The following is a 55,870-nucleotide window of genomic DNA, read 5'->3' as shown; positions in this document are numbered from 1 at the left end:
TCCAGGGCAATCGGTTCATCCGATTGCCCTGAATCCCTCTCGACCTTCGCCAGCGAGGGAAACCCGGCGTTCCAGGGCTAACCGGCTTGTAACTTGACCAGTGGCCGGTATTGCCCGAACGCTGAAGACAAGCCCCTGCCCCGGCGAGGCGGCCAGTCCGTTCGAAAGACAGAAAGAACCCACCCATGACGATGAAGCGTCAAGTCCTGGTGTCGCTGGTGCTGCTGGCGGCCATCGGCGGAGCCATCGCCGCCTGGAGAACCCTGGGCCCGGCCGGCCCGGCCGCCACGCCCCCCGGACAAGGCGGCCCGACCCCGGTCGAGATCATCACCGCCGAAACCCGGGTCATTCAAGAACGCATCGAGGCGGTGGGCACGACCCGCGCCCACGCCGCCATCGACGTGCGTCCCCTGGCCGGCGGCCGGCTGGTGGCGCTGGGCTTCGCGCCCGGCGACAAGGTGGCGGCCGGGGCCATGCTGGCCCGCCTGGACGACGAAACCGAACGGGCCGACGTGGCCGAGGCCGAGGCCGTGCTGGTCGAGGCCTCCCAGGCCCTGGAGCGCGCCCGGCGCCTGCGCCCTTCGCAGACCGTGACCCAGTCCACGCTCGATGAACTGGAAGCCCGGCGCAACGCCGCCCAGGCGGCCCTGGACCGGGCCCGCAAGGCCTTGAGCGAGCGCACCATCCGCGCCCCCTTCGCCGGCGTCACCGGCTTTCGCGAATACGACGTCGGCGCGCGGGTGTCCGACGGCGACCTGCTGACCACGCTGGACGACCTGTCGGAGATGGAAATCGCCTTCATGGTCCCCGAACGCCACTACGGCGCCCTTTCCCTGGGCCAGGCGGTCGAGGCCACCACCCGCGCCTTCCCCGGCCAGCGCTTCGAGGCCCGCGTGACCCATATCGACACCCGCATCGGCGAGGCCTCGCGGGCGTTCCGGGTGCGTGCCTTGCTGCCCAATCCCGGGGAACGCCTGCCCGCCGGCCTGTCGATGAACCTGTCCTTGCCGGCCCAGCCCCGCGAGGCCGTGGTGCTGCCCGAGGAAGCGGTGCTGTCGGAAGCCGGCAACGGCGTGGTCTACGCGTTGCAGGACGGCCGCGTCAAACGCCGGGCCGTTACCTTGGGTCTGCGCCTGCCCGACGCGGTGGAGATTCAAGCGGGGCTGAACGCGGGCGAAACCGTGGTGCGCTCGGGCCTTCAGCGCCTGCGCGACGGCAGCCCGGTGCGGGTGCTGGGGGCCGCCCCCGCCGGCCGGCCGGACAAGGGGTAAGGCAGCCATGGATTTTTCCACCTTCTTCATCCGCCGCCCGGTGTTCGCCACGGTGGTGTGCCTGATGCTGGTCATCATGGGCCTGGCGGCCATGGGCCGCCTGCCCATCCGCGAGTTGCCCGACATCGATTCGGCCGTGGTCACGGTCTCGACCGATTACACCGGCGCCGCCCCCGAGATCATCGACACCGACATCACCGAGCTGATTGAAAGCGCCGTGGCCGGGGTGTCGGGGGTGCGCACCATCACCTCGCAAAGCCGGCGCGGCAAGGCCCGCACCGTGATCGAGTTCGAAACCGGCGTCGATATCGATCAGGCGGTCAACGACGTGCGCGACGTGGTCGCGCGGGTGCGCAACGACCTGCCCGAGGATGCCGACGAACCCCAGATCGCCAAAAGCGACACCGATTCCGACCCCGTGATGCGCCTGTCGCTCTACAGCGACCGCCTGTCGCCCATGGCGCTGACCGACTACGCCGAACGCACGGTGGTCGATCGCCTCTCCACGGTCGATGGCGTGGCCCAGATCGACCTGTATGGCGAACGCCGCCAGGCCATGCGCATTTGGCTCGACCGCCGGGCCCTGGCCGCGCGCGGCCTGACCGTGCAGGACGTCGAGGCGGCCTTGCGCCGCAACAACGTGGAACTGCCGGCCGGCGACCTGAAAAGCGAAGGCCGCCTGTTCACCGTGCGCACCGAAACCCTGCTGCGCTCGCCCGAGGCCTTTGGCGCCATTGTCGTGCGCGTGGTTGATCGCTACCCGGTGCGCCTGCGCGATGTCGCGACCGTGGCCCTGGGGGTCGAGAACGACGACACCTCGGTGCGCGCCGAGGGTCACGCCGCCGTGGGCATGGGGGTGCTGCGCCAGTCCCAGGCCAACACCGTGGCCATTTCCGAGCGCATCCGCGCCGAGGTCGAGGCCATGCGCCCCACCTTGCCCGAGGGCACCACCTTGGAAATCGGCTCGGACGACGCGATCTTCATCAACCGCTCGATTCACGAAGTGATCCTCACCCTTGGCATCGCCGTGGTGATCGTCGTGCTGGTCAATTTCGCCTTCCTGGGCTCGGTGCGCGCGACCTTGATTCCCAGCGTCACCATTCCGGTGGCCTTGATCGGCACCTTCATCGGCATCGCCGCCTTTGGCTTTTCGATCAACATCCTCACCTTGCTGGCCCTGATCCTGGCCATTGGCATCGTGGTGGACGACGCCATCGTGGTGCTGGAAAACATCCAGCGCCGGATCGAGCATGGCGAAACCCCGCTCGCGGCGGCGGCGCTGGGCACCCGGCAGGTGACCTTTGCCGTGATTGCCACCTCGCTCACCTTGATCGCGGTGTTCGTGCCGATTTCGTTCATGGGCGGCTCGGTCGGGCGCCTGTTCACCGAATTCGGCTTCGTGCTGGCCTGCTCGGTGGCGATTTCCACCCTGGTGGCGCTGGTGTTCTGCCCGCCCCTGTCGGCCTCGATCCTGAGCGACGCGGCCCATGAAAGCGCGCTCGCCCGGGGCCTCAACCGCGCCCTGGGCGCGCTGACCCACGGCTATCGCAAGGCGCTGTCGGCCGCGCTGGCAAGCCCGGTGATCGTGCTGGTCATCGCCGCCTTGTGCGCCGGGGTATCGTGGAGCCTGTACCAGACCCTGCCCCGCGAGCTGACCCCGCCCGAGGATCGGGGGGTGTTCTTTGTTTCCATCACCGCGCCCCAGGGCGTGAACAGCAGCTACACCGACCAGCAGGTGGCCAAGGTCGAGGCCAAGGTGGCCCCGCTGCTGGCCTCGGGCGACGCCAAGACCGTGTTCGCGGTGGTGGGCAGCAGCGGCGGACGGGTGCACCGGGGGTTCGTGGTCGTGCGCCTCAGCGACTGGGAACAGCGCGAGCGCAGTGCCGCCGAGCTGTCCAACGCCGTGCGCCGCGACCTGCGCGACCTGACCGGCGCCCTGGCCACGCCGCAGATGCCCGCCGGCCTGGGCCTGCGCGGCAGCCGCACGCCCTTGCAGGTGGTCATCGGCGGCCCCGATTTTACCTTGGTGAAAACCTGGGCCGATGCCTTGCTGCGCCAGGCCCAGGACAACCCCGCCCTGATCAACCCCGAGCTGGATTACGAATCCAACCAGCCGCAGATCTCGGTGGACATCGACCGCGACCGCGCCGCCGAGCTGGGCATCGGGGTGGAAACCGTGGGCCAGACCCTGCAAACCATGATGGCCAGCCGCGAGGTCACCCATTACGTGGATCGCGGACGCGAGTACGAGGTGATCGTCCAGGCCCGCCCCGAGGATCGCCAGACCCCGGCCGATCTTTCCAACACCTTTGTCAGCATCGGACGCGGCGATGTCCTGGTGCCGCTTGATTCGCTGGTCACCCTCACCGAAACCACCAGCGCGCCGGAGCTCAACCGCTACAACCGCCTGCGTTCCATCACCCTGTCGGCCTCGCTGGCCCCGGGCTACGACATGGGCCGCGCCATTGCCTTCATCCAGGACGCCGCCGCCCAGGTCCTGCCGCCCGAGGCCAACGTGTCGTTCACCGGGCAATCAAAGGACTTCCTGGAAACCTCGGGTGGCGTCATCAGCACCTTCATCTTGTCGCTGATCATCGTGTACCTGGTCCTGGCGGCGCAGTTCGAAAGTTTTGTCCACCCGTTGATCATCATGCTGTCGGTGCCGCTCGCGGTGTCGGGGGCGTTGTTCGCCCTGTGGGTGTCGGGGAATTCGCTCAATGTGTACAGCCAGATCGGAATCATTTTGCTGGTCGGCCTGATGGCCAAGAACGGTATCTTGATCGTCGAGTTCGCCAACCAGCGCCGCGACGAGGGCTGTTCGGTGCGCGAGGCCATTCTGGACGGGGCCACGCTGCGGCTGCGCCCCATCCTGATGACCGTGGTTTCCACCGTGCTGGGCGCGGTGCCGCTGGCGCTGTCCAGCGGGGCGGGCGCCGAAAGCCGCGAGGCGATCGGCGTGGTCATCATCGGCGGCCTGGGCATTGCCTCGCTGCTGACCTTGTTCCTGACCCCGGTGTTGTACGACCGGCTCGCGCGCTTCACCCGCTCGGCCGGAGCGGCGGGCAAGGCCCTGGACGACGCCTTGAAAGAGGCCGAAGCGCCCCGCGACTGATCCCCCGACGCGCCGGGATGCCCGTTTTCCCAGGCATCCCGGCCCCCCGCGCGGCGGCCTGCCTCCCCTTTTCTCTTCTTGACAGCCGTATGATCGGGTGATCGGGTCGCCAGACGCCCCTCTCCTCTTTTGGAACCGCCCGTTTCCCGCTCCGGTTGCCCGACCGGACGCCGGGCACGCGCTCCGCCCCCCCGAGGCAACCGGAAGGATTGTCGATGACCGATCGCTTGTTGTGGCATGGCGGCGCGCTGGACGAGGCCACGGCGCGGTTTGGCGATCCCGGCCCCGCCGGCTGGCTGGACCTGTCCACGGGCATCGCGCCCCGCCCCTATCCGTTTCCCCCCGTGCCCCCCACGGCGTGGACCCGCCTGCCGCAGGCGGCGGACGAAGCCTTGTTCCTCGATACCGTGCGCCGGGTGCACCGGGTGCCGGCGGCGGCCGGTCTGGCGGCCCTGCCGGGCGAGCAGGGGGTCTTGCCCGTCCTGGCCGACGTGGGCGCGCCGGCCGGGGAAGTGGTGGTGCCCGATCCCGGTTATGGCGGCCACGCCGAGGCCTGGACCCTGGCCGGGCGCCCGGTGAACGCCGTGCCCGATCCCCTGGCCTGGGCCGGGCGGGCGGCGGTGGTGGTGCTGATCAACCCCAACAATCCCACCGGGCAAACATGGCCCGTGGACCGGGTGCTGGACGCGGCGACGCGCCAGGCCCAGGCCGGGGGCTGGCTGATCGTCGATGAGGCTTTCGCCGAGGTCACGCCCGGGATTTCGGTGCTGCCCTGGGCCGGGCGGCCGGGGCTGGTCGTGCTGCGCTCGCTGGGCAAGTTCTTTGGCCTGCCCGGGGCCCGGCTGGGATGGCTGGCCGGCCCCCCCGGCCTGGAGGCCGCCGTGGCCCGCCGGCTGGGGCCCTGGGCGGTGTCGGGCCCGGCCTTGTTCATTGGCCGGGCCGCCGAAGGCAACGCCCTGTGGCGCCGGCGTCAACGCCTGCGCCTGGACAACCGCCGCCGCCGCCTGGATGGCGTGCTCGCGGGGGCGGGGTTCACCCTTGCCGGTGGCACGTCGTTGTTCCGCTACGTCGAGGTTCCGGCCCCGACGCACGCCCACGACTGGTTCAACGCCCTGGCCCGACGCGGCATCCTGGTGCGGGCCTTCGCCGGCGACGCCACTCACCTGCGCGTTGGCCTGCCCCCCGACCGCCAGGGTCTCTCGCGCCTGGCCCGGGCCCTGGCCGAAACGACGGCCCGCCCCTGATCCCCCGGGTCAGATCGAAGCCGGCGTCAGGGAAACCCCGACCACGCGATTGCGTCCGCTGTTCTTGGCTTCGTACAACGCGCGGTCGGCGATATCGATCAGGTCCTTGGGCGTCATGTCCGGGGCGGGAATGCCGGCCGCGAGCCCGATGCTCATGGTCACCACCCCGGCCCCCGGGGCACCGGCATGGGGCACGGCCTGATCGGACAAGGCGCCGCGCAGCCGTTCCGCGACCTGAAGGGCCCCTTCCAGATCGACACCAGGCAGCAGAATGGCGAACTCCTCGCCGCCATAGCGCGCCGCCAGGTCGTTGGCGCGAAAAATCTGCGACTCCAGGGTATGGGCCACGGTGCGCAGGCAGTCGTCTCCCTTCTGGTGACCGTAGGTATCGTTGAACGCCTTGAAGTGATCCACGTCCGCCAGCAACAGGGCCAAGGGCGTGCCGTCCTGGGTGGCGGCCCGGCAATCCGCCTCGATCGCCGTGTCAAAGGCACGACGGTTGGCGAGCCCGGTCAGGCCGTCGCGATTGGCGAGGCTGTGCAAGGCCATCTGGGCCAGCTTGGTTTCGGTCATGTCGCGCAGGGTCTCGACCACCGCCACCAGCTTGCCGTCCTCGCTGTAAATCGGGCCGGCATCGATGGCCAGGTACAAACGCCGGCCGGCGCGTGGCATCACGCACCAGTTTTCGGCGCTCAATCCCAAGGTGTGATCGCTGGGCAGGGTGTGGCTGTCATAAAGCTGGGCCAGGTGATCGGTCCGCCCCAGGACCAACGTATCAGCCAGACAGTAACGCGGCGTATCGTAGAAGGCCTGCCAATGGTGGCGGGTGCCAAGCAGCTCGGTGGCCGCCACGCCCGTCAGGCGCTCGCAGGCCCGGTTCCAGATCAAAACCCGACGCTCGGCATCCAAAACGAAGGTCGGCACGACAAGATGCTGCATCAGGCGAATGGCAAAGGTGCGTCCCAGATCCATATAACCCTCGGTGTACATGGCCGTCTCCCCTTCAGGGGCCGGTCTTGCCGGCTTTTTCTTAGTGGCTCGGAGCAAAGGCACTGGTGGAAGTCGACAGGAACGGGGGCCCCCGCGATCCCATCCGGCCTTGTCCGATGGAAGCGCCGCCAAAAGGCGGGGATTAGGCCTGAATTGCTGCACCGCACCACCCCAGTGCTGGCCTAAAGTGTACACGTTGCGGTTCGTTCCCGCCAGGGGAAAGCCGCCCGCAGGCTGCGGGAATGGGTGCGCAGGACGCAAGCGGTTGCGCCGGAAGACGAAACGGTTCAGGGTGCCCGCGAGTCAGCCGGGGGCATCAGAACACCGGCGGCGGAACATCGGGCGGACGGCCAGCGGGCCCTTCCGCTGGGGCCGAAGGGAGCCGGATCCATGAGCGTGCGCCATCTTTCCTCGTTGTTCGCGCCAACCTCGGTTGCCGTCATCGGCGCCTCGAACCAGCCCGACACGGTCGGCCATCTGGTCATGCGCAACCTGCTGAGCGGCGGCTTCGCGGGTCCGATCATGCCGGTCAACCCGCGCTACCAGGCGGTGGCCGGCGTGCTCGCCTACCCGGACGTGGACAGCCTGCCGGTCACGCCCGACCTCGCGCTGTTGTGCACGCCCCCCGAAACCCTGGCCGGGCTCATTCAGTCCCTGGGCACCCGGGGCACGCGGGCGTGCATTGTCATGACCGATGTCCGCTCGCGCGGGCGCGAGCGTGGCCCCCGGCCCCTGTCCGAGGTGCTGCTGGCGGCGGCGCGCGAACACCGCATGCGCATGCTGGGCCCGGGCAGCCTCGGCCTGCTGGTGCCGGGAATCGGGTTGAATGCCAGTTTCTTCGCCAAGCCGGCGGCCGAGGGCAAGGTGGCCTTTGTCAGCCAGTCGGGGGGGCTGTGCACGGCGGTGCTCGACTGGGCGCGCGGGCACGGCATCGGCTTTTCGCATTTCCTGTCGCTGGGCGAAAAGGTGGATGTCGATTTCGGCGACGCCATCGACTACCTGGGCACCCAAGGCGACGTGCGCGCCATCTTGCTGCATATCGAATCCCTGACCGACGCGCGCAAGTTCATGTCGGCGGCGCGCTCGGCGGCGCGCAACAAGCCGGTGATCGTGATCAAGTCGGGACGCGGCGCGGAAGGCGCGCGGGCGGCGGCCTCGCACACCGGCAACCTGGCCGGGGCCGACGCCATCCACGACATTGCCTTCAAGCGCGCCGGCATGCTGCGGGTGTACAGCCTCGAAGAGCTGTTCAACGCCGTGGAAACCCTGGCCCACACCCGGCGCCCCACCCGGGGGCCGCGCCTGGCCGTGCTGACCAACGGCGGCGGCCTGGGCGTGATGGCCGTGGACGAACTGATCGAGCGCGGCGGCACGCTCGCGCGCCTGGACGATGCCACCCGCGCGGCCCTGGCCAAGGCCCTGCCGGCGGGGATCGCGCCCAACAACCCCCTTGACCTGGGTGGCGGCGCCACCGCCGAGACCTATGGCAAGACCCTCGACATCCTGCTGGGCGCGGGTGAAATCGACGCGGTGCTGGCGATGTACGCGCCGTGCGCCCTGTCGCCCTCGGCCGACATCGCGCGCAAGGTGATCGAGGTGGCCGAGCGCCACCGCACCGCCAGCGTGTTCACCTGCTGGGCCGGCCAGGCCCAGGTGGAAACGGCGCGGCAGTTGTTCACCGAGGCCCACGTGCCCACCTACGCCACCCCGGACGAGGCCATCCAGGGATTCATGCACCTGGTCACCTACCGGCGCAACCAGCACATGCTGATGGAAACGCCGCCCAGCCTGCCCTCCGAGTTCACCGCCAACGTTGAATCGGCGCGCACCATCATCGACGTGGCGATCGAGCGCGGCCACCTGATCATGAGCGAGCCCGAGGCCAAGGCGGTGTTCGCGGCCTACGGCATTCCAACGGTTGAAACCCACATCGCGCGCACCCCCGACGAAGCCGGCGCGATCGCGCGCCACATGAACGGCCCGGTAGCGCTCAAGATCCTGTCGCGCGCCATCACCCACAAGTCGGACGTGGGCGGCGTGGTCCTGGACCTGGAAACCCCCGACGACGTGCGCCGCGCGGCCGAGGACATGAACGCGCGTGTCGCCGCCACCTTCCCCGAGGCGACGCTGGACGGCTTCACGGTCCAGCGCATGGCGCGACGCCCCGGCGCCCATGAACTGATCGTGGGCGCGACCCTGGACCCGATTTTCGGCCCCGTGGTGCTGTTCGGCCAGGGCGGCACGGCGGTGGAGATCATCCGCGACCAGGCCGTGGCCCTGCCGCCCCTGAACATGGCGCTGGCCCGCGACATGCTGGAACGCACCCGGGTGTTCCGCCTGCTCGAAGGCTACCGCGACAAGCCGCCGGCGGATGTGGAATCCATCTGCCTGACCTTGATCCAGATCGCCCAGATGATGATCGACATTCCCGAGATCGTCGAACTGGAAATCAACCCGCTGTTCGCCGACGCGCGCGGGGTGCTGGCGGTCGATGCCCGGGTCCGGCTGGAGCCCGGCAAGACCAAGGGCCCGCACCGGCTGGCGATCCGCCCTTATCCGGCGCAGCTGGAAGAGATGTTCACCATGCGCGACGGGCGCCAGGCCCTGTTGCGCCCGATCCGGCCCGAGGACGAGCCGCGCCATTATGAATTCGTCTCGCGCCTGACCCCCGAGGACGTGCGCTTCCGCTTCTTTGGCCTGGTCAAGGAACTGCCCCACGACCAGATGGCCCGCCTGACCCAGATCGACTACGCCCGCGAGATGGCCTTCATCGGCGAGATGGAGGAAAAGGGCGAGATGCGCACCCTGGGCGTGGTCCGCGCCGTGACCGACCCCGACAACGAAACCACCGAGTTCTCGGTGGTGGTGCGTTCCGACTTCAAGGGCTCGGGGCTGGGCAAGGCGTTGATGCGCAAGATCATCCGCTACTGCCACGAACGGCGCACCCGCTACATGGTGGGCCAGGTGCTGCGCGATAACCGCCGCATGCTGCGCTTTTGCGAGGACCTGGGCTTCGAGCGGATCGGCGTGGTCGATGAAGACGTGGTCGAGCTGCGCCTGGACCTCGCCAAGATCCAGTGGGCCGACGAATAAGAGCACGCCCGGGGCCCTCCCAAGACGGAGGGCCTGCCTACGGCGCCCCGTCCTGGATCAGGGTTTTCACGTCGCGCGCCGGCGGGGCGCCGAACAGGCGCCGGTATTCCCGGCTGAACTGCGAGGGGCTTTCGTAGCCCACCCGCAACGCGGCGCTCGACGCATCCAGGCGTTGGGTCAGCATCAGCCGCCGGGCCTCGTTCAGCCGCAGCTTCTTTTGGAACTGAAGCGGGCTCATGGCCGTCATCGACCGGAAGTGACTGTGGAACGCCGAGGGACTGAGGCCGGCATGGCGCGCCAGATCCTCGACGCGAAACGGCGCCTGGTAATTCTCCTTCAGCCAGTCGATCGCCCGCGCGATCTGGTAGCCGTGGCTTTCGACCGACATCATCCGGCGCAGGCGCGGGCCCTGATCGCTCAGCAGCAGGCGATACAAGATTTCCTGCTTGATCAGGGGCGCCAGCACGGCCACGTCCTCCGGATGATCCTGCAAATCCAGCAGCCGCTCGAACGCGCCCAGCAGGGGGGGCGGAACCGTGCTCACCGTCATGCCGAGTCGATCGAGGCCTAGCCGATCGGGGCCCGGGCGATCGGGGCCCGGTCGCGTTTCCTCCCCCCCTGACGCCGCCTTGGCGTGCGCCGCCTCCAAGGTCAGGACAAGCTGGGCGACGAGGCGAAAATCCAAAACCAGGGTCAGCCCCAGGTAGGGCTTTTGGGGGGTTGCCTCGATGATCTGCGCCACCACCGGCAGGTCGATGGAGGTCATCAAGAACCGGTGGGCATCGTAGACAAAGGCTTCCTCGCCCAGGAGCACGCGCTTGCGCCCTTGCGCGATCAGGCAAAGGCTGGGGGGCAAGGTGTAACTGGTCGGTTCGGTGGGGGTTTCCCAGCGATGCAAGGTCAGCCCCGGGACAAAGGCCTCCACAGCCTGCGCGCCGTCCGTCAATCGGGCAATCCGGCTGGCCAGCCCGGTCTGGTCAGGCGCCCCGTTCCGCCCTGGGACCTCGGGCGCTTCCCCGCTTTTTCCCATTATTTTTCATGCCTTTTTCCAGACGGGGCCCTCGCCTCGACTCCTGGGACGGTATCATCGCGCCAGAAGATCGACAAGACGAGCCCCGCCAAGGAAGGAGGATCAGGCAAGAATCAAACAGGATCGGTCTAACGGCTTTTCCGCCCGCTCCCCTACGATGAGCGCTGTCCGGAGCACCGGGATCTGTCGCGCTCCCCCTCTCCACCCAGACCTGCCCAGGCCGGCCCAGGCCGGCCTCGGGCCACGCCATGACGAGGAAGGATCCCCTTTGATGCAATTCGAGTACGACAACCCAACCCGGGTTATCTTTGGCGCGGGCACCCTGGCCCGCCTGGGAGAACTCACCCGCCCGCACGGCCAGCGCGCCCTCGTGGTCACCGGCGGCGGCAGCGTCAAGCGCAGCGGACTCTTCGAGCGCGCCACCAAGAGCCTGGGCGACGCGGGCATCACGGTGTTTGAATGCGCCGGCATCGAACCCAACCCCCGCTTGTCCTCGGTCAAGCGGGGCGCCGCGATCGCGCGCGACAATGGATGCGACGTGATCGTGGCCCTGGGCGGGGGCAGCACCATGGACGCATCCAAGGCGATCGCCGCGGCGGTGTTCCACGACGGCGACCCCTGGGACATGATTTATCACGGCCAGCCCCACCCGCATGTGCCGACCCGGGCGCTGCCCCTGATCGCCGTGCCCACCCTGGCGGCCACGGGATCGGAAATGAACAGCGGCGCCGTCATTTCCAACGAGGAAACCACGGAAAAGTCCTTCATGCGGGCCGACTGCCTGTACCCCCGGGTCGCCCTGCTGGATCCGGAACTGACGCTTGGCGTGCCCAGGGACCAGACCGCCTACGGGGTGTGCGACCTGATCACCCACGTGACCGAGTCCTATTTCAACGGGGTCGATGACACCCCCCTCCAGGATCGCTTTGCCGAGGGCGTGATCCTCACCGCCCTGGAATACGGCCCCAGGGCGATCGCCAACGGCGCCGATCTGGAAGCCCGCGCGCAAATCCAGTGGGCGGCGACCCTGGCCCTCAATGGCTGGGTGAACGTGGGCACCAACGGCGGCTATCCGGTGCACATGATCGAACACACGGTTTCGGCCTACCACGACATCACCCACGCGGCGGGCCTCGCCATCATCAACCCGGCGTGGATGCGCTTTGCCGCCCGTCACCGCCCGGCCAGGTTCGTTCAGTTCGCCCAGCGCGTTTTCGGCCTGCCGGCGCAAGGCCCCGACGACCTGGCCGCCGCCCTGGCCGGGATTGACCGCTTCGAGGCCTTCTTGAAGTCGATCGGCTGCCCCACCCGTTTTTCGGAACTGGGCATCGGGGACGCGCTGATCGAAACCTATGCCAGGGACACCGTGCGCATCATCAACGATGGCAAGGGCAATCTGCCCGGTCGCCCGCCGATGAGCGAAGCCGATATCGTGGCCGTTCTCACGGCCGCGCTGTAACAAGGCAGGAGGGGAAACGGCGCGGGAGCCCTCCCGCGCCACCCCCGGCCAGGATCGCCCTACTCGGCCGCCGGCCGGCGTTCCGTTCCCGGCGCGGCCTCCTGGTGGGCCTCGTGCAGCACGCTGACATGGGGCTGGTGCCTGGGACGAACGGTCCCCTTGCGCGAGGGCACCGTCTTGAGCAGCGGGCGCAGCCTGGGGCTGGCCAGAAACTGCTCCATGGCCATTTCGTATCCCTCGCGGCGGCAGCGATCGACGTTTTCAACGGTCCAGAACGGCTTGGCGTCCGACTGGGCCTCGATCACGATCACTTCCACGTCGCGGCCCTGGCTGGCCAGATAGGCCTTGGCCTGTTCGATGTCGTCGTCGCCGATGGTGGCGATCATCTCGGTGACTTGCAGCGAATAGTTATTGTGATTGCCGTTATGGATGCTGAGCGTGTCCGTGTCGTTGCTGTCCATGATCTGCACGCAGATCAACACCTCCAGGGCCGGCAGCGAATCGAGGGCGGCCGGGGTCAGGGTGGCCACGTCGCGCACCGCGCTTTCCCGGTACCAGGTGCCATCAATGTTCGTTTCGGCGATCAGCCACGGCAGATTGCTGCCCGAGGCCAGACGCCGGCCATCCAGGGGCGCGAACCGGGGATGGCCGACGCAGTTGGTGGCCTGGACCACGCGGGGCTCGCCGACCTGCAACAGGCTCATGATGTACACGGGTGCCTGATCGGCGTACACGCCCCCCCAGTTGATGGCGGGCTGGATCCAGCCCTCGGGGTCCTGGGGATCGTACAACTCGCCAAAGGGACCGATGGGCGCGAAGTAGTATCCGCCCAGGCCGAAGCGGGTCAGGGGGTGCCACACACTGAAATTGCGCACGAAAATCCCCAGGTTCCGCTCGGTCGGATGGAACATGTATTCCATGCCCGCCTTGACCACGTCGGGAAACAGCTCGGGCGCGAACAGGTCCTGATAGGCCTGGGGGCTGGCATAATAGCTGGCGAAGCCCCGCATCCAGGCCGCGACCCGCATGGGGAACAAGGGCGGGATCGGCGCCTTCACGTAGTCCTTTTCGCGCATCAGGCCGACCTTGGAAAACTGGTCGATGTAGGCGGTCGGCGCGCCGCCCTCGACCAGGGCCATCAGGTAGTAAAGGCCGATGAAGTTGCCCACGCATCCCGGCAGCAGGGCATCGGGACGGATGCCCAGCTCGGCCATGGCATCAATCGCGCCCACTTCATAGCCGTAGTAAGGACCACCGCCGAAGGGAACGTAGGCGATCCGGGCCGCGTCCGCCCGTTGCTTCCAGGCTTCATACCCGCGCAGCTTCAACCCGGTATAATCGAAATCGACATCCATGAGGGGCCTCCTGTCCGGCCGGCGCACGGGTGGGATCGATCAGGCCTTCCTTCCCCCGGGAGGGTAGGCGAACCCCGGTTCCAACCGTGGAACGGACCGTTTCCGATGGGCTTGAAGAAGAGTGTGGACGAGGGGCACTGCTCTTTCCAGATTATTTTTATGATTGTTTCTCGTTTTCATGGCTTTTTAACCCAAGGGCTCCGGGAAGCCGCTTCCTTCCCGGAGCCCGGGCGATCAGGCGGTGCGCACGTGGTTGAGGAACGTCTGAACCTCGACATCCAGGACGCCACCGCTTTTTTGCAGCCCGACGGCGGCCTTGAGGACGGTTTCGGACGACTGTTTCAAGTCGCTGGCGGCCGCCGCCACGTCGCCGATGATGCCCGACAGCGAGGTCGTGCGCTCGGCCACGTCCTGGGAGCGCCGGGCGATATTCTGGGTGGCTTCCCGCTGGCCCAGCACGGACCGGGCGATCTCGTGGCTCAGGGTATCGATCCGGCGCATGGTGTCCACCACGCCCTCGATCGAGCGCGCCGAGGTGCGGGTGGCCTCCTGGATGGCCTGAATCTGGGCGGTGATTTCGTCGGTGGCCTTGCCGGTCTGGTTGGCCAGGGTCTTGACCTCGTTCGCGACCACCGAAAAGCCCTTGCCGGCCTCGCCGGCGCGGGCCGCCTCGATGGTGGCGTTGAGCGCCAGCAGGTTGGTTTGCGAGGCGATATCGGAAATCAGCTGGACCACCGCCCCGATGCGGTCGGCGGCGGCGGCAAGGGCCTGGATTTCCTCGTGGCTGCGCGAGGTTTCCCGCACCGCCTGCTCGATCATGGTCTTGGCCCCTTGCACATGCTGGCCGATCGCCTCGATCGAGGTGGTCAGCTCGGCGCCGGCCCCGGCCACGGCGTTGATGCTTTCCAAGGCGACAAGGGCAACCTCGGAGGCTTCGCGCGACTGGCTGGAGGTCTGGCTGGAATGCCCCGACATGCTGTTGGCGGTGCCTTCCAGCTCCCGGGCCGCGCTGCCCACCTGGCCGGTCACGCTGCTGATGGTGGCCTCGAACGTCGCGATGCGCTTTTCGATTTCCTGGGCCCGCTCCAGGCGGCGTTGTTGTTCCTCGGCGGTCTTGGCGCGCAGGGCCTCGCTGGAGCGCAGCTCATTTTGAAGGGTGCGCAAGGTGCCCGCCATGCGGCCGATCTCGTCGGCGCGCTCGGGGATATCGATGGGCGCGGAGAGATCGCCGGCAACCATCTGTCCCATGCGGGTGTCGATCACGTTTATGGGGGTGCTGATGTTGCGGGCGATGGCGATGACCGCCGCCACGACCAGGCCCTGCAAGGCCACGATGAACACCAGAACCCCCAGGGCCGTCCGCCAGAATATCTGATTCACATCCTCGATGTACACACTGGCCGCAATGAACATATTCCAGGGATCAAAACGCATCAGATAGTTAATTTTTGGAATTGGCGTGTCACCGCCCGGTTTCTTGAAATAAAATTCGTAGGTTCCTTCCTGTTTTTCCTTCATCAGGGCCACCTGATCCGCGATGATCAGGCGGCCGTTGGCGTCCTTCAGCCCCATCAGGTCACGCCCGACCAGGGCGGGATTGGCCGGGTTGAGCATCATGATCCCGTCCATGCTCGCGGCCGAGACATAGCTTTTGCCGTCGTCGTACCATAAGGCGTTCATGGTCTCGCGAAAGCGGTCCAGGGCCTGGTCGCGGGTCAAGGCGCCGGCTTTAACCTTGTCCTCGAACGACTGGGCGATGCCGCGCGAAATCTCGACCACCGCCCGCAGCTTGGCGAAGCGCGCCTCCAGCAGCTGGTCGCGCAGAAGGAACAACATCAGGGCCGAAACCAAGGCGGTTGAAACCAGCCCAAGACCCACAAGCATTCCGAGTTTTCTGCCTACGCTTAACCTGTTCAACATGCCGACTCTCCAGCAGGCGGGGGGCCGGCTTGGCCCTGCCTGGTCCCCCACGCCGTCCCTGGCGCATCCGGGCCAGCGCGAGAACGGGCAGCCTGGCATCCCGTTCCCCTCGATTCCGAGGGGGCATCATGGATTGACGCGAACGCTCCTTGCGACACGGGCACCGAAGCATGATGTCCGCTTTTTCGTACCGGACACCAGTAAACGTCAAAATACAGGCTATCGGCTAGCGCTTGTTGGAGCTTCCGGCCATTCCCCACGGCCATCCACCACCAAAAGATTATATTCTTTTGATAATTCTCGCTTGAGGCTTGGCGGGTGCAAATTAAGGACGCATCAATTCGCCATTTTCCCGCCTTATTTGGACGGGCCCGAGCGGGGCGGAAGAGGCCCGGGACGCACGCCTTCCCCCCGGAGTCTGTCCGCTTCGAATGAAAGCGGACAGACTCACGCGGTGCCCCCCTTTTCCCCGACGGGCATCCAGATGCCCTTGGGCGGAGAAAGCGGGCATGCTCCGGTAACGTCCGCGCCCGGACACGAGCCCCGGGCGCGATGCGATCGTGCCGGAGAAGTCATGACCCCAGCCCTTTCCGATCAGGGGTCAGGGGTCGAAGGGAAGCATCAGGCGGGCGCGTTCACGCGGAACACATCGTAGATGATCGCCTTGTCGTCCCCGAAGTCCTGGTGCCCCGGAATGTAGGGTTGCGGCTCGGACCGGTGAATCGAGGTCCACAGTCCTTCGTCCTCGATCTTCTTCAAGAGGGTCTTGAAGGACTCAGTGTACAAGTCGAGCCGGTGCGTGAACGACACAATCCCACCCGGACACACGACGCGCTGAAACTCGCGCATCAGACCGGCCATGTTCTTGACATACGTCAACGCGCCAATGCACTGGGCCGCCGCGAAGTGATTGTCGGGGAACCCCAGGGTCTGGTTCATGTCCAGGCGCTTCAGGTCGGCGTAACAGCCTTTCTCACGCGCCTTGTCCAGCGACGCCGTCGAGTAGTCGGCGCCAATCACGGCGGAAAATCCACGTTTCTTGAGATGCAATCCTGTCAGACCCGTTCCACAGCCGGCATCCAGAACCGGCCGTGCGCGATCGACTCCGTGCTGATCCAGGATCTCGGCCGCGCGGACGGGCGCGTCGTAGCCCTTGCTCAGAAGATCGTCCTCGTAGGTCGCCGACCAACGGTCGTAGTAGGCTTCCAGTTGGGGAAGATCCGCATGGGTCATGGTGTCCAGAACGGACGAATCCGTGGCGGAAGTCGCGGTGGTTTTTCTGGCAGTCGAAGCATCCGTCATGCGCACCTCATCATGGTTTATCTTGAATAAACAGATTCAACGTGTGCCCCGCAGGGCACGAAACCATGAAACATATATCGAAGCGCGAATCAACCCGAGCAACGCCTATCTTTACGAGTGTTTCTCCCGTGGGCGCCAGGCAAGAGCCGCTTCGTCCTGGCGGAGGTATCGGGAGAAACGCAGGCGCCGGGGCGCTCACGGAGCGGTGCCGGGAGGGGCTGAACTCCGGCCCGCCCCCTCGCCGATCCCGCTTGGACGGGGCCCGACCACACGCTGCCCGTGCCCCGGGCCTCGCGGCGCTCCTTCGCCGGGCGAAGCCACGTCCTTATCCCCGTCAGATGGAAAAATACGCCAAGGAATCAAAGTGTTATGAAAAGGGAAGAATCCACGGGCGTTCCCTGGCGCACGGCCCGGGCCCTGCTCCTTCCTCATGCGCCCGCAAGGCATCAAGGGCGGCTTGAGCGCGTGCATCGCCCCTCGCGCCAGGGGCCCCGGGCTCCTTGGCCTGCCCCGTCGCGCAGGGGCCAGGCCGTCCCTCCCGGCGGGCTCCCGCAGGGGTTGGAACGGGTGCTCCGCTGTTGCGTGAAAGATTCATGACACTCCCCTTCGCCGGAGGAGTGAAGAGCCCTGGTATCGGAATACGAGAATCCGGAGGCGATCCAAGCCGACTCGAAGGGGCCATCGGCCCCCACGCGCCGGAGGGGCTTCGCGACGGCACCTTCCCCCGCGAAGCCCCTGCCGGCCAGCGTCATTCAGCGTGAAACGGACAGACTCTAATCGCGTTCCTTGCGCGGGGCCCGGAACACGAACAGGTCGGGATCCAGCTTGATATCGCGGCGCGGGTTGAACAACGACACGGTGACTTCAATGTTCTGGGCATCGACCACGCGCCACTGGCGCAGATCCACCGGATCGACGGTGAAGACCAGGGTCAAGGTGCCCTGCCCCGGGTCCTTGGTCTGGACCAGGGAGATTTCGGCCACGCCCCCGGCCTCGCGGAAATTGGTGATGGTCAGGGCCGGGTCGGAAAAGGCGATGTGCTCGCGCAACAGCACGCCCAGCGGCGTGTCGTTGAGACCGATGTAGGTCACCTGCTCCAGCTTGATGTCGTGGTAGATCAGGTGCGACCCGTTGGCCACGATCAGCAGTTCGGCCGGGGGATCGTATTCCATGCGCAGCCGGTTGGGCCGCTGGAGCGAAACCGTGCCCTCGGCATAATTGCCGGTCGACGAAATCTGAAGAAAGCGGGCCTGCACCGAATGCAGGTCGTTCAAATACGCCTCGGCCCGCGCGATGAAGGCCCGTTGCTCGGGACTGAGGCGGGGCAGCACGCTTTCGACCTGGGCGCCCTCGGTCGGCCCCGGCCCGGGGCCCTCGGCCAGGACGGGCGACACCGCGACGCCCCACAACAGCGCGGCGGCGGCAAAGGGAAGCAAACGGCGCATCGGCACTCCTTGCGACAACGGGATGCGACAACAAGATCCCAAGACGAACCATCCCAAAAGCCCGGGCGGACGGGAAGCCGCGCCCGGACAAGGAGGCATCCTACGCGATTGGCGCCTTGGGCGCAGCGGCGACGGCACACTTCCCCTGCCCCCTCTGGCCGCCGGGGGCGCGCCCGACCCGTGCCGGAAGCAGGGGTCAGGGCGCGCGTTTGCTTACGACGGCAGGCCGGCGGGAACCTTGGCGGCTTCTTCGGCCTCCCGGGTCTGGGCGCTGCGGTCGCGGGCCAGGAAGGTGTAGACCACGGGCAGCACGAACAAGGTGAACAAGGTGCCAATGCTCATGCCCGACACGATCACCACGGCGATGGAAAACCGGCTCATGGCGCCGGCCCCCGAGGCGAACAGCAGCGGAATCAAGCCGCACACCATGGCCGCCGTGGTCATCAAGATGGGACGCAGCCGCAGGCGGGCCGCGACCTCGATGGCTTCGCGGCGGCTCAGGCCCTGTTGTTCCTGGCGTTCACGCGCCACCTCGCACATCAAGATGCCGTGCTTGGTGATCAGGCCGATCAGGGTCACCAGCCCGACCTGGGTATAGATGTTCATGGTCGCGGCGCCCAGGGCCAGCGGGATCAGCGCGCCGCTGATCGACATCGGCACCGACACCAGGATCACCAGGGGATCGCGGAAGCTCTCGAACTGAGCCGCCAGGACCAGGAAAATGATGATCAGGGCCAGGGCGAAGGTCAGGACCAGGGCGTTGCCTTCCTGGATGAACTGGCGCGACTGGCCCGTGTAATCGATGGTGTAGCCCTTGGGCAGCAATTCGCGCGCGGCATCTTGCAGCACCTTGAGGGCATCCCCTTGCGTGACCCCGGGCATGGGGAAGGCCGAGATGGTGAACGAGTTCAACTGATTGAACTGGGTCAACGACTGCGGTTGCACCTCGCGCGTGACCGCGATCAAGGACGACAGGGGGATCATCTCGCCCTTGTCGGTGCGCACGTGGAAGCGCCCCAGCGCCTCCGGATCCAGGCGGAAGGCATCGGGAACCCGGGGAATGACCTTGTACGAGCGGCCTTGCAGGTTCACGAGGTTGACGTAGTTGCCGCCGGTCATCAGGGCCAATGAGTCGCCGATGCCTTGCATCGACACCCCATAGGCGGCCGCCTTGTCGCGGTCGATGCTCACCAGCGAGCGCGGGCTGTCGAAATCCAAATCCTTGTCGATGAACGCGAACCGGCCGGCGGCGCGGGCCTTGTCCATCATCTGCTCGCTGATTTCGTTCATCACCTCGTAAGGCGCGGTCGAGGTGACGACGAACTGCACGGGCAGGCCATCGGAGCCGGGCAACGGCGCCGGGTTGAACACCGAGGCCTTGACCCCGGCAATGCCGTTCATGGTCTGCTGCACCGCGCCAACCAACTGGGCGGCGTTGCGCTCGCGTTCGTCCCACGGGCGCAGGCTGATGCCACCGAAGCCCTTGTTGGCCGTGCCCATGCCGGCGATCAGGAAGGTCTGGCTGGTTTCGGGATAGCTCAGCAGCGCCTTGTTGATCTGATCGACGAACACATTCATGTACGCGTTGCTGGCTTCGGGCGGGCCGTCGAAGGCGGTCAGCACCGCGCCCTGGTCCTCTTCCGGGGCCAGTTCGGTCGGGATGGCGGTAAACAGGAACGGCAGGCTGACGAACACGATCAGCGCGAAGACCACGGTGGGCGCGCGCTCGTTGAGCGAGCTTTTGAGCATGCGCCCGTAGCGGCGCTGCAAGGCCTCGAAGATGCTGTCCAGGCGCGCCGCCAGCCCCTTCTTGTCCTCGTCGTGGCGCAAGAGGCGCGAGCACATCATCGGCGACAAGGTAAGCGCGATGATCCCCGACACCACCACCGACCCGGCCAGGGCCAGGGCGAATTCCTGGAACAAGGCCCCGGTCAGGCCGCCCATGAAGGCAATGGGCGCGTACACCGCCGCCAGGGTGATGGTCATGGAAATCACCGGCACCGCGATTTCGCGCGTGCCGATCAAGGCGGCGTGGAAGGGGGAATTGCCCTCCTCGATATGGCGGTGAATGTTCTCCACCACCACGATGGCGTCATCGACCACCAGGCCGATGGCCAGCACCATGGCGAGCAAGGTCAGGAGGTTGATCGAAAAACCCAGCGCCAGCAGCAAAATGGTCACGCCGACCAGCGACAGCGGCATGGTGACCAGGGGAATGACCACCGAACGGAAGCTGCCCATGAACAGGAAAATGACCACCATCACGATCAGCGCCGCTTCCACGATGGTCTTGATCACCTCGTTGATGGAAGCCTGAATGAAGATGGTCGAGTCATAGGCAACGGTGGCGCTCATGCCCTCGGGCAGCTGGGCCACGATCTCGGGCAGGGCCTTGTCGCGGACCTCGCCGATCACGGTCAGCGGGTTGGCCTCGGGGGTGGTGAACACACCCACGAAAATGGCCGGCTCGCCGTTCGCGAACACGCTGGTGTCCTCGCTGGCCGACGCCAAGGTGACCTCGGCCACGTCCGACAGCCGCACAAGGCGCGCGCCGTCGTTGCGCACCACCATGTCGCGGAACTCGGCCACCTGGGTCAGGTCGGTCTTGGCCTTGATGTTGAGGATATCCAGCGTGCCCCGGGTCGAGCCCGCCGCCGAGGCGTAGTTGTTGGAAACCAGGGCGGCTTGCACGTCCTGGGGGGTGAGGCCCTGCTGGGCCATGCGTTCGGGGTTCAGCCAGACCCGGATGGAAAAGTCCTTGGAGCCAAACACCTCGGGGTTCGCGACCCCGGGCACGGCGGCGAGGCGGGGCTGGATCACCCGGTTGACGTAATCGGTGATCTGGGCCTGGTCGAACACGGTCGAGGAAAAGGCCAGGAAGGCCGACGGAAAGGTATCGCCGGTTTCCTTCTTGATCACCGGGTCGTCGATGCCGCGCGGCAGAACCGAGCGCACCTCGTTGACCTTGGCCGTGACCTCGGTCATCGCCGCGTTCGGGTCCTCGTTCAAGCGCACGTAGGCCTGGACCTCGGTCATGCCCTGCGACGAGGTGGATTTCAGGTAGTCCAGGCCCTTGGCCGTCGAGACCGCCTTTTGCAGCGGCTGGGTGACGAAGCCTTGCATCAGGTCGGCGTCGGCGCCGGGGTAGGTCACGGTCACCGTGATGACCGTGTTCTTCATTTCCGGATACTGACGCACCGGCAACGAGAACAGGGCCTGCAAGCCGATGACCAGGACCAGCAGGCTGATCACCGACGCCAGCACCGGCCTTTTGATGAAAATATCGAAGGTATGCATGGCGGCGATCCTATCGGGCCGCGCCGGCGGCGGCGGCGGCACTGAGGGGAACATCGGCGATCGTCACCAGCGAGCCGTTTTGCAGCTTCATCTGCCCGGAGGTCACGATGCGCTGGCCGTCTTCCAGGCCGCTTGCCACCGCGACCCGGTCGCCGCGCCGCTCGCCCAGGGCCACGACCACCCGCTCGACCGCGGCTTCGGCACCGGCGGGCGCGCCTTCCGGCAGGGGCCCCAGCACGAACACCGCGTCGCCCGACAGGCTGTAGGTGACGCTGGACACGGGCACGCTGAGCACGGTCTGGGATTCCGGACGAATGACCTCGACATGGGTCAGCATGCCCGGGCGCAAGGCGTCGTCGGGGTTATCGAAGCGCGCTTCCACCCGCACCATGCCGGTGTTGGCGTCGATCTGCGGGGCGATGGCGGTGATCGTGCCCATGAACGTGCGTCCGGGCCAGCTGTCGGTGGTCAGTTCAACGCCCGCGCCCACGCTGAGCAGGGCCAGATCACGCTGCGAAACCGTGAAGTCGGCCATGATCACCGAAAGGTCCTGGAGATTAACCAGGGTTTGGCCGGCATTGACATAGGCGCCCAGGTCCACCTGCCGCACCCCCAGACGCCCGGAAAACGGCGCGCGAATGGTTTTCTTGGCGATGCGGGCCTGTATTTCCTTGATGTTGGCCTCGGCGACGCCGACCTGCGCGTTGGCCTCGTCCAGGTTGGCGCGGGTTCCGGCGGCCGTCTGGGCCAGGCGCTGGGCGCGGCTCGCGGTGATGTGGGCCAGGTTGGCCGTGGCCCGCGCCGAAGCCAGCTGGCTTTCTTCCTCGTCCGCGTCGAGCTGCACCAGGACATCGCCCTTGCGCACCATCCGCCCCGAGTCGAACAAGATGGCCTGGACCTGTCCGCCCACCGACGGGCTGACATCCACGCCGCTGCGCGCGCGCAAGGTGCCGACGGCGGGCACGCTCACCCGCCAGGATTCCCGCGCCACCGGTTCGGCCGTGACGGTCACCACCTGCACCGGCAGATTGGCGAAATATTCCGCGATCATTTTCTGGCGAAACTGGGTGAAGCCAATGACCCCGCCAAACAGGACCGTTCCGCCCACCACCATGATGGCCATGCGTTTAAGATTCATCGTTCCCTCGATTATCCGAGTACTCGGCTAGTGTTGGGGTTCATGGGATGCGACGGCCCCGCGCACGGGTGAAGAGCCTTGCGCCCTCCACCGGTTCCTGGCCTAGGCCAGCAAGGCCATGGCGGTCTGACGCAGATTTTCCATTGTCGCGTCGTCGTAAAGATGAAGTCCGGTGACCCGGTTCAAGAAAAGCCCATCCAGGGCCAGACCGATCAGCAGCGCCCGGGTCGGATCCGGGCTGTCGGAGCGCAGGCGCTCCAGGATATCGTGAAACATGGCCCGGATGGGAGCCAGCAGGTCGGGGTTCAGGGCCACCGCCGCCAGCACCGCCGCGCCCACCGGATCCGCGCCCGGTCCCCTGGGGTCGAACGACAGCCCCACGTAGGTGCGCGCCCAGCGGTAGGGCCCTTCGGCTTCCCGGGCGTACATGGCGGCGGCCTGCTCGTCGTATTCCTCGATCAGGCGCTGGACCATGGCCCGGATCAGATCATCCTTGGACCGGAAATGATACAAAACCCCCCCCTTGGAAACACCAGCCTGCCGGGCTGCCTCATCCAGGGTCAGGCGCGCCGCGCCTTGTTCGCGCACAATATACATCGCGGCTTCCACAATTCTGGCGCGCGTTTCTGGTCCCGCCATGGGTCCTGTCCTCACTCGAAATACCAGGGGTCAACCCCGACCGCGTCCGGTCCGCGCAACAGCAGGACCGTCCGGACGGTACAAAACAGGGGTCGGATATGGGATCCGATCCCGGCTCTGTCCAGGACACATGACGCATGGGAGGCATGCCAAAAAAGCAAACCGAGAGCGCCTTCCAAGGGGAGGCGTTCTAAGAATGCGACTTAATGCATTACGCTACGTCGCGCCACACCTCCTTGCCAGGAGGCCTCCTCGCGGGCCCCATACCTTTAAAAAAGTGGGACCCGATCCGGCCCGGCGTTGCCTCATGGGCACCAGGGCCGGCGCGCCTCGCCGCCGTAAGGGCGGGCGAGCCCTTCGGCGATCAGAAGCCCGGCCAGGTCCTGGCCGTCGGGCAGCGTGATCGCCGCCACCACGCGCCCGGCGTACTTGCCGTTGCGCACCGACCACAGCCGCACCCCGGCCCCCGCCGCCGTGACCAGGGCGGCCACGCGCGCCGTTGCCTGCTCGGCCAGGGCGCGCTCGGCCGGACATTTGCCGCGCCGTTCCGGGGTATCGATGCCCTCGACCCGCACCGCCGTGATCACCTGGTGGTCGGGCCAGATCAGGGCCTGGACCTCGACCGTGTCGCCGTCGATCACCCGCAGAACCTGGGCTTCGATCGGCCCCGGGATCGGCCGCGCCCGCCATTCGGGAGACGCGGCCCCGGCCAGATTGACCATGGCCCCCAGGGCCATGAGCGCGGCCGCCCCGATCCGGGCCCCGCGTCCTGCCTCAAACCGTGGTCGGGAGTTTCCGCACGCCTGGCGCATTGCCACACCCATGCCGATAGTAAAATTCTCTTTAATCGGCATTGTATCAATGGGCCGCGCGGAAAGTCCAGCGCGCGCGTGAAACAGAAGCAGAACATCCCGCGATGAAGCAAAACCGGATCAGAAATCCGAACAGCGTCCGCCCCGTTCCCAATCATTGTAACGGGTTGGCTCGGGGCCCTTGGGGCCGCCGATCTCAACCACCGGCTCCCGGGGCGCGGCCCCGTCGGGCCCCGGCGTCGCGGGCATCGACTCGACCGGGGACGTGGACGGCGCGGCAGGCTTTTCCGCCGGCGTGGACGAGGCCGCCGGAGCGGACGACGGGGAAGGAGAACGCGTTGACATGGCGGGTTTCACTCCAAATCTCGGGGGAACGCGAAGCAAATTCGGCCAACCCGGCCCCGCATGCAAGACCCGCGCGGCTCCCTCCCGGGCCCTGCCCGGGGTCCGCGCGTCTTGACGCTTGACGGGCCAGCCAATCCGCCTATCTCAGGGCACGATAAGGGTCCACCACAGAGGTTCGTCCCATGTCCTTCACCCGAATCGCCTTGCTCCTGGCCGTGCTCACCGCCTTGTTCGTGGGCGTGGGCAACCTGGTCGCCGGCCAGACCGGCATGATCATCGCCCTGGCCATGGCCGGGGCCATGAACATGCTGGCATACTGGAACGCCGACAAGATGGTTCTCGGCATGCACGGCGCCGTGCCCGTCGACGAGACCAGCGCCCCCGATCTGGTCGAGCTGATCGCCTCGCTCGCCCGGCGGGCCGATCTGCCCATGCCCCGGGTCTATGTCATCGAAACCCCGCAGCCCAACGCCTTCGCCACCGGGCGCAACCCCGAGCACGCCGCCGTCGCCGTCACCACCGGCTTGATGGCGCGCCTGAACCGCGAGGAACTGGCCGGGGTGCTGGCGCACGAACTGGCCCACGTGCGCCACCGCGATACCCTGACCATGACCCTGACCGCCACCCTGGCCGGCGCCATTTCGATGCTGGGGAACTTCGCGTTCCTGTTCGGCGCCAGCGGCTCGCGCGATGAAAACGGCAACGCCTCGCCGCTGGGCGCGATCGGCGGCCTGCTGATGGTGCTGGTGGCGCCGTTCGCCGCCTTCCTGGTTCAGATGGCGATCTCGCGCACCGGGGAATACCGCGCCGACCGCACCGGCGCCGAAATCTGCGGCCATCCCCTGTGGCTGGCCCGCGCCCTGGAAAAAATCGAGCACGACGCCCGCGCCATCGCCAACCCCGGGGCCGAGCGCAACCCGGCCACCGCGCCCTTGTTCATCATCAATCCCCTGAGCGGCCAGGGAATGGACAACCTGTTCGCCACCCATCCTTCCACCGCCAACCGCGTGGCCCGCCTGCGCGCCCTGGCCGGCGCCCGTCAGCCGGGGCCCTGGGGATAACTCTCCCTTCAAGGCCGGCCTCCTGGTCGGGGACGCCCGCGCCCCCTACCAGGCCGCCACCGTGCCATCCGCGCGCGGATCAACGGCCCCTTCCAAGGTGCCCTCGGGATGGGCCACGATCGCGCCCGCTACCCCCATGCTTTCGTCAAAGGGTTCGGTCACGCTCACCCGCTGGCCATGACGGCTGAACTCCTCGATCACCGCCGCGTCCAGGCGGCTTTCGGCCACCACCCCGGCCGGGCGCCCGCCCGCGTCCCCCTCCAGCCGCCAGCGCGGCGCGCTCACCGCCGCTTGCACGTTCTCGCCAAACAGGGCCGCGCGCACGAATACCGCCGCGAGCCCCAGGGGCGTGCCCAGCCCGCCCGAGCAGCCCACCGCCATCACCCGCCCGTCGCGCAGCCGGGCCAGGGCCGGGGCCAGGGGATGGGGCGGCTTGCGTCCAGGCGTCAGGGGATTGGGGGCGTCGTCGTCCAATGAAAACGCGGCCCCGTGGCCGTGCCACAGCACGCCGGTGCCGGGCAGCACCACCCCGGAGCCGAAGCCACGGCCCAGCCCCTGGGCATAGCTGACCACCCGCCCCGCCCCATCGGCGACGCCGATCCAAAGGGAATCGCCCTCGGTCGCGCCCACGCGCACGCCCTCGGCCGCGCCGGTTTCGGTTCCCTGAGGGAGCCCCAGGCCGGCGGCCAGATCATCCAGCACCCGCGCCGACAGATAGGTGGCGGCATGCACGCCCATGAAGCGTGGATCGGCGATGCGGGTGTCCCGGATGCGCCCGGCCACTCCCGCCGCCTCGCTCAACACCCGGGCCCAGGCGGGATCCAGCGCCCCGCGCACCCCGGCCCGCTGGAACAAGCCCAGGATCATGGCCGTGGCCAGCCCCTGGGTTGGCGGGGGCGTGACGTGAACCACCGCCAGGTCGCCCCCCAGGGTCAGCGCCAGCGTGCGCCGGCGCACCGGCCGGTGGCGGGCCAGGTCGCCCGCCGAAACCAGGGCCCCCACGGCCTTGAGGTCGGCGGCCAGGGCCTGGCCCGACGCGCCACGATAAAAGCCATCCAACCCTTCCGCCCCCAGGAGCGCCAGGGTCCTGGCCAGGGCCGGAGCGGTCCGCACGGTGCCCGCGCGGGGCACCCGCCCCTGGGCATCCAGGAAACAGGCCGAAAATCCGGGCTGATCCTTGAGCGCGCCCAGCAGCCGGCGCAAGCAGCGTTCCTGATCGTGCGACACGGGCACGCCGTCGCGGGCGTGATCGATCGCCTCGGCCAGCAACCGCGCCACGGGCAGCCGTCCACCCCAGCGCGCCGACAGATCAAGGGCCGACTGCCACCCCGACACACAGCCCGCCACCGTGCACGCGGCCTCGGGGCCATGGGCCGGGACGCGGCTCAGCCCCCGGGTCCGCCACACGGGGGCCTCGGCCTGGGCCCCGGCGGCCCCGCTGCCGTCGATGGACACCGGCGGCCGGCCGGGTTCGTGCACGATCCACATGCCGTCGCCGCCCAGCCCGGCCCGGTGGGGACAGACCACCGCCGCCGTGGCCGCCGCCGCCACCGTGGCCTCGATGGCGTTGCCCCCCTCGCGCAGCACGGCCAGCCCGGCTTGCGCCGCCAGATGGTGGGGAGCACTGACCATCCCTCGCCGCGACACCTTGGAGGTCAACATGGCCTGGTGTTCTCCGTGTTATGCCTTGCGTCGTTCACGCCGCCCCCCATCCGGTCGCGTTCGCCCCGTCGCGCCCATGTTGCCCCCGGGATGCCTTTCGTCCAAAAGCCCCTGTCCGCTCTCGACCCCGCCCCCCGGCCGGGCTAGAAAGGGCCGATCCCCCCTTCAAGCTTTCGCAACGGACGGCAGACATGCAGACCAGGGACTACGCCAGTGCCCTTTATATTCCCATCGCCTGGGAATTGTTTCACCGAGATTCCCGGGCCCTGGCCCACCGTCTGATGAACAAGGGGCCCTTTCATGGCATCGTGGCCGTGACCCGGGGCGGCTTGATTCCCAGCTCGATCATCGCCCGCGAATTGGACCTGCGCGTGGTCGAAAGCGTGGGCGTGGCTTCCTACGACGATCGCACCCAAGGCGAGGTGCGGGTGATCAAGGCCTTCAACCGCGATCTGGTGGGCGATGGCAGCGGCTGGCTGGTGATCGACGACCTGGTGGACAGCGGCGTGACCGCCCGCGCGGTGCGCACGCTTCTGCCCAAGGCCCACATGGCCACCGTCTACGCCAAGCCCGAGGGACAGGCCGAGGTTGACACCTTCGTGGTGGGCGTGCGGCAGGACGTCTGGCTGTTGTTCCCGTGGGACGCCGATCTTCAGCCCAACGAGCCGCTGGTCCGTCAGCAAGACGCCCTGGAGCGCAACCCCTTCGACCAGCGCCTGGACCGCTAGCGGCGAGGCCGGGCGGCGGGATTCCCCGCTCCCCGGCCTTGCGTGACCACGAAAAAGCCTAGTCCAGGTAGTCGCGGGCCAGCACCTCGGCAATCTGCACGGCGTTCAGCGCCGCGCCCTTGCGCAGGTTGTCGGCCACGCACCAGAACGACAGACCGTTGTCCACCGTGGTGTCCTTGCGCAGGCGCGAAACGTACACGGCATCCTCGCCCGAGGCCTCGACCGGCGTCACGTAGCCCTCGTTGGCGCGGTGATCAACCACCACCACCCCCGGCGCGTCCCTCAGCACCTCGCGCGCGGCCACGTCGCTGATCGGCTTTTCGGTTTCGATGGTCACGTACTCGCCATGTCCGCAGAACACGGGCACCCGCGCGCAGTTGGCATGCACCCGGATGTCGGGATCCAGGATCTTGCGCGTTTCGACGGCCATCTTCCATTCCTCCTTGGTCGCGCCGTCGTCCATGAAGACGTCGATGTGAGGAATGACGTTAAAGGCGATCTGCTTGGTGAAGATCTCCTGGAAATCCGTGAAGGGCTGGTTGACGTAAATGCCCTTGGTCTGATTGAACAGCTCGTCCATCGCTTCCTTGCCGGCGCCCGCGACCGACTGGTACGTGCTGACGATGACCCGGCGCACGCCGAACGCCTCGTGCAGCGGCTTCAGGGCCACCACCATTTGAATGGTCGAGCAGTTCGGGTTGGCGATGATGTGGCGCTTGCGAAAACCGGCGATGGCTTCCGGGTTGACCTCGGGCACCACCAGGGGCACGTCCGGATCCATGCGGAACTGGCTGGTGTTGTCGATCACCACGCAGCCGGCCTCACCCGCGCGGGGGGCGAACTGGGCCGACACCTTGGCCCCGGGCGAGCTGAGCGCGATATCAAACCCGGTGAAATCAAAAGTCGCCAGGTCGCGGACCTTCAGCACCCGATCCTCGCCGAAGGAAACCTCGCGGCCCGTCGAACGCGACGAGGCCAGGGCCACGATTTCCTTCACCGGAAAGGCGCGCTCGTCCAGAATGGAGAGCATCTCGCGACCGACATTGCCCGTCGCTCCGACCACCGCCACGCGGTAGCCACCTTCTCTATACGCCATGATAAACCCCATCGACCGGCGGGCGGGACCGCCGCATCAAAAAGCGGCCCCCAAGGGGGGGCAACGCTACTCTTCCGCGCTGTCGGGATCAAGGGTGCCCGTGCACCCCCGGCCCGTTATTCCTGCCGCTGCGGCCGGTTGGGATAAATAACCCCGCGCTTGGGCACGCCGTGATGGGGGTCGTCGCTCCAGTCCGCGAAGGTGGTCGGCACGTCCATGTCGGCCGTTTGGGCCGGATCGCGCGATGCCGACTGCATGGCGATCTGCGGCGCCTGGTCATCCGTATAGAAGTAGTGCGCGCCAATGCGCACGGTGCGGGTCAGGCTGCGGGTCCACGACGGGCGCACGGCCCTGGCGTGATACCACAACGCGCCGCCGGTGGGATCATTGATCGCGTTGTCCCGGCGCAGGACCGACAGGGCCAGCAGAACGGACGAACGCCAGACCTCGGGGTTGGCGGGGGTGTCGGATTTTCCGTCGCACGCCCACGAAAATTGGCATCGGCGGGACGCGTGGCTGCGATCATCGGTGATCACGTCGCACAGCGAGCCCGGAAACCGGGGATCACGCGCCCGGTTCAAAACCACCTGCGCCACCGCCACGCGGCCGCGCAAGGACTCTCCGCGTGCTTCCCAGTAGTCGTTCAGGGCCAGGCAAAGCATGTCCTGGCGGGATACCACCAGGGACCCCGGTGCAATTCGAATGTCCTGGGGTAAAGAGGCGCCCGCCGCGCGGACCAGGTCGGGAACCGGCGAGGCGGCACGCGCCTGTCGGAAATCACCCCCTGTTGCAACCAGTACCAACGCCATCAGCGCGGTCAGGATAAGTCTCATCGGCTGTCTCCCGTCTGCCGGCCAGCCCGTCCCGGGATTGATCCACGAAGGACCGGGGAACAGGGGTCGACACGACTCTTTCGTTTCTGTCCGACTGGCTTTCCCGCCGGGATACCCGCGTTGGGCATCGCGACCAAAAAAAGCTCTGCTTCAGATCCCGGGCCTTTGCCGGGTCGGTTCCTCATGCGTTTTCGTCGGGGTTGACCGACGCCCCGCTGCCGGGACGTCGAGGTGTGAAGGACCGGAGCCGCGCCCCTGGGGCGGGTGAAACCGGTCGCCGCCCAAGGGCGGGTTCAATGGGGCACAAGGCCCCCGGCGCGGGTGTCGGGTCCGGATCAAGCCGGCCCGCCGGACGGGGGAGGTCCCGCCGCATTCCGATGCGGTGGCCGGAGTGTCGCGACGGACCGGGCGAAGCTCAATGCCCTGCGCGCGGGCGACAATACCGTTTGCCGCCGCCGTTGCCAATCAGCAACAGGCTGATCCGGGCCGTTTTCCCCGGAGAAACGGTCATCTCGTTGAAACACCGTCAGTTTCGAGACGATCCAGGAAACGCGTCCTCACACACGCGGCAAAAAAACCGGACGGGGTCAAGAAAAACCGTTAACACATTTTATGGGAGATAATTACGGGCGCTCAATCGCGATAGTAGCCACACCGGCCCCGATCAGCCCCACGCCCCCGGCGCGCCCCGCGAGTCGAAGCCCGCGTTCCAGACACCCCACGCGCCCCAAACGATCGGCGAGCAGGGCATAGCCCAGGGCATTCAACGCCGCCATCGTCACGAAAACGGCCCCCAACGTCACCGCCTGCGGGGCCAGTGGCGCGGCCTTGGACATGAACTGAGGGACAAAGGCCACGAAAAAAAGAAGACTTTTGGGATTCAGGCTGGTCACGAGCCAGGCATCGCGGGCCAGGGACAGCCCGGAAGCGCCCCCGCAAGCACCCAGGCGGGACGAAACCGGGGCGCGAGAGGCCAGATCCCGGGGCGGATGACGCAGCAACCCCAGCCCCAGGCCAATCAACACGGCGGCTCCGGCCAGCTTGACCGCGGAAAACAAGGCGGCGGACGCCGCGAGCAAGGCGCCCAGCCCTCCCAGCGAGGCGGCCAGGGCGGTGGCATCCCCCAAGGCGACGCCGGCCACCGACCACAAGGCCGCGCGGCTGCCCCGGGTCAGGGCATGGCTCGCGACCAGCAGCACCGTGGGCCCCGGCGTGATCAACAAAACGCCGGAGGCGGCCACGAAAGCCATGAGGGTGGGAAAGGAAAGACCGTCGGGAAGCACCACGACACCCGCTTGGAAAGGCCGGTCGGAAGACCAGGCACGCTTGCTCATGCCAGGGCGGGACGATGCCAGTGGACACCACCCGGCCCGGGCCCTGACCAAACCCTATCCTTCTTCAGGGAAAAGCGGTGTCCACGTTTCCCTGAAGAACACTCAAACGCCCGCTTACTGGGCCGTGCCGTCGTCGGGGAAGTAATCCACGGCGGCGCCTTCGCCGGCCTTGGGATCGATGTTGCGCACCTGCGCCCGGCGCATCTGGATATACAGGCTGCGCACGGTGGCATAGTAATCAAGCGAGGTCTTGCGCAGCGCGTCCATTTCGGAAACATGCCCGCCGTATTCGGTCGCGGCGCTGCCATAGGTGCGCCCGGCCGAAATCATCGTGCCGGTATCGCCCCCCGGGACCCAGAACAGGGGATGGCTCACCATGTCCACGCCCGCGCCCAGGGCATCGCGCGGGTTCGACGGCCCCAGCAGCGGCAGCACCATGTAAGGACCGTCGCCCAGCCCCCATGTGCCCAGGGTCTGGCCGAAATCCTCGTCATGCTTGGGCATGCCCATGCCCTCGGCCACGTCGAACAGGCCAAAAAGGCCCACCGTGGTGTTGATCAGGAAGCGCCCGGTCGTCACCCATGCCCGCTCGAACTCGCCTTGCAGCAGATCGTTGAGCAAAATCACCGGCGATTTGATATTATGAATCAGGTTGTCCACGGCCTCCTTGCCCTCGTCGGGCAGGACCATGTACGGCGCGATCCACGGGCGCATGAAGGTGTACACCACGTCGTTGACCGCGAAAACGTAGCGGTTCCACGGCTCCATGGGGTCGGCGACCAGTTCACCGGTCGTCTTGGGGGAGTCCCCGGTTTCCGGCGCGGTGCTGGCGCACGCCGCGACGGCGCACAAGGCCAGGGCCATGGTGCCCGCGCGGACGACGCCGCCAAAGGAACGCAAGGAGTCGGAAAACGAGTTGGCCATCACACTTCCCTGTCCAGTCGAGTTAACACTGTCCTCCGCCCGATCGTGGGCGGGGGATAGGGAATCCCCCCGTGACCGAGCCCCAGACCCCCCGTCACGCCCCCCGCGAAGCGGGTTGTCCGTGTCCCTGAAGTCGTGCGAGTCTTACGCGCTTCGTCGCGGACCGGCAATACGGAATACCGGGCCGGTGTGGCGGGAATACCGCCCTGTTGCGCAAAAGCCGCGATATCCGCCCCCGTGACGGACACGCCCCCCGAAGCTCACTTTGGCGAGTCTTGTCTCTTTATTCCACGCGAAGGGTTTCCATCCCATGAACCGCCGTCTTGCCTGCCCGTTCTGGACGGGCGTCCTTCTCGCGGTCGTTCTTGCCGCTCTTGCCGTGTCTTCCCCGGCGCGGGCCCAGAACGCCCCGGCCGAGGTGGTTGGCCATTTCCACGACGCCTTGCTCTCGGTCATGCGCGATGCCCAGGCCCTCGGGCCCGAGGGCCGGCGCGCCCGCCTGGACGGCCCCGTGCGCGCCACCTTCGACTTCGCGCGCATGGCCCGCGTGGTGGCCGGCCGCGCCGCCCGCGAGGCCTCCCCCGAGCAGCAGGCCCGCTACATCGAAGCCTTCGCCCGCTTCAGCGTCGCCACCTACGCGGCGCGTTTCACCGGCTGGTCCGGACAGCGCTTTGAAACCCTGGGCACCGACCCCGGCCCGCAAGGGACCACCTTGGTCCGAACCCGCCTGGTTCAGCCCAGCGGAGAGCCGATCGCGCTTACCTACGTGACGGAAACCGCCCCGGATCAGCCCGCGCGGGTGATTGATGTTCTGATGCAAGGGTCGATCAGCGAGCTTGCGGTGCGCCGTTCGGAATACGCCGCCACCTTGACCCAGGGAGGCCTCGACGCGCTCAGCGCGGCCCTGGAAACCCAGGCCACCACCTTGCTGGCCCCCGCCCGATGACCCCCCGGGGGCAGGGCCGCGCCCCTGCCCCCGCCCCCGAGGAACCGGCTCAGGTCTCGCGGCGGCGCGCCCGGGGCCGGTCGGGCCACGCCACCATCACCGCCGGCAACACCCCCAACGTGCACACCAGGCTGAACGACAGCGCGAGCGTCAGCAAAACGCCCATGCTGGCCGTGCCCGGATGCGCCGACAAGGCCAGCGAGCCAAAGGACGCCACGGTGGTCAGGGCGCTGAACACCACGGCGCGGGGCGTGCTGGACTCCAGGACCTGGGTCATGGCGCCCGCCTCGCGCGCGCGTCCCACCACGTGGATGGCCCCCGCCACCCCCAGCCCCACCAGCAAGGGCAGCACGATCACGTTGGCGAGGTTCAGCGCCTGCCCCAGCAACTCGGCCGCCGCCCCGGTCAGCACCCCGGCCAGCAGCACGGGCGCGAACACCAGGACAAGAGCCTTGAGACGGGGCACCATCGCCAGCAGCATCGCGCTGACCAGCACCAGGGCAATCACCGCCGCCTCGGTGAAGGCCGAAAGCATGGTGGCGGCCGCCTCGACAATGGTGATCGGCGCGCCGGTGGCATGCGGCGCCACGCCGCGCACCGCGTCCACGAAGGCCGCGCGGGCCTTGGCGTCGCGCAGGTCGGCGGCCGGGAACACTTCCAGGCGCAGCACGCCGCCCTCGCCCTCGTAACGCTGGCGCAAGACCGCCGGGACGTCGTCCAGCCCGACCGGCCGGGCGTCGAGCCCGTCGCGCAGGCGGGCCAGCACCGGCACCAGCCCCCCCATCAGCCCCTGGTCCAGCCGCGCGAGGGTCGCGGGGTCGTCGGGCTGGGCGGCCAGGGCCTGGGCCAGGCGGCCGGCGGCCACCCCCACCGCGCCCGCGTCGGCGCGCGCGCTGGTTTGCGTGAGCAGCGCGATCAGCCGGGCCCGGGCCTGGGCCAGGGCATCCCCGTCGGGGGCCGGTCCCCTGGGCCCGGCCAGGGTCGGGCCCAGCACCGCCGCCAGATCGGCGATCACGTCTTGCTTGTCGTCCTGGTCGGCGGGGATCAGCGCGGGCAGGCTGGCGACGCCCTTGACCTCGGGCAGGGCGCGCAGGGCCTCGCCCAGGCGCCGGGCCTCGGCCGGATCGGCGGCCAGCACGTTGACGGCGTAAGGGTCCACCCCGGGCTCGGCCATGACATCGAACAAGGTGGAAACCGATTCGGTCGCCGGGTCCTTCAGGTTCAAGGGGTCGGCATCAAAGCGCAGATGCAAGGCCACGCCCACGGCCAGCCCCGCCAGCACGGCGGTGATCCCCAGCACCACCCGGGGATGGCGCTCGGGCACGCGGCCCAGCCCGACCAGGGGCCCGGCGCCCAGCGGCCGCACCCGCGCCGGCCACAAGGTGAGGAAGGCCGGCAGCACGCTCAGGTTCAAGAGGAGCGCGATCCCCATGCCCGCCCCCGAGATCAGGCCCAACTGGGCAAGCCCCAGGTAGTCGGTGGGCAGGAAGGCCAGGAAGGCCAGGGTGGCGGCCAGCGCCGACAGCACCAGCGACGGCCCCGTGCCCCGGGCGGCCTCGATCAGGGCCTGGGCGTTGGCCGTGCCGGCCGCGACCAGTTCCCGATAGCGCAGGCCGTAATGTAGGCCGAAATCCACCGACAGGCCGATGAACAGCACGGCAAAGGCCACCGAAATCAGGTTCAGCGTGCCCACGGCCACGGCGGCGAAGCCGGCGGTCAGCACCAGCCCGGCGAGCAAGGCGCTCAACGTGGCGCCGATCAGCACGCCCGAGCGCAGCCCGATGACCAGAAGCAGGGCCACGACCCCCAGGGACACCAGGTTGGCCAGGCCCATGCTGGAGCGCACCGTGCCCAGCTCTTCCTGGGCCAGGGCGGCGCCCCCGGTCAGACGGACGCGAAAGCCGGCCTCGGGGGTCAGTCCCTGGGCGCGGGCGGCCTCGCGCACCGCCGCCATGGCCTGCCCGGCCGGCGACAGCGACCCGTGATCAAGCACCGGCCGCACCACGATCAGGCGCCGGCCCGGGGTGCCGGCAGTGTTCCCGCGCACCGCCAGGACACTCGACCAGTCCAGGCCCGGACCTTGCGCCTGGGCGGCCGTGGGCACGACATCGGCCAGGCGATCGAGCACCGGGGCCAGCATTTGGGGTGGCGCCATGCCGGCGGCCTGCGCCTGTGGCCCCAGGGCCAGATCCAGGGCATCGGCCAGCCCGCGCAGCGAGGGATCGTGCCACAGCCCGCCCAGCAGGGGCTGGGCCCGGATCAACGAATCGGAAAGGGCTTCCAGGCGATCAAGCGGCAGGTAGAGAAGGCCGTTTTGCCGGAAGAAGGGCAGGCCGGCCACGTCCTGGACGCTGGCGATCACGTCCGGGCGCCCGGCCAGGGCCGCGACCAGATCCTGGGCGGCCGTGTCGATCCGGTTGGGGTCGAGGCTGTCGAGCACCACCAGGATTTCGTCGCCCTGGGTCGGGAACGCCGCCTTGTAGCGGGCCAGATCCTGCTGAAACGGCAGGTCGGGCGACAGCATGGCCGAGGTATCGGTGCGAATGCCCAGGTGGGTGGCGATCGCCCCGCCCGACAGCGCCATCACGACCACCAGGCCCGCCAGGACCAGGCGCGGCCGGCGCATCACCGCCCCGATCCACGCCACGCACGCCCGGACCAGGGCGCGTTCCAGGCGAGAGGAAGGGCCGGCAGGCGAAGGGGGAACAGGGGCGGGCTCGACGGAACCGGAAACCGGAGGAACAACACCGGCGGAAGGCTTCATGGGCATCTCCGAGGGGAACGCACCAACGCGGCCCGTCCGGCTGGACGGCCCGCGCGAAAGCGCCGGTTATAGCCCAGGGAGGGGGGCTCTCACCACCCACGGGATACGGAAAAAACCTCAGCGTCGGATGGAAAGCGACGCGCCGGGCGGGCTCGTGCCCGGGGAAGCCGCGCCCCGGGGAGCGGCTCCGGCGGACGGCGTGACCGGCCCGGGGAAGGTATCCAAAAGCGCCCGGGCCAGCGGCGCCAGCGCGCCCATCAGATCGGGGGAGGGATCGGTCATCGTGGCCCGGCCCTGGTAGACGGTGCGGTTGTCGGCGGTGATGGTCACGGCCAGGGTTTTGGGGATCGCCCCGCCCGGGGCCGGCGCGGCCGCCTGCTGGGCGTGACCGCCGCCCAGCACCTGCGGCCCCGGGGCCTGCCAGCTGAAGCCATAGATCAACCCGGCCTCGGCCGTCGCGCCCCCGCCCATCGTGGCCTCGACCCCGACCCGCCACGCGGCATGCGCCGCCGTTCCGCCCACGGTGCGCCGGTGGCCCAGCCGCTCCAGGTACGCGGCAACCAGATTGGCGGCGGCGCGGAAGGCCGGATCGGCGGCCTGGGCCTGGCTGGCGGGCACGATGGCGAACGTGGTGGGGGGCGGCGTGGCCGGCAACACATGAGAACGGCTGACCTCGATCGGCCCCGGCGCGACCTCGCTGTCCGCGCACGCCGCCAGGGCCAAGGCCGTGCCCAGGGCCAGCAACACCAGGCCCCGCCGGGAGTGTCCCCGGCCGGCACCGGATCGCGAACAAAAAGACCGTGGTGGCATGGCCAGCCTCCCCTTCAGGTGAGCCGCGCCCGTGCCCGAACGCGGACAACGAGCCCACGCAGCATACGCCATTGCGCCGTGTCGTGTCCCCCCCCCTGCCCCCGCGCCGGCCGTCCGCGCGCCACGAGGCATGATGTCCGGGAGTGCCCCTTGAAGACCGGCATGGAGACCCTTGCCTGGATAAAACACTTAAAACGAGATAAAAACAGGGACGCCAACGCGTCTGCCCCTGGTGGAATGGCAAGGGCCGCGCCGGATCCTCGCCAGCCCTGTCTCCTTGCGGTTCGAGCGTTGGCACCGATCCGCTTCGGGAACGTCGCGCCCCTGATCCACGAGAGACCGCCATGTCCGCCTTGTATACCCTGGCTTTCCTGGGAACGATCCCGCCCGGCGTGGAAACGGCCCTGCGGAACACCCTGGCGCAGGCCCTGGCCTCCTTTGGGCTGGCACTCGACCGCGACGTCGAGGTGGCCCCCCTTGAGGCCTTGTTGAAAATCCCGGGCTCGCGGGCCAGGGCGGCCTTGTATTTCGGCGCACCGGGAGCGGTGGACTCCCCCGCTCTTTCCACTCTCATCGGCCAGTACGTTCCGATGATCCCCGTGGTTTCCCGCCTCGACGCCTTCCAAGACGAGATTCCCCCCAGCCTGCGCCATCTGAACGGCATGGCCCTTGGAACCGACCCCGACTACGTCCCCCTCGGGATGGCTCTTCTGGAATGCGTGGGCCTGTTGCCTCGCCAGCGTCGGATTTTTCTCAGTTATCGACGCAATGAAGCCGGACTCGCCGCGCTTCAGCTGTATGAAAATCTGTGCAGTCGCAAATTCGACGTTTTCCTGGATACCCACGACATTCTTCCGGGTCAGGATTTTCAAGAAACTCTTTGGCACCGGCTGCGCGATTGCGACGTTCTCGTCATGCTGCATACGCCTACGTATTTTGGGAGCCCGTGGACAAGGCAGGAGTTCCATCGCGCCCTGGCCCGGCAGGTCTCGATCCTGCGCCTCGGATGGCCCGGTTCGCTGGCGGATCGACGCACGGCCCTGGCCCACTCGATCGACCTGGACGCTGAAGAAATCGAACCGGATGGCAGACTGTCGCTCCCGACCGTCGAAAAAATCTGGTTAAAGGTCGAAAGCCTGCGTAGTGCCAGCCTGGCGCTGCGCCATGCCTCCCTGGCCGGGGCCGTGACCGAGCAGGTCACCCGCATCGGGGGGAGCGTCGAGGGGATTGGCGCCCACCGCTCCATGGCCCTGACCCTTCCCAGAGGAAAGAAGATGACCGCGTTCACCTGTCTTGGGGTTCCCTCGGCCGAGATCATGCATGATCATGTGTTGATCGGAGACAAAAATGCCCCCCTGGCCCTGGTGTATGACGCCCAGGGGTATTCCGATCGCCTGAACACCCATTTGACTTGGTTGGGGCGGCAGATCACGGACATCACCAGCTACCCCGTGCATAACATTGGCTGGGGACTCGCCGCGCTGGAGGACTCATGAACGCCATCTTCCTGTCGGCCAGCGTGCCCGTGCCCGGACGCGGGGACTACGCCAAGACAGCCAACCCCACCTTGATCCAGTTCGCCGTCTCGGCCCTGGTCCGCGTGGTTTTGGGGCGGCGACTGCTGGTTTGGGGAGGGCATCCGGCCATCACCCCCATGGTGCGGGCGGCGGCCGAGGATCTGAACGTCACCCTGGGCCACTGGGTCCGGCTCTACCAAAGCCGTTTTTTTGACGGCCTCTATCCCGACGACAACGCGGCGTTTCCCGACGTGGTACCTGTGGAGGCCGTGCCCGATGACCGGGACGCCAGCCTTGAAGTCCTGCGCCGCCGGATGATCGGGGATCACGCCTTTTCGGCTGCGGTCGTGATCGGTGGCATGGACGGGGCCGAGCGCGAAGCCGGGTTGTTCGCGGCGATGCACCCCACCGCCCTCCTGCTTCCGGTGGCGTCCACCGGCGGCGCGGCCTTGAAGCTCCACCAGCGCCTCACCCCCGACGATGCCGAGACGGCCTTTTCGGTAAGCTACATCGAGTTATTCGCCAACCGGCTTGGCATTGACCCCGCGGGGCCGCGCGCCCCGAAGGACAGCTCCCCCGCTCCTTCGCGGCCCCCAAGCCCCTTCGCCTTGGGGTAGGCGCGTCCCGGGAACCAGGCCCCCGGCGCGCGCGGGCCCTTACGAGGCCGGTTCCAGCTCGGCGCGCACCTGCTGGCGCAGGGCATCCAGGGGGATCGGGCCGCCCGGACGGTCCACGTGCCAGAAGGTCCAGCCGTTGCACGCGGGCGCGCCTTGCACCGCCGCCCCGACCTGATGAATCGAACCCTTGTGCTGGCCCCGGACCGAGGTCGCGACCAAGGTGCCGTCGGCGCGCACCCGGGCCGTCCAGCGCCGGCCGGCGTCGCGCAGCACCGCGCCCGGCTCCAGAAGGCCGCGTTCGATCACCGTGCCAAAGGGAATGCGCGGCTCGCTGCGCTTCGAGGGCGTGCGCAGCAGGTCCGGATCGGCCACCGGCTCCACCGCGTTGATGCGGGCTTGCGCCGCCTTGATGTAGCGCTCCTCGCGTTCGATCCCCAGCCAGCGCCGGCCCAGGCGCCGGGCCACCGCCGCCGTGGTGCCCGTGCCCAGGAACGGGTCCAGCACCACGTCCCCGGGCCGGGTCGACGACAAGATCACGCGATACAGCAGGCTTTCGGGCTTCTGGGTCGCGTGGACCTTCTGCCCCTCGTCATCGCGCAGACGCTCGGTGCCGGTGCACAAGGGCAGCGTCCAGTCGCTGCGCATCTGCGTGCCCTCGTTGAGGTTCTTCATCGCCTCGTAATTGAAGGTGTACTTCGCGTCGGGCGATTTCGAGCACCAGATCAAGGTTTCGTGCGCGTTGGTGAACCGGGTGCCCCGGAAATTGGGCATCGGGTTGGACTTGCGCCAAATCACATCGTTCAGCACCCAGAAGCCCAGGTCCTGCAACGTCGCGCCGACGCGAAAAATGTTGTGGTAACTACCGATCACCCACAGCGTGCCATCCTCCTTCAGCACCCGCCGGGCCTCGGACAACCAGTCGTGCGTGAAGGCGGCGTAGGCTTGGGGACTGTCGAAACGGTCCCAGTCGTCATCCACCCCGTCCACCCGGCTGTTGTCCGGGCGGTGCAGGTCGCCTCCCAACATGAGGTTGTAGGGAGGATCCGCGAAAATGAGATCAATGGATCCGGCGGGGAGCGTCCGCATCGTTTCGATGCAGTCACCCTGGAGGATTCGGTTGCAGAGGAGTCCGTTCATCATACGAGCACTGTGGCAGCGTTCTGTTACCGGCGCATTAACAAATGGAATCAGGCGGTTGCGGCGCTACCTGCATAAATTACCTTAACTTGGGCCCTTCCCCCACGATCTGGGGCCTCCGCTTCGATTCGCCTACCGGATGTCGTGCCCTATTCCGCCAGAAAAATCCACAAGATCTTAACGCGACTCGGCCTCCGGTTAACATTTCCTCGCTTCCAGCTGGAATCACTCCAACCGGGACACGGCACTCCCTCTTCCAATTATCCTTTTTATTTCAATTGATTAGGCAGATTCCCCGGGCATTTTAACTCTCATGGCGATAGCCAATTCGCGTCGCGCATCCTTAAGTAATGCGCCCGTCCTTTTTCCAGGCTTCACGCGCGCCCCCGGCTTTTGCCCCCGGAAAAGAGCCCCCCGGGCCCCCGCGACCGCCCCCCGGCCGTGGGCCGCGAGCCCGCCGATCTCCCCGGGGAATCCTCCCCAGGTTGTTTTTTGGTCTCGTCCCGAGGCACGGCCCCAGGGGAGGGAACCGCGCTGGTCGGGGTGCTTGAGTTTCCCCCGCCAAGCCGTTACCCCCAGGGGCATGCCCTGTCCTCCTGCCTGAAGGGGTCCTCCCGTGAGCGATCGGAAGCCCGTGCCCGTGCCCGCCCAGCAGCTTCTCCCCCCCCTGCCCCTCGGACGCTTGAACGCGCTGTCGTGGGGACAGGCCAGCGCCGCCGTGGTGGGCGTCTGCGCGCTCTTGATGCTGTTCATCGACCATCCGCTGGCGCTCGCCCTGAAGGCCGGTGTTCCCCCTGGCCTGATGGCCGTGGGACACGCGCTTTCGACCATCGGCGAAGCCTCGTGGTGGTATCTCCTGGCCGGAGGGGGGATGGTCGTGTGCCTGGGCGCCGCCCACCGCGCGCGCGCGCGCGCCACGGAGCGCCTTTGGTTCCAGCGCGCGCGGGCCTTTGTTTTCCTGTTCGCCGTTCTGGTCTCGTCGGGACTGGTGGTCACGCTTCTGAAAGGCGTGATCGGACGAGCCCGGCCCCGGCTGCTGTTCGCCGACGGCACCACGGGGTTTTTCCCCTTTGCCTTCGCGTCGAACTACAACGCCTTTCCCTCGGGGCATTCCCAGGTCATCTGGGCGGCCATGGCCACCTTGGCCCTGTTCATGCCCCGCTGGCGGGTTGGTTTCCTGGGAGTCGCGCTCTTGGTTTCCCTCAGCCGGATTCTGGTCACCGCGCATTTCCTGAGCGACGTGGTCATGGGCGCCGCCCTCGGCCTGGGAACGGTGCTGATCGCGCGTCGCTTCGCCGAGGCTGGCGATCCGGCCCTGGGGGGCGGCCCGCTGCCCTGCTTCCTGCCCCGCGCCTGATCGCCCTTGCGCGGCCTGACCTCGAAGGAACGCGGGGCCCGTTGCCCCGCTTCCCGTCCCCGGGCGGGTTCGGGGGCGCGTGCGGTCAGACCTCGACCGGAACCGGATCGCGAAAGGCCGGGTGCACCCCGTTGCCCTCGGGGTTCAGGCGCTTCAGCAAGGCCTCGAACGCCGCGGCCGGCACCGGCCGGCTGTACAAGAACCCCTGGCCCTGGTGACAGCCCAAGGTGCGCAGGAACGTGACCTGCTCGTTGGTTTCCACCCCTTCCGCGACCAGGCGCAGCCGCAGCGCCGACGCCATGCTGGCGATGGCGCGGGTGATGGCCATGTCGTCGGCGTTGTTGGGCAGATCGACCACGAACGAGCGATCGATCTTTATGTAATCAATGGGAAAGCGCTTGAGATAGCCGAACGACGAATACCCGGTGCCGAAGTCATCAATCGACAAGGTGATTCCCAGGGATTTCAGCCGCTTCAACACCCGTACCGCCTGATCCCCATCCTCGACCAGCATGCTTTCGGTCAATTCCAGGTCCAGCATCGCCGGATCCAGCGCGGTTTCGTCCAGGATCGCGCGCACCTTTTCGGCCAGGTCCGGATCGTTGAACTGACGGGCCGACAGGTTCACGCCCATGCGCAAGGCCGGAAGCCCGCCTTGCTGCCAGGTGGCCGCCTGGGCGCACGCCTGGCGCAGCACCCATTCCCCGATCGGCTGCACCAGGCCGGTTTCCTCGGCCACCGGCACGAACTCCACCGGCGAGACCTTGCCAATGTCGCGGCCATCCCAGCGCAACAGGGCCTCGGCCCCCAGCACCTCGCCCGAGACCAGATCGACCTTGGGCTGGAAGTGCACCTCGAACTCGTCGCGCTCCAGGGCCCGGCGCAGGCCGGTTTCGATATGCAAGCGGCGCACCGCGTCCGCCGACAGCTTGGGGGTATAAAACATCACCGAGCTGCATTTCTGGCGCTTGGCATGGTGCAAGGCGGTATCGACATTGCGCAGCAAGGTGGAAACGTCGTCGCCGTCGTCGGGGAAGCGGGCAGCCCCCACCGACACGGAGGTGAACACCTCGCGCCCGCCGATGTCATACGGACGCACCAGATCCGTCATCAAAGCCTCGGCCCGCTGGCGCACGGCTTCACTGTCCGCGCCTTCGCCCAGGAACACGGTGAACTCGTCGCCCCCCAGGTGGGCCAGCATGTCGTCATCGAGCGGGCGCAGGTGCTTTTCCAAGCGGTCGGCCATGGCCCGGATCACCTGATCGCCCATGACATGGCCCATGGTGTCGTTAATCTTCTTGAAGTGGTCGATGTCCACGAACAAGACGGCAAACCCCAAGGGACCATCCGGGGTCAGGGCCCGCGATCGCGCCTTTTCCAGGTGCTCGCGCAGCAAAACACGGTTGGGCAGGCCGGTCAGGGGATCGCGGGTCGCCAGGGTCACCAGTTGCTCTTCGTGTTCCTTGCGCTCGGTAATATCGCGGATGACCCCCACGAAACGGCGCCGTCCTTCCTGCGCGACCACCGACAAGGCCAGCTCGATCGGAAATTCCGAGCCATCGAGGCGCCGCGCGCGCAGCTCCCGACCGATGCCGATGACGCGCGACTGTCCCGTTTTCAGGTAAGTCCGCATGTGCTGGTCGTGGGCGCGCGCCTCGCGGGCCGGCATCAAAAGGGTGATCGAGCGGCCAATGATCTCTTCGGCCCCCACGCCGAACAGCCGTTCCGCCGCCTTGTTGAAGCGTTCGATCCGGCCGGCCTCGTCGGTCACCACCAGGGCGTCCACCATGGTGTCGGTGACCGCGCGCAAGAACGCGGCCTGGCGGTCGGCCTCGCGGTGGGCCCGCGCCCGTTCGGACACGTCGCGGGCCACGAACAGAACGCTTCCCGATCCCGCCTGATCCGATCCGCCGTAGGGCGACACGCTCATCAGCACCTCGATGTCGGTGCCGTCGGCGCGCATCAGGCGCCCGGGCAGGGGCCGGCGCGCCCGCACCGGACCGCCCAGCAACGCCACCAGATCGCCCAGGGTGTCGGGAGGAACCAGCAGATCGACCGGCCGCCCGATCAACGCGGTGGGGCTGACGCCCAGCAAGGAAGCCCCGGCCGGGTTCACGTGCACCACCCGGCCGTCGCGCACCACGCAGGCCAGATCCGGGGCCATGTCGATGACCACCGCGCCGTCAAGGTCGGTCTCCAGACCGGGCAGGTCCAGCGCCGACAAGCCCCGTAGCGGTTCTTCCAGCGACGCGGCGGCCTGGTCGATCAGCCGGGCATAGCCAATCCGCCGCCCGGCGTTGTCCTCGTGCTCGATCAGGTGGGCGTAGCCGACAATGGTGGTCAGGGCGGTGCGCACGTCGTGTTCCAGGCCGGTCAGCTGCCGGCGGGTGCGCTCGCCATTCTCCTGCAAGGTTTCAAGCGCGGCGCGCAGCGCGGCCCGGCGCACCACCCGGTGCAAGGTGTCGTGGGTCACGCTGGCCCGGGGCAGGCATTCATAGGCGCCCAGGTCAATCAAGGCCTCGACATGGTCTTCCTGCCCCTCGCCCGCCAGGGCGATCACCGCCGTCCGGGTGGCCGTCGCCGCCGCCATCACCAGGCGCAGGCTGGCGGGATCGTGGTGTCCGGAACAATCAAGATCGATCACCGCCACCTGATGGTTTCCCTGACGCAGGGCCGCCACGCCCGCCGCCACGGTGTCCACGGTGGTCAAAACGATCCCCCAGCCGTCGGCATCAGCCTGAAACGACGATACCGCGTCTCCAGGGGCTGTCTGGTTTTCGATCAATAATACCTTGAGCATCGAGCCTCTCGCTCACGCCACACTTCCCTCTGCCTTTCACCCCGAAAGCCCCCTATTCGTTGTGCGGCATCAGTGATGATACCCTTTTCCGTGCACGATGGGTATCCACGTTTATGTCGGAAAGGGGTCGTTCATGGTGTTCGATATCGCGTTTTTGAATAGGTTCTCCGGTGAGGAGAAGCACTCGCCTGAATGCCGAAGAAAAACGCCCTCTCCCCCGGGTCGGATTCATCCGACCCCGTACCCGTTTTTCGGGCGGCGCAGCCGTTCATTACGAATCACAAAGTATATATTTATATCCTAAATGGTGTAATCGATCCGAGAACCTCACAAATCGAGGCCCCCGGATCGTCCGGATTTCTAGGCGCGACGCCAGGTCGTGCCCCCGGGCCCGTCCTCCAGCACGATTCCCTCGGCGGCGAGGGCGTCGCGAATCGCATCGGCCGCGGCGAAGTCGCGGGCAGCCCGGGCCGCCTTGCGCGCCTGGATGCGTTCCTCGACCCGGGCGGCCAGGTCGGCGTCGTCCGCCGAGTCGCCCGCCCGCCACGCGGCCGGATCCTGGCCCAGCAGGCCCAAAAGCGCGCCCGCCGCCAGGATCCGGCCCTTGAGCCGGCTTTGATCCTCCGGTGTTTCCGCCTTGTTGAGGGCACCGACCAGGGCGTGCAGCTCGGTCAGCGCGCGCGGCGTGTTGAGATCGTCGCACAGGGCCGCCAGCACGCCCTCGGGCACCGGGGCGGCTTCATCGGCCGGAACATCCGCGACCCGGCCAAGCGCGGCATAGAACCGGTCGAGGGTCCGGCGGGCCTGGTCCAGCCCGGCGTCGGTCCAGTCCAGGGGCTGGCGGTAGTGGGTGGACAGCAGCCCCAGGCGCACGGCCTCGCCCGGCGCGCGGGCCAGCAGATCCTGAACGGTGAGGAAGTTGCCCAGCGACTTGGACATCTTTTCGCCGTTCACCATCAGGTAGCCGTTGTGCATCCACACCCGGGCAAAGGTGCCGGGCCCGTTGGCGCACACGCTTTGGGCGATCTCGTTTTCGTGGTGAGGGAAAACCAGATCCAGGCCGCCGCCGTGGATGTCGAAACTTTCGCCCAGGTAACGGGCGCTCATGGCCGAGCACTCGATGTGCCAGCCGGGCCGCCCCCGCCCCCAGGGGCTATCCCACCCGGGCAAGGTGTCGTCGGAGGGCTTCCACAGCACGAAATCGGCCGGATCGCGCTTGTAGGGGGCCACCTCGACCCGCGCGCCCGCGATCATGTCGTCGCGCGAACGCCGCGACAGCCGCCCGTACTCGGGCATCGAGGGCACGCTGAACAGCACATGCCCCTCGGCCTCGTAGGCGTGGCCCCGGTCGATCAGCCGCGCGATCAGGCGCTGCATGTCCTGGATATGGCGGGTGGCGCGGGGTTCCTCGTCGGGAGGCAGGGCGCCCAGCGCGCTCATGTCGTCATGGAAATGCACGATGGTGCGCGCCGTGATCGCGTCGATCGGCTCGCCGGCCTCGCGGGCGCGGGCGTTGATCTTGTCGTCCACGTCGGTGATGTTGCGCACGTAGGTGACGCGCGGATACAAACGACGCAGCAGCCGGGTCAGCACGTCGAACACCACCACCGGACGGGCGTTGCCGATGTGGGCCCGGTCGTAGACCGTGGGCCCGCAGACATACAACCGCACGTGATCGGGCTCGATCGGCTCGAACGGGTCGCGCCGCCCGGTCAAGGTGTTGTGCAAGAAAAGCGAGGGGGCAACGGGAGCGTTCACGAACGGAACTCCTTCTGAACGATCGGCGCGAACAAAAGACAAAACGAGGGACGGACGGACCGTCAGGCTTTTTCGCCCGCGAGACGCGCCAGAACCCGCTCGCGGCCCATCAGGGGCAGCAAGGCGGCCATCTCGGGCCCGTGATCGAGCCCGGTCAGGGCCAGGCGCAAGGGCCGGAACAAGGCGCGCCCCCCCCGGCCGGTGGCGGCCTTCACGGCCCCGGTCCAGGCCTTCCAGGTTGTTTCATCCCAGGGCGCGGCCGGCAGGCAGGCCGCCGCCCGGGCCAGGAAATCCTCGTCCTCCGGTGCCCGGACCGGCTCGATCGTGCCGTCGATCACCGCGAGCCAGGCCGGCAGTTCGTCCAGGCGGGTCAGGTTGGCGTGCAAAACCGCCCAGTGCGCCTCGCTCACCGCGTAGCCGCGCGCGCGCACCTGGCTCCCGTCCAGGGCATGCACGACGCGGGTGCTGAGCCGGGCCAGGTCGGCGGGGTCCAGGCGCGGCTGGGCGCGGCCAAAGGCCTCCAGCCGGAAGGCGCGGGCGTGCGCGTCCCAATCCAGCGTCGGGTCGGGGGCGGTGCCCGAGCCCAGCGCGGCCATCAGGGCGACGATCGCGGCGGCTTCGATGCCCTCGTCGCGCAGATCGCCAATCGACAAGGCGCCGTCGCGCTTGGACAATGGCCCGCCATCGGGCCCCAGGACCAGGGGCAGGTGCGCCCACGCCGGCGGCCGCCCGCCCAGGGCCTGGGCGATCTGGATCTGCACCGCCGTGTTGACCACGTGATCCTCGCCCCGGATGACGTGGGTCACGCCGAAGTCCAGGTCATCGACCACCGAGGGCAGGGTATAAAGCAGCCCGCCATCCTCGCGCACCAGCACGGGGTCGGACAGGTGGGCGGCATGGGCGTGGCTGGGGCCGCGCACCAGGTCAACCCAGGTCACATCCCTGGCTTCCAGCAAAAAGCGCCAGTGCGGCCGCCGGCCCTCGGCTTCCAGCCGGGCGCGGTCGGCCTCGCTCAGGGCCAGGGCGGCGCGGTCGTAGACCGGGGGCTTGCCCCGGGCCAGCTGGCGCCGACGCTTGCCCTCCAGTTCCTCGGGCGTTTCGTAGCACGGGTACAAGCGCCCGGCGGCGCGCAGGGTTTCCAGGGCCTCGGCATGGCGCGCCGCGCGGGCCTTCTGGCTTTCCTCGCGCACCCAGGTCAGGCCCAGCCAGGTCAGATCCTCGCGAATGGCCTGGGCGAAGGCCTCGGTGCCCCGGGCCTCGTCGGTATCGTCCATGCGCAAGATCAAGGAACCGCCATGGGCGCGGGCATACAGGGCATTGAGCACGGCAATGCGCGCGTTGCCCAGGTGCAGGCGGCCGGTCGGGCTGGGAGCAAAGCGGACCACCACCGCCCCCGCCGGATCACGCGGGGACGGGGGAAACTCGGTAGCCGAAGAATCGGCCAAAGGGCTAGACGACGCCATGGAAGCCTTCATCCGGGATAGGCATTGGTAATGGGATAGCGGCGATCGCGACCAAAGGCCAAGGCGGTGATCTTGACCCCGGGCGGCGCTTGCCGGCGCTTGTACTCGGCGCGGCCCAGCAAGGTCCAGACCCGTTCGACCAGGGCGCGGGGCAGGCCGCTGCGCCGGGTGGCCTCGGCCACGCCGCATTGCTCCTCGATCAGAAGCTGCAACACGGCGTCAAGCTGGCTGTAGGGGGGCAAGCTGTCCTCGTCCTTCTGGTCGGGACGCAGCTCGGCGCTGGGCGGCTTGGTGATCACGCGATCGGGCATCACCGGCCCCATCGGCCCCAGGGCGCCATGCGGGCGGTGGGCGTTGCGCCAGCGCGACAGGGCAAACACCGAGGTTTTGTACACGTCCTTCAAAATGGCGAAGCCGCCGCACATGTCGCCGTACAAGGTGGCGTAGCCCACGCTCATTTCCGACTTGTTGCCGGTGGACAGCACCATGGGGCCCAGCTTGTTGGACAGCGCCATCAAGGTCACGCCCCGGGCCCGCGACTGGATGTTTTCTTCCGTGAGGTCGGGCGCGCGCGCGCCAAAGGACGGGGCCAGCATGGTGGAAAACGCGGCCATGGCCGGACCGATGTCGATGGTGTCCAGGCTCACGCCCAGCAGGCGGGCGCACTGCTCCGCGTCCTCCAGGCTTTCGACGCTGGTGTAGGGGCTGGGCATCATCACGGCGTGCACCCGCTCCGCCCCCAGGGCATCGGCGGCCAGCGCGGCCGACAAGGCGGAATCGATGCCCCCCGACAGGCCCAGCAGAACCCCGGGGAAGCCGTTCTTGTCCACGTAATCGCGCAGGCCCACCATCAGGGCCTGATAGATTTCCTCCCAGCGCCCCGGGGCGGCGGGCGGGGTTTGCGGCTGGCAGGTCCAGCGGCCCGAGGGCGCGCGGGTCCAGTCGGTGATCACCACCGACTCCTTCCAGGCCGGGGCGCCGGCCACGACCTCGCCCGTGGCATCGAGCACGAACGAGGCGCCATCGAACACCAGTTCGTCCTGGCCGCCCACCTGATTGACGTAGAGCAAGGGCAGGCCGGTTTCGGCCACGCGGGCCTGCGCGACCGCGAGACGCTGGGGAGCCTTGCCCAGGTCGTAGGGCGAGCCATTGGGCACCACGAGAAGATCGGCGCCCGCCCGGGCCAGGGCGTCGGCGGAATCGGAAAACCAAAGATCCTCGCAGATCATCACCCCCAGGCTGATCCCGCGAAACGACAGGGGCCGGGGCAACGGACCGGGTTCGAACACCCGGATTTCGTCGAACACGCCGTAATTGGGCAGCCGGTGCTTCAAGGTCACGGCCTGGATCCGGCCTTGGTCAAGGAGCACGGCGGCGTTGGCGCGGCCGCCGTCGGTGCGCCACGGCGTGCCAACCAGCAGCGCCGGCCCGCCGTCGGCGGTGACGGCGGCCAGGGCATCGACGGCGGCGCGGGTGGCCTCAAGCACCGAGGCGCGCAGCACCAGGTCCTCGGGCGGGTAGCCAATCAGGCCGAGTTCGGTTCCCACCATGAGATCGGCGCCCTGGGCGGCGGCCTGGGCGCGGGCGGCTTGCACGCGGCGCACGTTGCCCTCGATGTCGCCAACCGTGGGGTTGGCCTGGTGCAAGGCGATGCGAAGTCGATCAGTCATGGGGCGTCCCTGGTAGCGGAACCGGTCAACGCGCCCGCCTTCGGGAGGGGACGCCTTGATGCGAGGAACGGGCGCGCAAGCCCGTCAAAGGGAAGGCAGGCTACGGTTTGGGGGGGCAAAGCGTCAAGGCGCCCCAACAGACCCGCGTTCCTTGATTGAAAACGCGCCGGCCTTGGCAAGCCAGGCCGGCGCGCGTGCCGTGAAGGGCCGGGTGTCAAACGCGGGGGGCCTTCGAAAGGCCCCCCGCCCGCGCGATCAGGCCGCCGGGGTGTCGTCGGCCTTGTCCTTTTCCGGCCACACGAACGAAGCCACGATGCCCGCGCCCAGGGTCCCCAGCACGATCAGCAGGCTGACGGTGGGATCGATGTGCAGGAAGGTCCAGCCAAAGGCGTGTTCGCCCGCCTGGATGGTGAGCTTGAAGGCGATGAAGAACAGCAGCGCGATCACCGCCTTGTCCAGATGGACCAGGTAGCGGGTCAGGGCCGCCAGCACGAAGTAGAGCGAGCGCAGGCCCAGGACGGCGAAGATCATGGCGGCGTAGACCAGGAGCGGCTCCTGGGTGACGGCGATCACCGCCGGCACCGAGTCGAACGCGAACATCACGTCCGAGGTTTCAATGGCGATCAGACACAGGAAGGCCGGGGTGGCGAACAGGGCGGCCGAACCGGTCAACGAGATGGTGGGGTCGGCCTTTTCCAGATCCTTGGCCAGGGCGCGGGGGATGAAGAAGCGGTCGGCGTGCATGCGCGGGAAAACCGGCATGACCTTGCGGGTGAGACGCACCGACCAGTGATCCGAATAGTCGTGGATGTCCTCGTCGGCATCCTTGGTGGTCAGCATCTTCCAGCCGGTCCAGGCCACGATGGCGGCGAAAATGAAGCCCACCCACGGCGCCAGGCTGTAAAGCCCCGTGCCGGCCGCGACGAAGATGGCGCGGAAGACCAGGGCTCCGATGATGCCCCAGTACAAGATGCGGTGCTGAAGCCCGCCCTTGATGCCAAACGACGCGAAAATGGCCATGAAGACCATCAGGTTGTCGATCGACAGGGATTTTTCAAGCGCGTACCCGGCCAGGTACAGATCAGCCCATTCCTTTTCGAACCGGACCCACAGATAAACGTAAAAGGCCAGGGCCAGGCCCACCCAGAACACCGACCACAGGCCAGCGTCCTTCAAGGTAATGGCCTTGTGTTCGCGGTGGGCGAACAGGTCCATGAAGATGGAAAAGGCGATGGCACCAAAAAAGATAATCAGGGTTTCCAGGGGAAAGCCGAAATGATGGTCCATGGAAGATCTCGGGTTATGGGACGGGAAAGGCCTGGGGACACCTTGGAGTGTGTTGAACGTGTGTCCCGTTGTGCCCTGACGTGGGGAGTCTTTAGGACAGGCGCAAGCATGACGAAAGGGCCGGGCTTGCGCCCGACCCTTTCCATTAAAAAAACCGCACGGGCCTACAGGCCAAAATCGGCGGGATTGAGGCCCAGTTCCGACGCCATGCGCGCGACAACCATCCGTTCGTCCTTGTCGAAGTCGCCGTCGGCGGCGCCAATGGCGCAACACACGCGGACCACCAGCTGAGCCTGGGGCTTGCCCTTGAATTTGCCCACGGCCTGCATGACTTCGCCGGTGCCGATGGTCGGGTCGAAGTCGAACTTCTCGACATACGACTGGAACATGCGGATCACGTCGCTTTGATCGAAGACCTTCAGTTGATCCGAGGTCTTCAGGAAGCCCATCATCTTCTGTTTTTCATCGGGCGTGATCGTGCCGTCGGCATAGGCCACCAGGACACACCCCGCCACCACGGCTTCCAGAAGATCCTTGGACTTGAACTTGGTGATCTCGGCATTCAGCGAATCACGGGCTTCCGTGACGTTGCGCTTCAGCCAGTCCGTGAACGACATCGTTCTTTCCTTTCACTTTGATCCGGCGACCCAGCGCATGCCCCAATGATAGTGGGCATCCATGTCGCGATGGTCGCGGAAATAGCGTTCTTCCTTGGTCAGGCGCAGGCGGCCGCCGTCGTTTTCCAGCAAGGCAATGGCGCACATGCCCTGACCACTCGCCGGGTTGTCCAGACGCACCTCGATCTCGGGCTGGCCGGGCATGCGCACCACGGCCACGCCATCGGCCGCCGCCCAGTTGGGCGCGCCTTCGTAGATGAAGGCGAAGACCAAAACCCGACGCAGCTGTGTCAGACGATTCCCGTTCACGCGCATGTTCTCGCCTTCGGCCAAGTCGCCCGTGCGATCGTCGCCGGCGTGGCGAATGAAGGGCGGCGCGTGATAGTCGCCCAGGTTGCCGCCCAGGGCCTGGATGCAGCCCTTCGAGCCGTCGGCGCCTTCCCACAGGCAGCCCAGATCCAGGTCGATGCCCGCGTTCTTGCCCAGAAGGCCGCCCAGGAATCCGCCCCGGCTTCCCCCCTGCGGGCGATGCCAGTTCAGATTGATGGTGATCTCGCCAAACCCGGCATCGGACTTCTTTTCCAGCGAAACCGACTGACCACGCTTTTCAAGCGTGACCTTGGTCAACGACACCGGCCGGGCGGGCGGCGGCGGCGGAGGCGGCGGCGGCGGAGGGGGCGGCGCGGCGGCGGCTTCGTCAGCCACGTCCACCCCATACTGCCGGGCCAGCGGCGCGAGGCCGCCCGCGTAGCCCTGGCCGACGGCGCGGATCTTCCACTGGCCGGCGCGGCGATAGACCCGCACCAAGGTGATGGCGGTTTCGCTCATGCCGGCGGTGGGCAGGGCGAAGCGCGCGACCTCCTCCTTGGTGTTCTTGTCCAAAAGACGGGCCCGCACCCCGGAAAGCGAGGCGAACGACTGCCCGCGCGCCTGGGCTTCGTGGATGGTCAGGCACACGTCGATCGACGCCACTTCGGGGGCCAGCGCCTGAAGGTTCAGATCAAACGCCTGGGGATCCCCTTCGGCCCCCTGGGGCAGGAAGGAAACGGCGCCATCGGGCGAGCGCGGCGCCCCGTAGAACACAAAGTGTTCATCCGAGGGCACCTTGCCCGCCTCGGTCACCAAAAAGGCCGACGCGTCGATCTCCATGCCCGCCGGCGTGCCTGGCATCCAGGCAACGGCCAGCACAAGATCGGTCACGGGTGGCAAGGCCGTGTTGGCCCCCGGCGTGAGCGTTACGCTCATCGGTCTGTTTCCTTCCCTTGGTCCCGGGTTACAGCGCGGCCTTGATGGCCGGCATCATGTCGTGGAAGGTCCGCCCGGTGGTCTTTTCCCCGATGGCATGAATCTTCCACTCGTTGTTGTGGCGATACACCTTGACCATGACCAGACCGGTATGGGATCCGGATTCCGACAGGACAAAGCGGGCCAGTTCCTGGCCGGAGGTTTCGTCAACCAGCCGGGCCGAGGCGTTGGCGATCTTGTCGAAGGTCTGGCCCTGGAACGAGTTGACGGTGAACACCAGTGCCTTGACCGTATCGGGCAGGGCCGCCAGATCCACGCGGATGACCTCGTCGTCGCCATCGCCGGCCCCGGTGCGATTATCGCCCGTGTGCACGATGGCGCCGTTCATGCCCTGGAGCTGACGAAACCAGATTTCGTCGACCAGGGCTCCGGACTGGTCGAACACCAGGCACGAGGCATCCAGGTCGATGTCGCCGGAACCGCCGCCCAGAAGGCCGCCCAGAAGGCCGCCCTTGCGCGCGACGTCCCAGCCCAGCCCCATGAACACCCGGCCCAGGCCCTGGCCTTCCTTCGACAGGCTGATCTTCTGACCCTTGGTCAGGGAAACGCTCATGCGTTTATTCTCCCTAGCCGATGTTCACGCCATAATTCGAAGCCAGAGGCCCGAGGCCACCGGCGAAGCCCTGACCGACCGCCTTGAACTTCCATTCGTCGTTATGGCGGTACAGCTCGCCAAAGATCATCGCGGTTTCGGTCGAGGCATCCTCGGAGAGGTCGTAGCGGGCCAGTTCCTTGCCGTCGGCCTTGTTGACCACGCGAATATAGGCGTTGGCCACCTGCCCGAAGTTCTGGCGGCGCGCCTCGGCTTCGTGAATGGTCACCGTGAAGGCGACCTTCTGCACATCGGCCGGCACCTTGTGGAGATCGACGAACACCACCTCGTCGTCGCCTTCGCCGGCACCGGTGCGGTTGTCACCCTGGTGCACGACCGAGCCATCGGACGAGGTCTTGTTGTTGTAGAAAATGAAGTCCGCGTCCGTGCGGACCTTGCCCGTGGCCCCCAGCAGGAAGGCAGAGGCGTCCAGGTCAAAGTCCGTGCCATCGGTGGCGCGGACATCCCAGCCCAGGCCAACGTCGATGGCGGTCAGGCCCGGCGCCTCCTTGCTGAGCGAGACATTGCCACCCTTGGACAGCGAAACGGCCATGGTTCTATTCTCCTTGTTCCCTTTGAGAGCCCGCGCCAGGGGCCATCCCCGGCACGGAACGGGCCCGCGATTTCGCCTTGTTACAAAGACGAGACGATCCAGCCATGAAAGTCCATCGCGAACCCGACACCACCCCGCCCCCGAACAATCACCCGGGGATTGGGCTGGCCCAGGAATTGGTTCGCATCGCGGCGTGTGTCAAGGCCTCTTTAAAAAGTTATGATCACGCCTCCCTGGACATCAAGGCGGTGTCCGTGCTTTCTATGGCCACGATCTCCTTCGAAAGGCCGAATAAAATGCGGGTGTGGTTCAACAAAGGACTGTCGAACACCTACGATGCGCTGAGACTGATGCGGGCCGAGGATCGGGACGGCCGCCTGACGCTGCGCACCACCGTGACCCGCTTTCCCACGGCGCTTTCGACGGTGGCCGACGAAATCGGCCCCGAACCCCGCTCGCTGTCCGACGACGCCTATGTGGCGTGGTGCCTGGAGGAATGCGCGCAAGCCCGGGTGGACGTGTTCATGCCCCAGCACCGGCGCGACCTGCTGGCCGAGGCGCGCGAATGCTTCGAGGCCCAGGGAACCCGGCTGTCGGTGATGGGCGATGGCGCCGCCCTGAAACGGGCCGAACAGAAGGATGCCCTCTACGAGGACCTGGCCGGCAGCCCCATCCCGGTGCCTGCGTGGCGCCGCTTTTGCACGCTGGACGAATTCGAGGCCGCCTGGGCCGATCTCGGCGGCGCGAACGCCCGCTTGTGCCTGAAGCCATGCGTGAGCGTGTACGGGGCCGGATTTCGCCGTCTGGAAACGGAAGGCAGCGAATACGGCCGCCTGCTGTCCGGCGCGACGGACCGCATCGGGGTGGACGCCTTTCGCTCGGCCCTGGCGGCGTCTCATCAACGCCGCCCCATGATGCTCATGACCTATCTTCCGGGCGTTGAACGCAGTGTCGATGTCCTGGCTCACGAGGGCAGCATCGTGTGCGCGGTTGCGCGCGTCAAGAAAGGAAACGTCCAGTTCCTGGAAACCACCGGCCCCTCGGTGACCCTCGCCGACACCCTGACCCGGCGCTACCACCTGCACGGCGTGTTCAACGTGCAAACCAAGGAAGGCAACGACGGCGTCCCCTATCTGCTGGAAATCAACAGCCGCATGTCGGGCGGCCTGCTGTATAGCTGCCAGTCGGGGGTGGTGTTTCCCTATTGGGCCGCCCTGCTGGCCGGCGGCCTCGCCACCCCGGCCGACGTGCCCCAGCCCCGGGCGGGCCTGTGCGTCGCCCCGGTGCAGGAGTGCCGCGTGGTGCCGGCTTAAGGCGCCCCGGGCTGAGCGCGCCCGTTCCCTTGGGCAACGCGGGGCTGGCGCCCCGGCCCCCCTTGGAGGCTCCGCCTCCAAACCTCCCCTTCGTTTTATCCATGACTCAATAAAGGGATCGAACCATCGCCCCGGATGGGGGCGGGCGATAGCCCGACGGCCAAAGGCCGGGGAAACGCCTCGGGTGTGACGCGATGGCGCTTCCGCCTTCAAATCCTTTTCCTGGGATTATCCTTGACGAACCCAGATCGTAGAGCCATTAGTGATACCACTCGCATGCGCCAGATGGCGCTTCCACTTGGCATCATCTGGAGCTTTTTGAATGGTGCAGCCATGACGTAGTGGAAAACCGTGGAAATGGGTTCGTGAAAAATCTGTATTTATTTAAAACTAATAATTATACAAAATCAATTTACGGCTTACCGATAAATCAATTCACTTATGAACGGGATAGAGACAGGATAAGAATATATGCCAAGAGATATAGACCGCATCGTAGATCAAATGCGGGAATCACCGAATAATGTGCGTTACGAAGACCTCAAAAAAGTTTGTAATTTTTATTTTGGTGTGCCACGCCAAGAAAAAACGAGCCACTGCGTGTTCAAGACACCATGGCAGGGTGATCCCCGAGTGAACATTCAACCGGGCAAAAATGGCAGGGCGAAACCCTATCAGGTCAAGCAAGTGCTTACCGCGATCGATAGAATCAAGGAAGACAATGATGGCAGTTGATCCCTACACCTATCGCGTGGGATGGTCGGCCGAGGATGAAGAATTTGTCGGGACGTGCGTCGAGTTTCCGAGCCTCTCCTGGCTCGACGAAAACGAAGACGAGGCCTTCCGCGGAATTCGTAAGCTCGTGCGGGAAACGGTGGCCGAAATGTCGGCCGCCAGTGAACCGATTCCAGAGCCGATCTCGTTACGGCGATATTCGGGGAAATTTCAGGTGCGGACGACACCAGAAATTCACCGTCGCTTGGCGATAGAAGCGAGTGAAGCCCGAGTTTCGCTCAATCGCTTAGTCAATAGCAAACTCTTGGGTTAGCACTCCCCTGCGTGTGACAGCGACGAGACCTGACAAAATAGACTATCCTGGTGTACCCGGCTGTTGATCATGCCGGAAGCAACGGGATAAGCCGCTTCATTGATTCATGAAAAAAGGGGTTCGGGGCATCGCCCCGGCCGGGTTCGGGCGGGAGCCCAACGGCCGAAGGCTGTAAAACCCAATCTCCCGGTCCCCACGATCGGCATAGGGGGCGGCCGTGAGGCCG

Annotated in this window: 42 protein-coding genes; 14 read left to right on the top strand and 28 right to left on the bottom strand. The window is 67.2% G+C overall.

Translation table 11 applies throughout. The features are described 5' to 3' along the window. The first annotated feature begins 185 nt into the window (after positions 1–185). The 3 genes from ROR02_RS04440 (at position 186) to ROR02_RS04430 (ending at position 5,627) form a co-directional block, all read left to right on the top strand. Positions 186–1,271 carry an efflux RND transporter periplasmic adaptor subunit gene (locus ROR02_RS04440; protein WP_147162808.1) on the top strand — a complete coding sequence of 362 codons (1,086 nt, stop codon included), beginning with the start codon at positions 186–188 and terminating at the stop codon, positions 1,269–1,271. 7 nt (positions 1,272–1,278) lie between these two features. Next, on the top strand, positions 1,279–4,383 hold the full coding sequence (locus ROR02_RS04435; RefSeq protein ID WP_147162807.1) for an efflux RND transporter permease subunit: 3,105 nt from the start codon (positions 1,279–1,281) through the stop codon (positions 4,381–4,383). A gap of 215 nt (positions 4,384–4,598) precedes the next feature. Beyond that, a complete protein-coding gene (locus tag ROR02_RS04430) occupies positions 4,599–5,627 on the top strand; it encodes an aminotransferase class I/II-fold pyridoxal phosphate-dependent enzyme (protein ID WP_147162806.1) in 1,029 nt (342 codons plus the stop codon). A 9-nt stretch (positions 5,628–5,636) separates the two neighbouring features. Here the strand turns inward: ROR02_RS04430 and ROR02_RS04425 are convergent, their stop codons facing one another. Beyond that, positions 5,637–6,617 carry a sensor domain-containing diguanylate cyclase gene (locus ROR02_RS04425; protein ID WP_147162805.1) on the bottom strand — a complete coding sequence of 327 codons (981 nt, stop codon included), beginning with the start codon at positions 6,615–6,617 and terminating at the stop codon, positions 5,637–5,639. A gap of 390 nt (positions 6,618–7,007) precedes the next feature. Here ROR02_RS04425 and ROR02_RS04420 point away from each other — a divergent pair, with 390 nt between their 5' ends. Further along, positions 7,008–9,710, top strand: a complete 2,703-nt coding sequence (locus ROR02_RS04420) for a bifunctional acetate--CoA ligase family protein/GNAT family N-acetyltransferase (RefSeq protein WP_147162804.1) — start codon at positions 7,008–7,010, stop codon at positions 9,708–9,710. A gap of 37 nt (positions 9,711–9,747) precedes the next feature. Here the strand turns inward: ROR02_RS04420 and ROR02_RS04415 are convergent, their stop codons facing one another. Continuing rightward, positions 9,748–10,635, bottom strand: a complete 888-nt coding sequence (locus ROR02_RS04415) for an AraC family transcriptional regulator (RefSeq protein ID WP_246135396.1) — start codon at positions 10,633–10,635, stop codon at positions 9,748–9,750. A 376-nt stretch (positions 10,636–11,011) separates the two neighbouring features. Between ROR02_RS04415 and ROR02_RS04410 the strand changes: the two genes are divergently transcribed. Then, positions 11,012–12,199 carry an iron-containing alcohol dehydrogenase gene (locus tag ROR02_RS04410; protein WP_147162802.1) on the top strand — a complete coding sequence of 396 codons (1,188 nt, stop codon included), beginning with the start codon at positions 11,012–11,014 and terminating at the stop codon, positions 12,197–12,199. Positions 12,200–12,258: 59 nt separating this feature from the next. Here the strand turns inward: ROR02_RS04410 and ROR02_RS04405 are convergent, their stop codons facing one another. The 9 genes from ROR02_RS04405 to ROR02_RS04365 all read right to left on the bottom strand — a co-directional run bounded on the left by ROR02_RS04405 (position 12,259) and on the right by ROR02_RS04365 (position 24,452). Next, a complete protein-coding gene (locus ROR02_RS04405; protein ID WP_147162801.1) occupies positions 12,259–13,554 on the bottom strand; it encodes an alpha/beta hydrolase in 1,296 nt (431 codons plus the stop codon). Between the two features lie 234 nt (positions 13,555–13,788). Further along, on the bottom strand, positions 13,789–15,438 hold the full coding sequence (locus ROR02_RS04400; RefSeq protein ID WP_170244959.1) for a methyl-accepting chemotaxis protein: 1,650 nt from the start codon (positions 15,436–15,438) through the stop codon (positions 13,789–13,791). A 657-nt stretch (positions 15,439–16,095) separates the two neighbouring features. Further along, positions 16,096–16,776 carry a class I SAM-dependent DNA methyltransferase gene (locus ROR02_RS04395; protein ID WP_147162799.1) on the bottom strand — a complete coding sequence of 227 codons (681 nt, stop codon included), beginning with the start codon at positions 16,774–16,776 and terminating at the stop codon, positions 16,096–16,098. Positions 16,777–17,549: 773 nt separating this feature from the next. Continuing rightward, complete coding sequence (locus ROR02_RS04390; protein WP_147162798.1) at positions 17,550–18,221, bottom strand: LolA family protein; 672 nt, start codon at positions 18,219–18,221, stop codon at positions 17,550–17,552. A gap of 213 nt (positions 18,222–18,434) precedes the next feature. Continuing rightward, a complete protein-coding gene (locus ROR02_RS04385; protein WP_147162797.1) occupies positions 18,435–21,518 on the bottom strand; it encodes an efflux RND transporter permease subunit in 3,084 nt (1,027 codons plus the stop codon). Positions 21,519–21,528: 10 nt separating this feature from the next. Continuing rightward, positions 21,529–22,656: an efflux RND transporter periplasmic adaptor subunit gene (locus ROR02_RS04380; RefSeq protein ID WP_147162796.1), complete on the bottom strand. Its 1,128-nt coding sequence runs from the start codon at positions 22,654–22,656 to the stop codon at positions 21,529–21,531. A gap of 102 nt (positions 22,657–22,758) precedes the next feature. Continuing rightward, positions 22,759–23,295 carry a TetR/AcrR family transcriptional regulator gene (locus ROR02_RS04375; protein WP_147162795.1) on the bottom strand — a complete coding sequence of 179 codons (537 nt, stop codon included), beginning with the start codon at positions 23,293–23,295 and terminating at the stop codon, positions 22,759–22,761. Between the two features lie 305 nt (positions 23,296–23,600). Beyond that, positions 23,601–24,032 carry a thermonuclease family protein gene (locus ROR02_RS04370; RefSeq protein ID WP_170244958.1) on the bottom strand — a complete coding sequence of 144 codons (432 nt, stop codon included), beginning with the start codon at positions 24,030–24,032 and terminating at the stop codon, positions 23,601–23,603. Positions 24,033–24,227: 195 nt separating this feature from the next. Beyond that, on the bottom strand, positions 24,228–24,452 hold the full coding sequence (locus tag ROR02_RS04365) for a DUF1674 domain-containing protein (RefSeq protein ID WP_147162793.1): 225 nt from the start codon (positions 24,450–24,452) through the stop codon (positions 24,228–24,230). A gap of 182 nt (positions 24,453–24,634) precedes the next feature. On the opposite strand from ROR02_RS04365, the gene htpX reads away from it, so the two are divergent. After that, positions 24,635–25,513: a zinc metalloprotease HtpX gene (gene htpX / locus ROR02_RS04360; protein ID WP_147162792.1), complete on the top strand. Its 879-nt coding sequence runs from the start codon at positions 24,635–24,637 to the stop codon at positions 25,511–25,513. Between the two features lie 45 nt (positions 25,514–25,558). Here the strand turns inward: htpX and ROR02_RS04355 are convergent, their stop codons facing one another. Continuing rightward, positions 25,559–27,175: a gamma-glutamyltransferase family protein gene (locus ROR02_RS04355; RefSeq protein WP_147162791.1), complete on the bottom strand. Its 1,617-nt coding sequence runs from the start codon at positions 27,173–27,175 to the stop codon at positions 25,559–25,561. 191 nt (positions 27,176–27,366) lie between these two features. On the opposite strand from ROR02_RS04355, the gene gpt reads away from it, so the two are divergent. Continuing rightward, positions 27,367–27,903: a xanthine phosphoribosyltransferase gene (gpt, locus tag ROR02_RS04350; RefSeq protein WP_147162790.1), complete on the top strand. Its 537-nt coding sequence runs from the start codon at positions 27,367–27,369 to the stop codon at positions 27,901–27,903. Positions 27,904–27,961: 58 nt separating this feature from the next. On the opposite strand, the gene ROR02_RS04345 is transcribed toward gpt, so the two are convergent. The 4 genes from ROR02_RS04345 to ROR02_RS04330 form a co-directional block, all read right to left on the bottom strand. Further along, a complete protein-coding gene (locus ROR02_RS04345) occupies positions 27,962–28,999 on the bottom strand; it encodes an aspartate-semialdehyde dehydrogenase (protein ID WP_147162789.1) in 1,038 nt (345 codons plus the stop codon). Between the two features lie 116 nt (positions 29,000–29,115). Then, positions 29,116–29,832: a cell wall hydrolase gene (locus ROR02_RS04340; protein WP_147162788.1), complete on the bottom strand. Its 717-nt coding sequence runs from the start codon at positions 29,830–29,832 to the stop codon at positions 29,116–29,118. Positions 29,833–30,455: 623 nt separating this feature from the next. Continuing rightward, a complete protein-coding gene (locus ROR02_RS04335; RefSeq protein WP_246135395.1) occupies positions 30,456–31,166 on the bottom strand; it encodes a LysE family translocator in 711 nt (236 codons plus the stop codon). 114 nt (positions 31,167–31,280) lie between these two features. Further along, positions 31,281–32,090: an MlaA family lipoprotein gene (locus ROR02_RS04330; protein ID WP_147162787.1), complete on the bottom strand. Its 810-nt coding sequence runs from the start codon at positions 32,088–32,090 to the stop codon at positions 31,281–31,283. Between the two features lie 310 nt (positions 32,091–32,400). Between ROR02_RS04330 and ROR02_RS04325 the strand changes: the two genes are divergently transcribed. After that, on the top strand, positions 32,401–33,036 hold the full coding sequence (locus tag ROR02_RS04325) for an ABC transporter substrate-binding protein (protein ID WP_147162786.1): 636 nt from the start codon (positions 32,401–32,403) through the stop codon (positions 33,034–33,036). 49 nt (positions 33,037–33,085) lie between these two features. On the opposite strand, the gene ROR02_RS04320 is transcribed toward ROR02_RS04325, so the two are convergent. Next, positions 33,086–35,800 carry an MMPL family transporter gene (locus tag ROR02_RS04320; RefSeq protein WP_147162785.1) on the bottom strand — a complete coding sequence of 905 codons (2,715 nt, stop codon included), beginning with the start codon at positions 35,798–35,800 and terminating at the stop codon, positions 33,086–33,088. A 117-nt stretch (positions 35,801–35,917) separates the two neighbouring features. Then, positions 35,918–36,610 carry a hypothetical protein gene (locus ROR02_RS04315; RefSeq protein ID WP_147162784.1) on the bottom strand — a complete coding sequence of 231 codons (693 nt, stop codon included), beginning with the start codon at positions 36,608–36,610 and terminating at the stop codon, positions 35,918–35,920. A gap of 344 nt (positions 36,611–36,954) precedes the next feature. On the opposite strand from ROR02_RS04315, the gene ROR02_RS04310 reads away from it, so the two are divergent. After that, entirely contained in the window at positions 36,955–38,106 is a 1,152-nt protein-coding gene (locus ROR02_RS04310) for a toll/interleukin-1 receptor domain-containing protein (RefSeq protein ID WP_147162783.1), read from the top strand. Then, entirely contained in the window at positions 38,103–38,744 is a 642-nt protein-coding gene (locus ROR02_RS04305; protein WP_147162782.1) for an SLOG domain-containing protein, read from the top strand. The genes ROR02_RS04310 and ROR02_RS04305 overlap by 4 nt, the downstream gene beginning before the upstream one ends. Before the next feature lie 39 nt (positions 38,745–38,783). Here the strand turns inward: ROR02_RS04305 and ROR02_RS04300 are convergent, their stop codons facing one another. Further along, the gene (locus ROR02_RS04300; RefSeq protein WP_147162781.1) at positions 38,784–39,884 is read right to left on the bottom strand and encodes a site-specific DNA-methyltransferase; all 1,101 of its coding nucleotides are present in this window, start codon (positions 39,882–39,884) and stop codon (positions 38,784–38,786) included. 613 nt (positions 39,885–40,497) lie between these two features. On the opposite strand from ROR02_RS04300, the gene ROR02_RS04295 reads away from it, so the two are divergent. After that, a complete protein-coding gene (locus tag ROR02_RS04295) occupies positions 40,498–41,238 on the top strand; it encodes a phosphatase PAP2 family protein (protein WP_147162780.1) in 741 nt (246 codons plus the stop codon). A gap of 85 nt (positions 41,239–41,323) precedes the next feature. Here ROR02_RS04295 and ROR02_RS04290 read toward each other — a convergent pair whose 3' ends face one another. The 9 genes from ROR02_RS04290 to ROR02_RS04250 form a co-directional block, all read right to left on the bottom strand. Further along, the gene (locus tag ROR02_RS04290; RefSeq protein WP_147162779.1) at positions 41,324–44,038 is read right to left on the bottom strand and encodes a bifunctional diguanylate cyclase/phosphodiesterase; all 2,715 of its coding nucleotides are present in this window, start codon (positions 44,036–44,038) and stop codon (positions 41,324–41,326) included. A gap of 360 nt (positions 44,039–44,398) precedes the next feature. Beyond that, positions 44,399–45,796, bottom strand: coding sequence for a cysteine--tRNA ligase (cysS, locus tag ROR02_RS04285; protein ID WP_147162778.1), 1,398 nt, complete (start codon positions 45,794–45,796; stop codon positions 44,399–44,401). Between the two features lie 62 nt (positions 45,797–45,858). After that, on the bottom strand, positions 45,859–47,259 hold the full coding sequence (locus ROR02_RS04280; protein WP_147162777.1) for a glutamate--tRNA ligase: 1,401 nt from the start codon (positions 47,257–47,259) through the stop codon (positions 45,859–45,861). 8 nt (positions 47,260–47,267) lie between these two features. Beyond that, positions 47,268–48,929: an NAD+ synthase gene (locus ROR02_RS04275; RefSeq protein WP_147162776.1), complete on the bottom strand. Its 1,662-nt coding sequence runs from the start codon at positions 48,927–48,929 to the stop codon at positions 47,268–47,270. A gap of 255 nt (positions 48,930–49,184) precedes the next feature. Beyond that, positions 49,185–50,216: a TerC/Alx family metal homeostasis membrane protein gene (locus tag ROR02_RS04270; RefSeq protein ID WP_147162775.1), complete on the bottom strand. Its 1,032-nt coding sequence runs from the start codon at positions 50,214–50,216 to the stop codon at positions 49,185–49,187. Positions 50,217–50,380: 164 nt separating this feature from the next. Then, positions 50,381–50,833 (bottom strand): tellurite resistance TerB family protein, encoded by a 453-nt coding sequence (locus ROR02_RS04265; RefSeq protein WP_147162774.1) that lies wholly within the window; start codon positions 50,831–50,833, stop codon positions 50,381–50,383. A gap of 12 nt (positions 50,834–50,845) precedes the next feature. Then, entirely contained in the window at positions 50,846–52,078 is a 1,233-nt protein-coding gene (locus ROR02_RS04260) for a TerD family protein (protein WP_147162773.1), read from the bottom strand. Between the two features lie 28 nt (positions 52,079–52,106). Further along, positions 52,107–52,691 carry a TerD family protein gene (locus ROR02_RS04255; protein ID WP_147162772.1) on the bottom strand — a complete coding sequence of 195 codons (585 nt, stop codon included), beginning with the start codon at positions 52,689–52,691 and terminating at the stop codon, positions 52,107–52,109. Between the two features lie 13 nt (positions 52,692–52,704). Beyond that, positions 52,705–53,283: a TerD family protein gene (locus ROR02_RS04250; RefSeq protein ID WP_147162771.1), complete on the bottom strand. Its 579-nt coding sequence runs from the start codon at positions 53,281–53,283 to the stop codon at positions 52,705–52,707. A gap of 104 nt (positions 53,284–53,387) precedes the next feature. On the opposite strand from ROR02_RS04250, the gene ROR02_RS04245 reads away from it, so the two are divergent. From ROR02_RS04245 to ROR02_RS04235, 3 genes are all read left to right on the top strand, one after another. Continuing rightward, positions 53,388–54,596, top strand: coding sequence for an ATP-grasp domain-containing protein (locus ROR02_RS04245; protein ID WP_246135394.1), 1,209 nt, complete (start codon positions 53,388–53,390; stop codon positions 54,594–54,596). Positions 54,597–55,067: 471 nt separating this feature from the next. Then, entirely contained in the window at positions 55,068–55,331 is a 264-nt protein-coding gene (locus ROR02_RS04240) for a toxin HicA (protein WP_147162770.1), read from the top strand. Further along, positions 55,321–55,644, top strand: coding sequence for a type II toxin-antitoxin system HicB family antitoxin (locus ROR02_RS04235; protein ID WP_147162769.1), 324 nt, complete (start codon positions 55,321–55,323; stop codon positions 55,642–55,644). Before ROR02_RS04240 ends, ROR02_RS04235 begins: the two co-directional genes overlap by 11 nt. The last annotated feature ends 226 nt before the right edge of the window (positions 55,645–55,870 follow it).

Source organism: Pararhodospirillum oryzae, assembly GCF_007992075.1.
GTDB lineage: Bacteria > Pseudomonadota > Alphaproteobacteria > Rhodospirillales > Rhodospirillaceae > Pararhodospirillum > Pararhodospirillum oryzae.
The sequence above is the reverse complement of the archived record's forward strand: the minus strand, read 5'-3'. Positions and strand labels throughout refer to the sequence as shown.

Coding starts and splice junctions, on each gene's coding strand:
- ROR02_RS04385 (WP_147162797.1), bottom strand. CDS start 21,518: ATGCATACCTTCGATATTTTCATCAAAAGGCCGGTGCTGGCGTCGGTG.
- ROR02_RS04345 (WP_147162789.1), bottom strand. CDS start 28,999: ATGGCGTATAGAGAAGGTGGCTACCGCGTGGCGGTGGTCGGAGCGACG.
- ROR02_RS04375 (WP_147162795.1), bottom strand. CDS start 23,295: ATGGCGGGACCAGAAACGCGCGCCAGAATTGTGGAAGCCGCGATGTAT.
- ROR02_RS04300 (WP_147162781.1), bottom strand. CDS start 39,884: ATGATGAACGGACTCCTCTGCAACCGAATCCTCCAGGGTGACTGCATC.
- ROR02_RS04305 (WP_147162782.1), top strand. CDS start 38,103: ATGAACGCCATCTTCCTGTCGGCCAGCGTGCCCGTGCCCGGACGCGGG.
- ROR02_RS04430 (WP_147162806.1), top strand. CDS start 4,599: ATGACCGATCGCTTGTTGTGGCATGGCGGCGCGCTGGACGAGGCCACG.
- ROR02_RS04260 (WP_147162773.1), bottom strand. CDS start 52,078: ATGAGCGTAACGCTCACGCCGGGGGCCAACACGGCCTTGCCACCCGTG.
- ROR02_RS04310 (WP_147162783.1), top strand. CDS start 36,955: ATGTCCGCCTTGTATACCCTGGCTTTCCTGGGAACGATCCCGCCCGGC.
- ROR02_RS04275 (WP_147162776.1), bottom strand. CDS start 48,929: ATGACTGATCGACTTCGCATCGCCTTGCACCAGGCCAACCCCACGGTT.
- ROR02_RS04440 (WP_147162808.1), top strand. CDS start 186: ATGACGATGAAGCGTCAAGTCCTGGTGTCGCTGGTGCTGCTGGCGGCC.
- ROR02_RS04270 (WP_147162775.1), bottom strand. CDS start 50,216: ATGGACCATCATTTCGGCTTTCCCCTGGAAACCCTGATTATCTTTTTT.
- ROR02_RS04250 (WP_147162771.1), bottom strand. CDS start 53,283: ATGGCCGTTTCGCTGTCCAAGGGTGGCAATGTCTCGCTCAGCAAGGAG.
- ROR02_RS04235 (WP_147162769.1), top strand. CDS start 55,321: ATGGCAGTTGATCCCTACACCTATCGCGTGGGATGGTCGGCCGAGGAT.
- ROR02_RS04370 (WP_170244958.1), bottom strand. CDS start 24,032: ATGGCCCTGGGGGCCATGGTCAATCTGGCCGGGGCCGCGTCTCCCGAA.
- ROR02_RS04340 (WP_147162788.1), bottom strand. CDS start 29,832: ATGAGACTTATCCTGACCGCGCTGATGGCGTTGGTACTGGTTGCAACA.
- gpt (WP_147162790.1), top strand. CDS start 27,367: ATGCAGACCAGGGACTACGCCAGTGCCCTTTATATTCCCATCGCCTGG.
- ROR02_RS04390 (WP_147162798.1), bottom strand. CDS start 18,221: ATGCGCCGTTTGCTTCCCTTTGCCGCCGCCGCGCTGTTGTGGGGCGTC.
- ROR02_RS04365 (WP_147162793.1), bottom strand. CDS start 24,452: ATGTCAACGCGTTCTCCTTCCCCGTCGTCCGCTCCGGCGGCCTCGTCC.
- ROR02_RS04240 (WP_147162770.1), top strand. CDS start 55,068: ATGCCAAGAGATATAGACCGCATCGTAGATCAAATGCGGGAATCACCG.
- ROR02_RS04265 (WP_147162774.1), bottom strand. CDS start 50,833: ATGTCGTTCACGGACTGGCTGAAGCGCAACGTCACGGAAGCCCGTGAT.
- ROR02_RS04420 (WP_147162804.1), top strand. CDS start 7,008: ATGAGCGTGCGCCATCTTTCCTCGTTGTTCGCGCCAACCTCGGTTGCC.
- ROR02_RS04355 (WP_147162791.1), bottom strand. CDS start 27,175: ATGTTGACCTCCAAGGTGTCGCGGCGAGGGATGGTCAGTGCTCCCCAC.
- ROR02_RS04410 (WP_147162802.1), top strand. CDS start 11,012: ATGCAATTCGAGTACGACAACCCAACCCGGGTTATCTTTGGCGCGGGC.
- ROR02_RS04435 (WP_147162807.1), top strand. CDS start 1,279: ATGGATTTTTCCACCTTCTTCATCCGCCGCCCGGTGTTCGCCACGGTG.
- ROR02_RS04425 (WP_147162805.1), bottom strand. CDS start 6,617: ATGTACACCGAGGGTTATATGGATCTGGGACGCACCTTTGCCATTCGC.
- ROR02_RS04325 (WP_147162786.1), top strand. CDS start 32,401: ATGAACCGCCGTCTTGCCTGCCCGTTCTGGACGGGCGTCCTTCTCGCG.
- ROR02_RS04255 (WP_147162772.1), bottom strand. CDS start 52,691: ATGAGCGTTTCCCTGACCAAGGGTCAGAAGATCAGCCTGTCGAAGGAA.
- ROR02_RS04320 (WP_147162785.1), bottom strand. CDS start 35,800: ATGAAGCCTTCCGCCGGTGTTGTTCCTCCGGTTTCCGGTTCCGTCGAG.
- ROR02_RS04405 (WP_147162801.1), bottom strand. CDS start 13,554: ATGGATGTCGATTTCGATTATACCGGGTTGAAGCTGCGCGGGTATGAA.
- ROR02_RS04335 (WP_246135395.1), bottom strand. CDS start 31,166: ATGAGCAAGCGTGCCTGGTCTTCCGACCGGCCTTTCCAAGCGGGTGTC.
- ROR02_RS04315 (WP_147162784.1), bottom strand. CDS start 36,610: ATGCCACCACGGTCTTTTTGTTCGCGATCCGGTGCCGGCCGGGGACAC.
- ROR02_RS04245 (WP_246135394.1), top strand. CDS start 53,388: ATGAAAGTCCATCGCGAACCCGACACCACCCCGCCCCCGAACAATCAC.
- ROR02_RS04280 (WP_147162777.1), bottom strand. CDS start 47,259: ATGGCGTCGTCTAGCCCTTTGGCCGATTCTTCGGCTACCGAGTTTCCC.
- ROR02_RS04380 (WP_147162796.1), bottom strand. CDS start 22,656: ATGAATCTTAAACGCATGGCCATCATGGTGGTGGGCGGAACGGTCCTG.
- htpX (WP_147162792.1), top strand. CDS start 24,635: ATGTCCTTCACCCGAATCGCCTTGCTCCTGGCCGTGCTCACCGCCTTG.
- ROR02_RS04290 (WP_147162779.1), bottom strand. CDS start 44,038: ATGCTCAAGGTATTATTGATCGAAAACCAGACAGCCCCTGGAGACGCG.
- ROR02_RS04330 (WP_147162787.1), bottom strand. CDS start 32,090: ATGGCCAACTCGTTTTCCGACTCCTTGCGTTCCTTTGGCGGCGTCGTC.
- ROR02_RS04400 (WP_170244959.1), bottom strand. CDS start 15,438: ATGCTTGTGGGTCTTGGGCTGGTTTCAACCGCCTTGGTTTCGGCCCTG.
- ROR02_RS04395 (WP_147162799.1), bottom strand. CDS start 16,776: ATGACGGATGCTTCGACTGCCAGAAAAACCACCGCGACTTCCGCCACG.